We start from the raw sequence: 49,867 nt of genomic DNA on the forward strand, positions 1-49,867 counted from the left end.
CTACGTTTCGCAATCCGCGAAGGTGGCAGAACTGTTGGCGCTGGTGTTGTTGCAAAAATTATTGCATAAGCCAGACTCCAAATAGAATTTAAAAAGCTGCCTAGTGCAGCTTTTTTTATGCGCCAACCAAAGTCGTCATCCCGGCAGTGCTCAATAATAACTGTCATCCCGGTAGTGCTCAGAAACAACAGTCATCCCGGTAATGCTTTTAGGCCGGGACCTCATCGACACCTGTTTGTAGTTGAACCAAACAATATTTATACGGAGATCCCCGATCAAGAGCGCCTCGGGGACGACAAAGAGCGTCGCCTTCTCGACACCTGTTTGTAGTTGAACCATGCAAGACTTTTACGGAGATCCCCGACCAAGAGCGCCTCGGGGATGACAATAATAACTGTCATCCCGGTAGTGCTCTTGTGCCGGGACCTCATCGACACCTGTTTGCAGTATAACCAAACAATATTTATACGGAGATCCCCGACCAAGAGCCCCTCGGGGACGACAAAGAGCGTCGCCTCATCGACACCTGTTTGCAGTATAACCAAACAATATTTATACGGAGATCCCCGACCAAGAGCCCCTCGGGGACGACAAAGAGCGTCGCCTCATCGACTCCTGTTTGTAGTATAACCATGCAAGACTTTTACGGAGATCCCCGATTAAGAGCGCCTCGGGGACGACAAAGAACGTCGCCTTCTCGACGCCTGTTTGTAGTTGAACCATGCAATATTTATACGGAGATCCCCGATCAAGAGCGCCTCGGGGATGACAAAGAACGTCGCCTCGGGGACGACAATAATAACAGTCATCCCGGTAGTGCTCAGAAACAACTGTCATCCCGGTAATGCTCAGAAACAAGAGTCATCCCGGTAGTGCTTTTAGGCCGGGACCTCATCGACGCCTGTTTCTCGTTTAAACACCGTACTTGTTGACCTGATGGGATAGACAAGGATAGTCTTAGTGATTGTCCACTATCACTACACTGTCACTTATTAAATTCCATGTCTAATTTCAATCGGTTGTTGGTATCGCTCGATATGCTTAGTCAAGACCTGCAAGAAGAGCTGAGTTTATTCGGAGAGTCTGCTGATCAAATCATTTCAGAGCGCTATTTAGTCTTACTCAACAAATACGCTGAGCTATCAAACGGATTACAGGCGAGCGCCCAAGAACTGACCGAAAAAGGCTTTATCAAAGCGGTAAAACAACAAGGTATGTGTACACATCTCGTCAGCAAGCAAATGTTGATGATACAAAACCGTCTGTTGGGATATGTATTGGATTATTACGATGCTGCGAACAAAGCGGAACAGATACGTCATGCTGATTATTCTTCCGGTGGCGATATTCGCTTCGATTTGTTAACCACTCGAGCAATTAAATCCAAAGCGCAATTTAAAACTATCGCCAGAGCGCTGGCGAAAACTGATTATAAAAATCTACAAAGCGGGGTTGGGCTGGCCGAGTTTGATTGGGGTCATGAAAAACTGACATAATCAGTAACGGTTGTAACGAATAAATATCGACGCACTAGGGTGGTGCATCTGACAACTATTTCGTTAATTATTTAAATAATTAATCAACTCGCCCAGTGCTGAGTTTTCTATTTCTCTAAGTCTCTGTTTTTTAAGTATTAAATAACTGGCTTAACACTTGCTATACATTCTTTGGAATCGATCTAACAGGAGCAGTTATATGTACAATGATGAAGACTTACAAAGTGCCGTAGAGCACAACATATTTTCAAGTAGCGCAGTAGAGCAATTTAAAGAACACACTGCCAAAAACAGAGGCACGGCTTTAGCGGACGAAGAGAACTTTAGACTGATAAGTGGTTTCAACGATATATTCGTGGTGATTGCCAGTGGTCTACTACTTGTTTCTACAGCTTGGTTAGGATTCAGCTTAGTCCCAGTTTTAGGTGCGGCAGCTATGGCTGTGGTGTCTTGGTTGCTTGCTGAATTTTTCGTGATCAAACGCAAAATGGCGCTGCCGGCTATCGTATTGCTGATTACTTTCCTTGGCGGAGTATTTGCAGTGCCGCTTATGGTTAATGAACACCCCTCAGAAGCTGCGTTTTTAATTTCTGGTATTCTCACCACAATTGCCGCTTTAGGGCATTGGCGCCGCTTTAGAGTGCCTATTACCGTTGCTGCTTCGGTGGTTGCCATCTGTGGAAGTTTAGTCGCAATCATCTTGGGTATGTATCCAACGATGCTCGTTTGGACAAATAGCCTGTTACTTGTTGCTGGTTTAATCGTATTTGGATTAGCCATGTATTGGGATGCCACAGATCGCACTAGGCAAACCCGCGCTTCAGACGTGGCTTTTTGGCTGCATCTTGTCGCGGCCCCGATGATCGTTCATCCGATTTTTTCGACGCTGGGTGTACTTGGTGGGGTCGGTGATGTGTACTTGTCATTAGCGGTTTTGGGTTTGTATATTTTATTAGCGGTGATTTCCATCGCCGTTGATCGACGTGCCATTATGGTGTCCGCATTGGTGTATGTGATTTATGCATTTTCAACCATATTGGAGAACTACGGCATGGTCAGCTATAGCTTTGCTGTTACTGGAATGTGTATTGGTACTACACTATTGCTACTCTCTGCTTTTTGGCAAGTGAGTCGTAAACATGTGGTTAGTCGATTGCCTGCCACCATCCAGCAGTTTTTGCCAACCGCGGTTCATTGAGTTGATTAAAAAGCCTAATGTTAACCATTCAAAGACAGGCGGCGCGGTTTAATTAAAGGTAATTAAATCGCGTCTTTAATCAGCCGTTTTGCGGGAATGCTTCAATGCAGTATTAAGTTGCTGCATCTCTTTGTCGGTTAAATTACGCCATTGTCCTGGCATTAATTTTGAGATATCTATGTGCATAATGCGGGTACGCTTTAACTTCACCACTTCGTAACCTAAAAATTCACACATCCGCCGGATCTGGCGATTTAGTCCTTGGGTGAGAATAATATTGAATTTGAACTTACCCATTGGTCTCACTTTGCAAGGTTTGGTAACCGTGCCCAGAATCGGTACGCCATCAGCCATGCGTTTTAAAAATCGCTCACTGATTGGCTGGTTTACCGTCACTTCGTATTCTTTGTCGTGGGCATTCTCGGCACGTAATATTTTGTTCACGATATCGCCATCGCTGGTCAACAAAATCAACCCTTCAGATGGCTTGTCTAATCGGCCAATAGGAAAAATACGTTGTCTATGTTTAATTGCATCTATGATGTTACCTTTGACGTGGCGTTCAGTGGTGCAGGTAATGCCAATAGGCTTGTTGTAAGCAATGTAAACACGGTCAGACTTATTGTCTGGTGTCGCACCAATCAACTTACCCTTCACTTTGACCTTGTCTCCAGGCATGACTTTAGTGCCTAATTCGGGAATTTTGTCATTAATGGTGACGCAGTTTTGTTCGATCAGTTTATCGGCTTCTCGGCGCGAGCAAATCCCCGTTTCACTGATGTATTTGTTTAAGCGTTTTCCGTCTGGCTGAGGCATTATGTGTTTTTTGGTCCTAAAACTGATGATGTTGACGCAAATTCGTGTGCCAATAGTGTATTCTTTTTCAAACAAAATCGATACTACCGAGCGCGGCTATCCCAAGCTGTTTTATCATTATAGTGAGTTTCGTGTTAACCCATAATTCAATGTAAGGTATTAGAAAATGAAGTATTCAAGATTAGGCAGTAGTGGCCTCAATGTGTCACGAGTGTGCTTGGGCAGTATGACGTGGGGAATACAAAATACCCAAGCTCAAGCGGATCAGCAGATTGAGTACGCCTTATCGCAAGGGGTCAATTTCATCGATACCGCTGAAATGTATCCCGTTCCGCCTAATCAGCACACCCAAGGAGATACCGAGCGCATTTTAGGCAATTGGATTAGTCGCAATCCGCAAAAACGAGAAGACATCATTTTAGCCAGTAAAATTACCGGTCCAGGTATTTCCTATATTAGGAAGGGAAATGGAATTGACGGCAAGAGTATAGTCCAGTCAGTCGATGCGTCTTTAAAACGACTGCAAACTGATTACATCGATTTATATCAACTACATTGGCCAAATCGAACATCACCGCACTTTGGTCGGCATTTGCCTAATAAAGTGCGTTTTTCGGATGTAGACCCTGAGTATGAAATTAATAGCATGCTGGAGATCTTGATGGCGTTGGATGAATGTATCAAGGCCGGAAAAATTAGGCATTGTGGATTATCAGATGATACGACCTGGGGGATCCATCAATACCTTAAACTGGCCGAGACCCATTCGTTACCTAAGATGGTATCGATCCAAAATGAATTTAATTTATTGCATAGTAAAGATTGGCCTTATTTAATTGAACATTGTTGTCACGAAGACATTGCGTTTTTGCCATGGTCACCGCTCTCCGGTGGGATGCTAAGTGGCAAGTATTTAGACGGTAAAAGACCTGCTGGTAGCCGCTGGACTTACGAGCAACGCATGGGCTTATTCCGCGACACGCCCAATTCAGAACAAGCAATACGTGGCTACATCAAGGTAGCGGAAAAACATAATATTACCCCTTGCCAACTAGCCCTGATGTGGTGCGATAACGTCGATGGTATTACCTCAACCATCATAGGCGCTACGACTATGGCTCAGTTAGAGGAAAATATTGCCGCGTTTAAACTTCCATACAGTGAAACATTAGCGCGGGATATTAATCAGGTATTAAAACAGCATATTGCTACTTTCTAAGTTTCACAACTCGTTTTAAATTTCCAAGCGTGGTTTTTTATTTGACAGTAAAAAGCCACCAGATTACTCTTTAGTTATCAAGTTACTGAGGATCAGTCAATGAACAATTCAAATTGCAATCTATGCACCCCAATTGCGCTCGGTTCCTCAGTGGTTGCTATTCAATAATCCATTTATTAATACCACCTTCATAGCTAAATCGACTGAGGTAACGAAAGCCAATTAATTGGTAATCGCTTGGACTCTTTGCGTCCAGAATTTATTTGTTTCATGTTCGCCATTTATATTGGTAGGACATTGACTCGATGGAACTACCTCATGACTGCACATACTCAACATCGCCCTTCCTTGTGGGCACTTTTTAAACAAGCTGTATCTGGAAAAGTACAGTATGACTACACTAGCGGTTCGATTGGCGTCGCCGCCTTTTTGTTAGCTGTACCCATGATACTGGAGATGTCGATGGAGGCGATATTTGCCCTAGTTGACATTTTTTACGTTTCTTTCTTAGGTTATCAGGCCGTATCGGTGGTTGGCTTAACTGAAGCGATATTAACCATTCTTTATGCATTGGCGATTGGCCTTAGCATGGGGGTTACCGCCACAGTTGCCCGTCGCATTGGTGAAAAAAATCCGCAGAAAGCCAATCAGGCGGCGGGACAAGCGCTGTGGCTTGGACTGATAGTGGCACTCGCGGTCGCCGCAATGGGCTTGTGGTATACAGCGGATATACTGCGTTTTATGGGCGCCGATGATGAGGTGCTTGCTTTAGGCAGTAACTACACCATGATCATGATGTGTGGTTCGGTGACCATTGTTTATTTATTTCTAATCAACGCGATATTTCGTGGCGCAGGAGATGCCAGCGTGGCTATGCGCTCATTATGGTTAGCCAATGGTATCAATATAGTACTAGATCCCATCTTGATATTTGGTTGGGGCATTTTTCCTGAAATGGGAGTTACTGGAGCCGCTGTGGCTACCACTATAGGTCGCGGGATCGGAGTTATCTATCAACTTTATCATTTGTGCGGCAATCGAGGGCGAATTTCACTTACCTTACGAGCATTAATTCCTAAGTTTCACGCTCTCATGGCGCTGGTTAAAGTGTCTACCGGTGGTATTTTGCAATTCTTAGTGGCAACGGCCAGTTGGGTGGTGTTAGTGCGAATTGTCGCCACTTATGGCAGTGCGGCTGTGGCCGGATATACCATTGCCATTCGGATTGTCTTATTCACCTTGTTACCCGCTTGGGGCCTGAGTAACGCAGTGGCAACCTTAGTGGGACAAAACTTAGGCGCAGGGCAAGCCCTTCGTGCTGAGCAATCGGTTTGGAAAATCGCCAAATATAATGTCAGCTTTATGCTCAGTGTGGCGCTCATTTTGTTTGTATTCGCCCCCTATATTGTATCGGCCTTCAGCTCACAACAAGATGTGATGGGATATGCCATTCGGTGCTTGCGTTACATCAGTGTCGGCTTTGGCTTTTACGGATTGGGCATGGTGGTGGTGCAAGCGTTCAATGGCGCCGGAGACACTATGACACCGACTAAAATTAACTTTTTGTGCTTCTGGCTAGTGCAAATACCGCTTGCTTATTATCTTGCCACTGGATTGTTGTGGGGGCCATCAGGTGTGTTTTGGGCGATTGTTATTGCTCAATCGTCAATGACGGTTGTGGGAGTGTGGTTGTTTAGAAGGGGAAAATGGAAAACCCAAAGCGTGTGATATAGGTAAAGGACTCTGAAAGTTCAGAGTCCTTTTGCGCGCGTTATCGCAGTGGCTCGGGGGAACGTAAATTATCCATTTGCATATTACGTAAGCTAAGATATTTAGCCAGTCTGGCACTGTCTCTAGCCGTTGAGTAGCCCGAAGAAGAGCTAAGCCAGTTAGCTATTTCCAGTTCCAACTGCATATATTCAGATTGACTCGTTCCAGCCGAAATTCGCTCAATGTGATGTGTTGATAGGGTGTTCATAACGCCTCCTTGGTTAGTGTTGTTCCTGCATCCTGCAGGCAATACTAATTCTAGGACAATTTTTGGTAACTGCGAGTCGCTATAGGTACAGAAATAAAGTCGCCTCAATTCAAGATCCACTAAAAGCGGTAAATTTGGAGTTATTCGTAATCTGAAAGCGCAGCCTTAAACTCAGGCTGTTCTATTGCCTTATGTGAACAATGTCACATGTTAAACGTCAATTAGTGCAAGCTTGTGTGGTGGATATTGCTTGAGTAATTCGAGCATCAGTTTTACCGCGTTGGCTTGAGTCGCGCCTCGAGGAAATACGGCAAACAGCTTCAAGTTGGGCTGGCTGTAGTCTTGCAAAACTTCAATCAGTGTTCCTGATGCGATTTGCGGCTGAATATCATATTCAGGCAACACTGCTAACCCTTGCCCAGCAAAAGTGAATTTCAATCTAGCGGTGGCATCGTGGGTAAACAAGGTACCTAACAGTGGCACCGAATAAACCTCTTTACCTTGTTCTAAAATGAGTTTGCTTGATAAGCGGCTGTAAACTATCTTCAGGTGATGCTGCAAATCTATCAGCTTCTTCGACGAGCGCCAATAACGGCGTTCCGAGAATTTTGGAAATAGATCGATCTTTCCTTGTCAAAATAAACTATCAATAAGTTGAGATAAGCGCCTTTGGTGTAAATTTAAAGTGATAACTAAACGGCAAACCACAGCAATTTTTAAAGGGTAGAAAATATGCATGTATTATTTGTTCTAACATCTCATGATGAGCTTGGCGATACGGGCAAAAAAACGGGCTTCTGGCTTGAAGAATTTACCAGCCCTTATTATACGATGATAGATAAAGGGGTTAAGGTGACATTAGCCTCTCCTCAAGGTGGTCAGCCACCACTTGATCCTATGAGTGATGAGCCAGACGCACAAACCAGTTCAACCGAGCGATTTAAAGCAGATTCAGCAGCGCAGCAGCAGTTGGCTAACACAGTTAAGTTATCAGACGTTAATGCAGACCAGTTTGATGCGGTGTTTTATCCGGGGGGGCATGGACCACTGTGGGACTTGGTGAATGACGATAACTCAATCCGTTTAATTGGTCAGTTTATCGAACAAGGCAAGCCGATTGCTGCTGTGTGCCATGCTCCTGCTGTATTCAAAAACGTGTGTGATAAATCAGGTAAGCCTTATGTCAATGGCAAGAAGGTGACAGGCTTTACTAATTCGGAAGAAGCGGCAGTTGAGCTCACCGATGTAGTACCGTTTTTGCTCGAAGACATGTTAAAGGAAGCTGGCGCGAATTATCAAAAAACCGATGATTGGCAGACGTTGGTTGTGAAAGATGGCAACCTGATCACCGGACAAAACCCAGGCTCTTCTGAAGCGGTTGCCAATGAATTGTTTGAGCATTTGACTAACCATTAAACTCGTCAGTCGCCGATTTCATTTGTTGTTATTCAATTAATAGACAAAAAAAAGCCCAGATCATTATCTGGGCTTTTGATATAAAGTCAGTTAACTGATTTATTTCTTAGCGTTACGCTCTTTAGTTTCAGCGATAACTTTTTCTGCCACGTTCATTGGGCAAGGCATATAGTGGCTGAATTCCATAGAGAACTGGCCACGACCTGACGTCATTGTACGTAGTGATCCGATATAACCGAACATCTCAGAAAGAGGTACGTCAGCTTTAATACGAACACCAGTTACACCCGCTTCTTGGTCTTTGATCATGCCGCGACGACGGTTCAAGTCACCGATAACATCACCAACGTGGTCATCTGGAGTGAACACATCAACTTTCATGATAGGTTCAATCAACTGAGCGCCAGCTTTTGGAATAGATTGACGGAAGGCGCCTTTAGCTGCGATTTCAAATGCAACAGCAGATGAATCCACGGCGTGGAAGCCACCATCGTACAATTCGATTTCAACGTCTAACACTGGGAAGCCAGCAAGAACACCGTGATCCATCATGCTCTTGAAGCCTTTCTCGATTGCTGGGAAGAATTCCTTAGGAACGTTACCACCAACAACCACAGACTTGAACACGAAACCAGAACCAGGCTCACCTGGGCGGATACGGTAGTCAATTTTACCAAACTGACCAGAACCACCAGACTGTTTCTTATGCGTGTAGCTATCTTCCACTGGTTGGGTAATAGTTTCACGGTAAGCAACTTGAGGTTGACCTACTTCTAGCTCAACGCCATAAGTACGCTTCAAAATATCTACTTTGATGTCCAAGTGAAGTTCGCCCATTCCTTTAAGGATGGTTTCACCTGAGTCTTCGTCAGTTTCTACTTGGAAAGTAGGATCTTCTGCGACCATTTTACCGATAGCAATACCCATTTTCTCAACAGAACCTTTGTCTTTAGGAGATACAGCAATAGAGATTACTGGCTCAGGGAAGATCATAGGCTCAAGTGTACAAGGATGCTTAGGATCACACAGTGTATGACCTGTCTTAACTGCTTTCATACCAACGATCGCTAGAATGTCACCGGCTTGTGCGCTAGTAAGTTCAGTACGGTCGTTTGCGTGCATCTCTACCATACGGCCTACACGCTCAGTTTTACCTGTGAAGCTGTTAAGGATAGTGTCACCTTTGTTCAACTTACCAGAGTAAATACGAATAAAGGTCAAGGCACCGAAACGGTCATCCATGATTTTAAACGCCAGAGCACGGAAAGGTTCGTCAACAGAAACAAGCGCAACTTCACCTGTAGGTTCGCCGGTTTCTTCGTCAGCGAGTTCTTGTGGCTCAACTTCTGTTGGGCTTGGCAAATAATCAACAACAGCGTCAAGTACGTTCTGAACACCTTTGTTCTTAAATGCAGATCCACACAATGTTGGGAAGAAATCAAGAGCGATAGTACCTTTACGAATACAACGCTTAAGATCAGCAATAGAAGGCTCTTCACCATCCATATATGCCATCATTAAGTCGTCATCTTGCTCAACTGCAGTTTCGATTAGTTGCTCACGGTACTCAGCTACTTTGTCAACCATGTCTGCAGGCACATCAGTCACTTCAAAGTTCTCTGGAAGACCTGTGTCGTCCCAGATGTACGCTTTTTGTTCTAGAATATCAACCACACCAACGAAGTCATCTTCGATACCAATTGGTAACGTCATAACAAGTGGGTTAGCACCTAGTACAGTTTTAATTTGTTTAACAACACGGTAGAAGTCTGCACCCATGCGATCAAGTTTGTTAACGAAGATGACACGTGCTACTTCTGAGTCATTGGCATAACGCCAGTTAGTTTCTGATTGCGGCTCAACACCACCTGATCCACAGAATACACCTACACCGCCGTCTAGTACTTTTAGTGAACGGTATACTTCAACTGTAAAGTCAACGTGTCCTGGGGTATCGATGATGTTGAAACGGTGATCTTTCCAGAAGCAGGTTGTTGCAGCTGATTGGATAGTGATACCACGCTCAGCTTCCTGTTCCATGAAATCGGTAGTCGATTCACCATCATGTACCTCACCGGTTTTATGGATCTTACCGGTAAGTTTCAAAATTCGTTCTGTCGTGGTGGTCTTGCCCGCATCTACGTGAGCAAAAATACCTATATTTCTGTAATGGGATAATTCTGACATTGGTCCACTCTATTCCTGATAAAAAATTGCGCGGCATTATACAAAAAAAAACGGCAGGTTACATTGTTTCATTTGCTTTAATATTCAACAATTTAGCTTTAAGGGCGTTTTTTAGACTGAATTGGTATGCAAATCAGGGAATTAGCAAAATAATACCGAGCAATAAAAAAGCCAACATACTCACCGTATGTTGGCTTTGGTTAGTAAAACTTGGTATTTATTTGCGGCGGCGCAGTAAACCGACTAAACCTAAACCCATTAATAAAATGGTCGCAGGTGCTGGAATGTCATTTGGAATATTGGCAGAATCAACGCCATCCAGTTGAACGCTCCAAAAAGTTCCTTCATTACAATCGTTAGCGGGTTGACACCAATCCGCCATCGCAATTGGAGTCTCGCCATCTAATGCGAAACCTTGAGCTAAGGTATCACCATTAGCAAAGTTAGGGTAAGTGGCTACGGTAAACAAATAATCACCTGCCGCTAGGGTGGGTAGTAAGAAACCCGCGTCATAAAACGTCTGTGAACCAGGATCAATGGTGTCATCATCATCGCTTTCGTCAATTAAATCGCCCGCCGCTGTCCAAAGTGCAGCGATAGGGTCGAAATTAACACCACCCATGTGAGAGTCTGTCCATACGCGCACATCGGTAGCATCGTTGAGCAAAGTAAATTCGATGGTAACGACGTCATTGTGAAAGGCGATATTGCCATCAAATGAAATTAATGCTGCGTTGGCAGAGCCAAAACAACACAAAAACAGGGTACCTAGCAGTAATTTCTTAAACATCATATATTCCTTTAATTATTAGTATTTATAGTTAATTAAACCGCTCAACATCAAATAAGCTTAATTCTTTATACGCAAAATACGTGCCTTAAAGTGAAAACCTATTTAAATCAACTGGTTAAAAAGAGTGGGATGTTTTAGAAAAATGAACATGTAAATTTACTTGACACTAACTGATTGATTTTTAGTATTAAATGGTAAAAAAACACACCTGAATTGATCTGCGCTGCTGTCGTGCTAAATCTGGCGTGAACAGTGCAAAGCAAATATAAATATCCTAAAGTCGCGCCAAGCGCTGATCAAATAATAGAGATATTTACAGTCAAATCAGCTTATATAGGCATGACTCGGTTTCTGCCTAAACGTTTTGCTTCGTAAAGTTGTTTATCGGCCCGTTCTATCAATTCATTTTGAGTTTCTTTAGGGTTGAGCTGCGCCACGCCAGCTGACACTCTGATATCGCCCAATGATTGACCTGAGCGTCGGTCTTTTACGGTGATTTTTTCGATAGTACGACGCATCACATCGGCCATCTGTCTGGCTCGTGAGAGATTAAATTCAGGCATGATCACAGCAAATTCTTCACCACCATAGCGAAACACTTGGGCGTTATCTCGACAGCAAGATTGTAATTTTTTTGCCACTGCTTTGAGCACAAGATCACCCATTTGATGGCCGTAATTGTCATTAATCTTTTTAAAGTGGTCGATGTCGATAAGGCACAGGCTCATTGTCTCCAACCCCATCTTGCTGATCATTTCTGAGTCGAAATAACGGCGATTACACAAACCGGTGAGGGCGTCATACATGGCTTCTTGTTGGCTTGCTTCTAACTGCATTTTTAATCGTGCAATTTCTTTTTCGGCGCTCGCTAAGGCCCCATTAAAACTGATGGTACTTTGCCGAATAATCTGTGATTCTTTGACCATGTTGCGCACCAAACCCAGCACTTCTTCCACCGTCCAACCTTCTTTTTCGACTTTGCTTAAATCGTCAATACAGGTATCCATGACTTTTTTGTATTCTTGCGTATCTGATTTGGTATCTTTTAAGGTTTGCGACAGTTCAATCATCATCCCTTCTAATGATTGCCGCAAGTCCCAAGCGGTCACTTCCTCAGTGTCTGACACGAAGCTGCGGTAAAGATCCTTAGCTTTTAATTCAGACATGGGTAGCTTACTTTCAACTACCGCATCCAATTTTTCATTCAGCTCGGGAGATTCGTTGCTGACATAGGTATACCAAAGCGCATAGTTAGTCGGAACCGCAGAAATTTTGTGCTTAACCAACAACGGGACGGTTTGCTTCAGTATAACAAAGGATTGTTCTATCTCTTTTGCTGACATACCTATCTCTGTTTAAATGTTTTTTTTAGCATAGCAGAATATTTAGGCATTAAATGATAACTGTATGAACTGTGTCAATTAGTAGACCTAGTTGCTATGGATACCGAATTGGCCGTGAGTTTGGATTGTATCTGCCAGCATTACTCTGTTTAGCAAGGTTGTTGATATGAGTAGGAGCGAAGGATAGTAGTGGCCGCACACAGTTAAAGACACATGCGTGCGGCCTTAATTGATTTAACGAGGTTTGAATTGGCTAATTTGCATCTGGCTCCACATAAAACACGCCCACTTCCACTTTACTTACTTTAACGGTTGAACCGGCCGGTATGGGTTGCTGACTTTTTAAGGTCCAATTGATCCCAGAGTAGTGATATTGAGTGTGAGTGGTGGGGGATACGTCTTCGCTTAAAGTAAAGCTATGGCCTATCAAATCACTTTTTGCCGGCGTGTTGTCTACGTTTTGCTGTAAGTTTTTCAACGGTTTCCACAACAATAAGGCATCCAATGCACTGATAATAGCCACGGTCAAAACCGCACTCATGATGGTTTCTGGGATCACGCCCATATACATCAGAGCTCCTGCAATTACGGCTGCCATACCAATGAAAAACAAAACAAAGGTAGCAAATCCAAGTATTGCAATCTCAATGGCCAACATCAGTAAGCCAGCAATGACCAAGGTTTCAGCCAAATGGTTCATGAGCCAGTCCATCATTAAGCCCCTTTGTTGTTCATCGAATTAATCACCGTCATGGCTTGGGCTACCACAGCGGCCGGATCGGTAGCACCATCTGGTAATAGCACCATAGACGATTCTTTGGCGATGGCTTGCTTGGCTTCAATGGCTTTGGTTGCGAGATCTAACTGGATGGCTTTTTGGCCTGCCTCGGTATTGGCTGCTACGCCAACTTTATTAAGGGCTTCTGCTTGAGCTTCAGCAACCGCTACTATGGCTTTAGCTTCACCTTCAGCACGCAGCACTTGCTCGGCTTTATCCGCTTCTGCGGCTAATACGACTGAGGCTTTATCACCTTCGGCACGATTGATGGCGGCTTGTCGGTCACCTTCAGACTCAAGGATCTGAGCACGTTTTACCCGTTCAGCCTTCATTTGCGCTTCCATTGCTTCCATCACTGATTGAGGCGGCACAATATCTTTTATCTCGTAGCGCAACACTTGAATTCCCCAAGGGCCAGCCGCGTCATTAATCGCCGATACAATATTGGTATTTAGCATGTCACGCTCTTCAAAGGTTTTATCTAACTCCATTTTGCCTAACTCCGAACGCATGGTGGTTTGCGCTAATTGGGTTACCGCAAATACGTAGTTGTCTACGCCGTAGGTGGCTTTGTAAGGGTCTAATACACGGAAATACAAGACGCCATCCACCGACAGTGAAATGTTGTCTTTGGTGATGGCACTTTGTTCAGGAACATCGACCGCTTGTTCTTTCAATGAACGGTCTGCTGCGACTCTGTCAACAAAAGGAAGAATGAAATTGAGCCCCGCTTCTTTTGTAGATTGAAATTTACCGAACCTTTCCACTAAAAATGCGCGGTTTTGTGGGACAAATTTGACTGACATCGTCATCAAAACAACGATAAATATCAAAATTGCCGTTTGTACGGTAAACAAATAATCTGTAATAAATTCCATATTTAATCTCTCCAACTACGTATGAATGGCGGAGTAACAATTGACTCCTAGCTAACCCTGTCTTTATCCCACTAATTTCGTTGATTAGCAAACGATCCGGCTAGCTCAAATAGAAAAGGCGCAATCAATGCGCCTTTAAGTATTTGAGCCAACTAAAAGGGAATTAGTGAACCCACTTGTGACGCTTGGCCTTCTCGTGCATTTGCGCTTCGGTTTCTTTAGGCATAAAGCTTTGATTATCTTGCTCAAAGAAGAACGGTTGGCGTTTCGTTTTACTGCCCACTTCGTTCATAGTCGCAGCTTCAAAAACGCGACCATTAATCACAGTATAATCAACATATTCACTGCGTCTAATATCAGCAAGAACGTCGCCGTCGATAATCACTAAATCTGCTACCTTGCCGACTTCTATGCTACCGATCTGCTTGTCCATGCCTAAATGCTTAGCGCCATCAATAGTGCCCCCGCGCAATGCTTCCCAAGGCGTGAAGCCACCTTGTTGCATAATCCACAGCTCCCAATGAGAAGCAAGTCCTTCACGTTGACCGTGCGCACCTATATGAACGCCGACACCGTTATCTCTAAGAACCTTGGCATATTCTGCTACGGCCACATGATTGTACTGATTATCTGGTGCAGTAGGTCTGCGGATGGCACGACGATCTACAATATAGCTTGGCGTGTATCGCATTAATCGAGGATTTTTCCATACCTCAGTGCGGTCATACCAATACTCTTCACCCATGAGCCCACCATAGGACACTACAAATGTCGGTGTATAGCCAAATTTAGTGGCCGACCAAAGCTTGGTCAGATCATTGTAACCCGTTGCAATTGGAAGCGAATGCTCTAGACCGGTATGGCCGTCAACTAGCATTGATAGGTTTTGCTGGAATTTACCACCCCCTTCAGGGACAACCATCATGCCTAACTCTCTTGCTGCAGCCAACACTTGTTGGCGTTGATCGCGACGAGGTTGGTTATAACTTTTCACTGAAATCGCACCTACATCTTTAAGGCGTTGAAGGTGATATTTAGCATCGTCAAAACTTTTAATGATGGCTTTATAACCCAGACCTTCAGCGCCATACAAAATGGTGCCGGTAGAGTAGATCCGTGGTGCAACTATCTTGCCGGCTTTTTGCAATTCTGCTGCAGAGAATATCTCCGTCGTGTCGTTAGACGGATCGTGGATCGTGGTCACCCCAAAGGCTAGATTGGAGTATTGTCTCCAGTTTTGCTGTGGAATGATTTCGCTTCTGCCTTGAGAGCCGTGAGCGTGTGTATCAATTAGTCCTGGAATAATGGTTTTTCCAGTCACGTCTATTACTTGTGCGCCTTCTGGAATAGCAATGTCACTTGCTTTGCCAACCGCTTCAATTTTGTTGTCTTTGATGATCACCACGCCATCAGTGATTACTTCCTGCTGATTATTGGCATCACGCATGGTAACCACAGAGCCGCCCACCAACGCTTTGTAGCCTGAGGGTTTATCCGCTTTTTGCTGGAAGGATAAGTTGATCCCTTCAGATACTGGCTCTGGCAATGTTTCCGGAGCACCGGCTACAAAGCTAAACGCATCCTTTAATTCTCTTTCGAAATAATAAGGACCGTGATACCAGCTCACTGCTTGATTGTTGGCATGCCAGGTTAGATATTCACCGGCACGACTGGATATCTGCTTAACCGGGATGGCGGTACTGGTTGGCCCAATACTTTGACGTTTACCGGTTTCTTTGAAAGGTGCGACATAGGCATTGTACTGATGTACAAACGCAATCCATTTGCCATCGTGTGACAAGCGATATTCAGTTATTTTATCCGCACCGTACAAATGTTCGCGTTGGTCTTCACCATTCAAATTCACGCTGACCAGTTGTGTTTCGGTATAAGGCGTACCACCCACAATAGTGGTAAAGTAAACCCGATCGTTGCTACCGGCAAAGTGAGGCGCAACGCCAGATTTGGCGATACGAGTATGGGTTTTATCGTCAAGGTGAGTGACATAAATCCCAGGTTCAACTGACCACTTAGGACTAAGCAAGTTGCCGCCAGTAATCTTTCTATAGGTCACCATCTCGCCATCAAGAGAGAAGCTAGGCTCTATGTAATGGCCAGGGTTTTGAGTGATGACTTTACCTTTTCCACCGCGTGCAGAAACAATGCGAATCGTGCCTAAGTCGCTGTCATTCCAAGTGCTATAGACGATTTTTTTACCGTCATTAGAAAAACGCGGATAATATTCGTCATGATCATTTTGTTTGGTCAGTCGCTTAACTTTACCGCTTTTCAATTCTTTGAGGTACAGTTTGCCCAAAGCTTGATAAAGAATATGTTTGCCATCGGGAGACTTTTGCGCCCAGCGGATCATTTTCACATCAAAAGAATCAGGTGCAACGTCGACGTCAAAACGCACTGCATCGGCGTATTTAACCGTAGTAGAGACCGAAACTGGAATGTCTTTGTGCTGACCAGTTGCCACGTTTAATTTGTGGAATTTTCCACCTGTCCAGAATACCAAATGTTTAGAGTCAGGCGTCCAATCAAAATAGGCAAAGTAACCTTCGCTGCCAAAACCTTCTTGCATGTCTCGTTCAAGATCTTGGAACAGCACTTTCTCGCTGCCATCGTTGAGATCTTTTACAAACAACGCCGTTCTATTTTTAATGCGCTTAACAAAGGCTAAGTGGTTTCCATCAGGAGATGGTGTTGGCACTATGGCGCCGCCCGTACCGGATACAAACCGCTCTTCCTCACCTTTTTCTAAATCGTAGCGGGTAATCGCAAAGATGGATTTTAACGGGTCGCGGTTGTAACTAAAGGTTGATCCAGATGTAATGTCTTGGGTGAAATAGACATATTTACCATCTGGCGAAAACGCTGGATCGGCGATATTTTTCTGATCTTTCTTGCCGTTTACGCGGGCTTTAATTTGTATTCCGTCACCACCAGAATGGTGAAACATCCAAATTTCTCCAGCGGGAATACTGCGGCTCGACATTATGCCTTTGGTTGCCACTATGTAGTTGCCATCAGGACTCCATTTAGGCGAATGCATAATATTGTTTTTTTCTTTGGTAATTTGTTTAAGGTTGGAACCATCAATGTCCATTACCCAAATATTACTCAGTCCGCCACGGTCAGAACTAAATGCGATTTTTGTACCGTCTGGGCTGATGGCAGGATGTATATTCCAAGCAAAATCTTGAGTAAGTGGTTTGGCTTCACCACCTTGTGCAGAGACAATAAAAAGATCGCCAAGGGTATCAAATACCATCATGTTGCCATCGGGCGAGATATCTAAACTAGCCCAAGTCACTTCATCGGTATTAATGGCTAAATCAGTTAGCTCAAATGGAGGGGTTAACACATCCCACTGTTGTTTCTCGTCAGCTTTATCCGATACTTCTTCAAGATCGTCTTGGGCCATTGAAAAAGTGGAGAAAGCAAATGTAAGACTAAGCATCAGCGCACTGACACCTGTCCTAAAAAAAGGGTTCATCATTATTTATTCCTGGCATTACGTGTTGAGTCGATTGCTGCCCTAAAAAGGCAATCTCTATTAACTGTCGTCGATACTATACGTGAAAAATTATCATTTGAGATCGCTTGGTTGTAATGAAGCCCTGCTCAAAAAGAAAAAATAGGAAAGAAATGTTAACAAATTGCAGACAACTAACTTACTTATACCAAAAGGTTATTTAGTTAGTTCTACGGTATGAATATAACCTTGAGTAGACAGCATGTTCTTACATGATAGTTGTAGATGAAAAGATTCATCTACCACAAAATGACAAATATAAGGAAATTAATATGAAAAAAGTATTGTTTAGCCTCGGTATCTGTTTACTTCTTCAAGGGTGTCAATCTTCCCCTGACTTTCTCGGAAAAGCGAGTCAAGACCAGCGTTTAATTACCAATGACAGTGCATCAAAAATACTTTCAGAACAAACACATACAGCAGCAGTGGAAGTAGATAAATACATTAATGGCGTTTTTGATAAGCCGGCTTTTAAAGTGGTTGTAATGAACCAAAACACCACGCCTTTGACGATAAGTACAGAAAACATCCAGGTATTCGTAGACGGACAGCCCGTTGCACTTATAGCGCCGTCGAAGGTTCAAGCTGAACGACTTAGAACCGCCAACCATTTAGAGTCAAAGGCAGGTAATCGCGGCACAAGGAGTTTGAATGGAGCGCCTGATTCAGGAAACTTACCTTCAAACATTTCCAGAAATGGGATTTATTCGCCGAACAACGCAAGGTTAACCCAGAACTATCGTTCCTTTATCTCATCGCAGTTAGATACCGAAACCTTAGCACCCAATCAAATTTACGCCGGCTATGTTACCTTAGGTGTTGATACCTTATCTCAGGCAAGCAATATCAAAGTGATTATGAATGTCGACTCAGAAGAGCATATTTTTAATATAGTGCGCTCTTAATCAAAAGACACTGTCCGTTACGGTGGAGTCCCATCGTAACGCGCCAGCGTAATGCCGAATTTTGGCGCATTTTGTATTACCTAGCATTCCAGTGAACTAATATCACTTGTGCCCCTTTAGTGATAATTCTACAGTAACTCCTTTCAGTGTGGATGCTTAGACAACAAGCTCAGTAGCCTCGCTGTAATTGGATAACCTGTGAGCTGCTCAAAATGGATAAACATGGGGCTAGGATTTGCTTCAAGAAAAACGTAATCACCCTCATCATTTCTGCGCCAGTCAATTGCCGTCCACTTCAAACCAAATTTGTGACATAAATCAACTGCAATAGCTTGAATAGGAACTGGCGTGGATATTGGCAAATGTTCTGGCTCGGAGTGCATTCTAAAGTCAACTTGGTTGCTGATAATTTCGGCACTGAACACCTCTTGATCAATCACAAAGGTGCGTACATTGGTACCTTCAATATATCGTTGAATGGTGACTGGGGCATGTTTGAGCACTTTCTGGAGGCGACTGAGAACCAACAAACTAGGGTCCACCAATGTTGCGTGGGCACCGCCGTAAACCGGTTTGCAGATGGTTTTCCCATGCTCTTGAGTGAATGCTACTAGTTCATCGGGATCATTACCAATGTAGGTATGAGGAATCGGCACGCCTTGCTGAGCGGCTAAGCTCAATTGTCTGGGTTTAACGCGGTGAAAATCAAATGCCTGCCAAGAATTTACCCATGCTATGGATTGCTCAGCAAAAAAGGTGCGTAACGTGCTGCTGCTATCACACATGGCAATCTGATTTACCGGTGTGTGCGTACCTTGGCCCATCACCGGTTGCCCAATGGTGCTCCAAAACACACTGTCAATTTCTTTAAAACCATAACGCTGTGAATCGATGATAAGCGCACCATCATTTGCCACAGGGTCCCAACTAATACTGCTTTCACTGGGAAAAAGAGAAGTATCAAATAGCGCTGCTCTGATGCCCGACTTGTGACACGCGCTAAGCATATGTAACGCATGACAGTCATTGGTCGCACCTAATATAATTACCATGGCTAAATTGCCTCCGTGCAGTCGCTTTTGGGTTGGATGATGTTGAATCACTTGTGCATCTAATTTGTCTATGCAGATTAGATCCCATACTTAGCAAACAAAGTGAGTTGAAGATTGGGCTGTCGAGTAACATCGATCAGCCCGTTGCTCTAGTTAAAACCAATTACCAAAGCTGCCACCTTCCTCGCCAATGGCCATGGTTGAACCAAGCGGGGGTTTAATAGGTGTGGGGCCTAGTGCTTTGACGCTAATACTCGCTTGCGAATATGCATTTCCACCAGTAACAGATTGAGCTTGTTTTTGATTTAATTCCGTTTTGACTACGAATGGATGTTCCATTTCATTCTCCTTGTTTTTCAACGTTTAGGTAATGCCGACACCCCTTGTGTCGACACTATAATTATGGTCAACAAAATGCCAAAAAGCAGCTTTTTGAAGTCCAGTTTTGCGCAATTAAATGGGTTTATAGTGCTGAGGCAAAATCGCTTTCAACATTTTGCGATTTCGAACCGCCATTTTCTTGAAAATGTTAGTACAGTGAAATTTAACGGTGCGTTCACTAATGAAAAGTTGATCTGCTATTGAGCGATTACTCAAACCACTACAGACTTTATTCGCGACTTGCGCTTCTCTTTTTGACAACTTGTTTTGGAGTGACTCCGTGCTATTTTCCATTATATTTTTCCTTAAATAGGTTGAGTTGTTGACGGTGGATTTATCGAACAAGTGATGTCGTGCAATTCGCCTTGTTCCAATCTCAGAACGCGATCAGCGATCTCGATGGTCTGGGGGCGATGAGCAATGATCACTCGGGTTATCGATAGCTTTGAAATGTGGTTGTTGATCGCCATTTCGTTGGCGATATCTAAATGGCTGGTGGCTTCATCCATAAATAAAATGGCAGGCTCTTTGTATAAAGCGCGCGCTAACACTATGCGTTGTTTCTGGCCGCCACTGAGATTCGAGCCCATATCACCGACTAGGGTGTTGTATTGCATATTGGTGTGCATGATATCTTCGTGTACGCAGGCTAAATTGGCGCAGTAGATAACTTTTTGCATGTCTATGGTGGTCGCGAAGCAGGCAATGTTTTGGGCGATAGAGCCGTTTAATAACTGATCATCTTGCATCACAGCAGCGATACGAGTGCGGTAATTGGCTAATTTGGAAATAGCCACGCCGTCGACTTCTATGTTGCCTGAGCGGGGGCTAAGCAATCCCATCATGCATTTTAGTAGGGTGGTTTTGCCGCTTCCGCTTGGCCCAATGATAGCCACTGTTGTGCCTGCTTTTATGTGTAAATTGATACCACTAAACAAAGGAGGATCAAGATCACTGAATCCATAACTCAAAGACTCAACTTCGATCTGTCCTGATATATTTGATTGAAGGTTTACTGGCGCCTCGTGAAATTCAGGTTTGGTGATGCTCGCCCTAGGATCTTTGTCGGTGTACACAATGTCTGCAATGCGCTCGAAATGTAAATCAAGCATACGAAATTCAATCCATTTTTCGATAAGACTGTCCATAGCTGATACAAAGCGAGCTTTGAAACTGATGTAGGCGAACAACATCCCTACGGTGAATAGACTGTGTGACACTGCTAGCGCAGCAAAATAGATGACTACAATATTTTCGATACCAAACAGCAACTTATTGGCTGTTTCAAAACTGATGTTCCATTTGGCTAAACGAATATCTTTGTTCATCGAATCCGCTAAGTTGTTCTGCCATTGAGCCTGTCGGTCCGATTCTTTTTCAAATAATTTGATGGTCTGCATGGCTCTGACCGACTCCATAAAATGTGAGTTCTCTCGCGCTGCGGATACAATACTTTCCTCACTTAAACGTCGCAGAGGGCGATAAAACAGGTAACGAAGCGCGCCATAAAGAAACACAATGATAAGCACTATCCAAGTAAGTCGTGCGTCATAGAAAAACATCACGGTCAAGGTCAGTAACGCCATGATGCCGTCGACAAACACCGTCACTAACCCCGTGGTGAGCAGGTCGCGAATAGTACTCAATGAGCCAAATCGAGAAACGATATCGCCCATGTGACGTTTGGCAAAATAATCCAGCGGCAATCGGATAAGGTGATTAAAGACGTTGGCGGCCATTTGGATATTAAGTTTACTGGATAAGTTAAGGATGATTATTTGGCGTAAAAATGTGGTGCCAGTGTCGAGCAAAAGGAGTAAACCGAAGCCCGCAGCCAGCACAAATAGTAAATTATAGTCAGAACGCAAGATGACATCGTCGACCACAGTTTGTATGTAATATGGGTGGACCAAAGCGAATATTTGTAAAAACACTGATAAAGTGAAAATCACTGCGAGGCTGCGTTTCAATCCGCTGATATGCGACCAAAAATGACTAAGACTAAGTCGTTTTTTACGCTGGCCTTTTTCGAATTCAAAGGTGGGTGATAACTCCAGTGCAATACCGGTGAAGAGTTTATCTACTTCGGCAAACGTATAACTTCGCTCTCCTAAAGCAGGATCGTGAATAACAATTTTATTACTGGTTACTTTTTTGAGTACGACAAAGTGGCGCATTTCCCAGTGCAAAATACAGGGTGTTTGTAGTTGGCTTAGTTGGTCTAAGTCGAGTTTGAGTGCTCTTGACGACAGTGCCATCTGATCGGCTATTTGCATGACTTGTTTGAGAGTGGCACCGTGCATGGAAACCGAAAATCGGCTTCTTAAGGTTGCTAGATCAACTTCATAACCATAGTAGCTACTGATCATCGCGATGCAAGCTAACCCGCATTCTGCCGCTTCCGTTTGCATGATGCAGGGCAGCGTATTGTGTTGTGTGAAGCTGAGTAACCTTTCTGGCCGTTCAAAAGTGGCATTTAGGCTCATCACATTCTTCCTTTAAGGCTCAATATGGGATCTAATACCCATTCAAATAACGTTCGTTCACTTAGCGTGACATCCGCGGATAACGTCATCCCAGATTTTAAACGCAGCGGTTTTCCATACGCAGATACGGTTTGAGATTGCAGGTCTGCGTAGACCAAATACACTGGTTCGGAAGAATTCAACGGCGCAAAATCAAGTTCGCCGGGCAGTAGAACCGTGTCTGAAATCTGGGTGATGGTGCCTTGGTATAGGCCAAACTTTTGGTAAGGGAAGGCGTCGTAACGTACTTCTAACTGCTGGCCTTTTTCAATAAAGCCAGCTGCTTTTACCGGGATCAATAACTTTGCTTGGATCACACTGTTTATCGGAATAAGTGACAACAGTGGTGTATTGCCCGCGACTTGATGTCCTACCTTGGCTTGTAAATTTGCCACCACGCCATCGCGACTGGCTTTTATAACGACTGACTGTTGGCCACTCAACTGGGCAATGTTAAGAGACAATTCGCTCAGTTTCGTCTTAAGTTGGCGGCTATCATTGAGGTGATTTTGCGGCGTGGTGATAAGCTCGCTTTCGAACAGTTGAAGTCGATTAATTAAGTTGGCCCTTTCTCTTAGCAAGGCTTGGGCGTCACTTTGCAAAGCCAGTTTTTGTTCCAGTAATCTGTCTAGATCGATAGTTGCCACATGGCCTTTAAGTCGCATTTGTTGATAATTATGGTAACGAGCAGCAATCAAATCTTGACGTTTTTTTAATGTGCTAATTTGACTTTCCAAACCAGATAAGTCCAATTGGGTGGCATCCATGTTTCGCTGAATATTGCGCATCGCGATGCTATGTGTGGTTTGCAAACGGCCTAATTGTTCGTTAATTAAATTTTTCTGCGTGGCGTATTCTTGTAATAAGGTTGCTTGCAAACTTGAACCACTGAGTAAGGTGCGGTCGCCATTGACGATAACCAAACTTTGGCCTTTAGTAACTTGCTGCCCTTCATTGACTAAAACCTGTTGTATTTTTCCATCCAGCTGATGTGAAAACACTTTGACAATTCCTGATGGCGGCTCCAGCCAGCCGGCGACTGTTTCTTGTCGAGCATATTGACTTGTCACCAGCCAGGCAAATACAGCAACCAGCCAGAGCGTTAATATCAGCACCACCAGCGTGTGAGACATGGCAGGGATGATCAACACGTCACCGTGCAGCTTGCACTTTTGATGTTCAATGGCATTTTCTCTAAACAACCTGTCTTGCATATCTCCTCCTGAAAAAGGGTAGCGGGTTAAAAAGTAGGAAATTCTCCGTCCTTGGAGATACCGCTCCCATTTGCAAAAAAATCATGTTGACCACCTTCAGCGTATTATTTGTCATCCTTGACAAAGCAGAGACATTGCTCTGTAAATTCAGTCTACACGGTGCTTTCTTGCATTGGATTCCTTTCCAACCTGGTCCATTGGACCACCATCCTTGATTGCCTCCTTGCGATTAACTGCATTGGTTTAACGGCATCTTCCCGTTGCCTCCAATTGAGGTCACCCTCCCTTTCCTTAGCAAAACAATCCCTTGTTTGTCCTTGATATCGCTTAGCTCCGTTAAGCAATAGCCGAGTTCCTTTCGACGTGTTCAGCTTAGGAATTGGTGCTCAAAAGTCCTTACAAATATGGGTCACAAAGATACGGAAATGGGACGAGATCTAACGCAAATGCAAATGAATAGGAAGTATCACGCATTCAAGATTAGTGTTTGGGAAGTAAACATGTGATTGTGAGACAGGTAGGCGATTTCGAGCAACTGCAGCGCAGAAATGGTGGTTACTAGTAAAGGTGTATGGACTAGGTTTTAATCTTGCCGGTGAGAATGTCTTTGAACATAACCCAATCGCCTAAAAAGCTATAAAAAGGATAAGTAAAGGTGGCAGGTTTGTTGTGTTCAAAAAAGAAATGACCCACCCAGGCAAATCCGTAACCTAAGATGGGTAATGCCCAAAGCACTTGCCAGTGCTGAGTGAGCAGCGCATAGGCAATGGTCAGAATAATCAACGAGGAACCGATAAAATGCAGTTTTCGACAGGTTTTATTTTCGTGCTCCGACAAATAATACGGATAAAACTCGGCAAAGCTATTGAAGCGTTTTTCTGACATTGGATATCTCCTCTTTGTATTGTGCAGTATATGAGTTGTGGAACTGACTCAAAATTAGCACAGTTGTTGGCAATACACTGCGGACTATTTTAACCATATTGTCTTTGTCCCGTTTTGGCAAACTAATACATCCGAGTCCAATGCGTAAATTTATCTAGCAAAAATAGCATTCAAAGGCGACGAAAGTGTTGGAATTTCTTTATACTATCCCCACTTAGAATAGAGTATCTGAAAATAATAAATACGGGCCGTGTATGCATTCTACGATTAATTTAAATATTGAAAATTTTCAACAAGTCATTTTGGAAGACTCAAAAACCAAGTTTGTACTGATAGATTTTTGGGCGCCAAATTTAGAGATGTGTGAACAGCTTTCTCCAATACTGGAACACTTAGCAACTAAGTATGCCGAGCACCTTATTTATGCCAAAGTCAATTGTGAGCAAGAGCAACAAATTGCCTCCCAATTTGGCATTCAAAGCTTGCCTACGGTCATTCTGGTCAAAGATGGTCAGCCAGTCGATGGCTTTGCCGGACCCATGATGCAGGAACAAATTGAAGAACTGCTAGAAAAACATTTGCCTAACGCCGAAGATGGTTTTTACGAAAAAGCGGTCAATTTAGTTAATCAGGGCGACTACCAGCAAGCGTTTACCTTGGTAAAACAAGCTCACGATCTCGATAGCGATAGAGCCGACATTCGGATGGTACTGGCGGATTGTTATGTTGAATTGGGTAATATTGATCAAGCAAAAGCGTTGCTAGAGCCAATAAAGCTGGTGGATCAAAATGGTTATTTTCACAGCATAAACGGAAAAATTGAATTAGCCGAACAAGCTGCCGAGTCTCCTGAAATAAAACAACTTCAGGCCGACCTTGAGCAACAACCCGATAACCTACAAATCAAAGTAGACTTGGCAGTGAAATTACATCAAGCCAATAAAATCCAAGAAGCATTGGATCTGTTGTTTAGTGTGTTGAAAAAAGATCTTGGCTTTGGTGAAGCAAAAAAACTCACCCTTGATATGATTAATGCGATGCCCGATGGTGATCCAATCAAATCAGCGTCTCGTCGCAAAATCTACAGCTTGCTCTATTAATCCGCTACGGAAAAATGAATTATGGAACAAGGATGTGTTCCACATTACCCAGGCTCTGCTTTTTTAGGTAATCCCTGCTAATTAATCTATTGAGCTGCCTGACTAATCTTCGTAGTATTGTTGCCCAATCAGATATTCCAAATGGATTTGAGTGTGGATACTCCTAATTTCAAACAATACACTTTTCAAGAGTTAAAAGACGCGCTAGCGCACATAGATCGTGAACAGTACCCCGACAGAGCGAATGAGCTGATGTTAGAAATAGCGTCACGTCGTGATCGTTCACCAGAACCTGATGATGTTCAGGGTGCTGAATTAGATGAGGAGCTACACCCCAACATTTTCATTCGTTATTGGAAAGGACAGGTGTCTTTGCCCGTCAGCTATTGGGCGGTGGGTATTGCCGTTAGCTTACTGATAGTCCTTTTGAGTTTAGTGGTGGCCAAAGGGATAGAAACCGCTACCTCTTCCGCACTCCTTGGCGCTTACATATTAGGCATGTACGTAGTGATGATAGTGCTGCTTGTTTGGCAGTCGGTGGGCGTTTATCGGTCAGCTAGTAAACATCCACTTCGAGGTGGCTCCGTCGCCTGGGCTTACACGGCGAAAGTCATGGTTTTTGTAAGCTTGTTAAGTTTTCTGAATCAAATGTACGTTAGTGGCTTTTCCATTATGAAAGGTGGCTATCAAACGTTGATTGGCACTGCCACATATCCGGAGACTCAATTCAGATTGTTAAATGGCGGCAAGGAACTAGAACTGTTTGGGGGATTAGAAATAGGTTCTGAAGCGCTTCTCGAAGAACAGCTCAAACTGAATCCCGAGGTTGAAGTTTTGCACCTGCATAGCAATGGAGGCAGGATATTAGCAGCTAAACGCATGATGAAACTCGTGCAAAGCTACCAATTAGATACTTACGTAAGAACCGAGTGCAGCTCGTCTTGTACGTTATTATTTCTTGCCGGTAAGACTAAACTCATAGGCCATGGTGCTAAGTTGAAATTCCATGCAGCTTCAATAGGTGCGGTTTCAGGTCACAATGTAAAAGAAATTGGCCGAGAATTCGAGGAAGCCTATTTAGACGAGGGTATTGCAAAATGGTTTGTTGATAAAATCGTTAACACACCAAACACCCAATTATGGGAGCCATCGGAAGATGATTTATTACGAGCTGGATTTGTAGACAGAATAGTCAATCCCGACCAGTACGCGTACAGTGGCATTGGAACGGCATCTTCAATAAAAGTCGAAGATATCGAGTCCGGTTTACTAACTCAAGACTATATATTGGCAATGAAGGAACATGATCCTGACACGTATCAACAGGCAATAGCGTTAAATCTCAACGGCATGTTACAGGGATTACCCTTAGCTGAGGTTACAAATCAAATGGTTGATTTAATCTACAACGTGAGATTGCCTGTTTATCTTGCGAATGGCAGTAATGCCGCTTTAGTTAAGTATTGGAAAGCGCAAATTTTCAGAATGGAAGAATTGAGAGAAGATTATCCCTTGGCTTGCGCGTCTTTTGTATACCCTGATGAAGTGCCAGTTGAAAATCGTTATGGAAATGAAGGCGGCATATCCGAAAAAGGCAAAGCACTTGAAAGTGCAGCTTTAGCTGAGCTGATAAGAAGTTACCAAGGTAATTATCAAGATATTGATAAAGAAACCCAACAATCATTAATACAAGAAGTGTTAACGAAACTCCGTGCCCAGAATGAAGCATTTATGCAAGTCGTATCCTCAGCCAAGGACTATGTCGATAAACCTGAGCTAATGTGTGACGCATCAATCGCATTGAATGCAGCTTTTGTGTCATTCGATGTTGAAACAAGTGGCCAGTTATTACGCAGTATTCAAAATTAACCAGATGTATACGAAAACGAGGAAGCAGTTGAATTTTAAGTTAACAAAATTGATTCGCCTTCTGGGGAAAATCGCAATTGATACCGCACATGTTACTTGGCAGGTGAATATTGGTGACTGAATTAAAAAGCAGTGAACTTGAAAAAATAGCCCTTGAGCACCAAGCGGCTAAAATATTTATGCGTTGGTACGAACATGACAGTGGTCAAAAAATACGTCATATCTGGCACAATCGCCCCAACAAACCTGATGTGTCATGTCGCCTTGAAGGAAAACGCCTCGATATAGAAGTTGCTCATTTATATGGTTCTGAAGCCGAAGCTCGGCAAATATTAGGTCGCGAACTAGATGATAAAACCGTTGATGAATTGCGTGAACTAGACCAGAAATTTAAGCCTGACCAGCGATTATTGAGAGCCCTGAACCGGATTTTAGTTAATAAATCCCACAAGTCTTATAAATCGAAGCGCGTATGGCTAGTGATCCGCAATGCACACCCTGCTTGGGGAGCACAACACATTAAAGCACTGCAACATTGTATTGATGTGCCTCCCAACCATCCTTTTGAACAAATATGGATGGTCGGTGACTGGGAGGGGGATAGCGGCATAATTCAACTGTTCCCTTAATTATTTACGTGGACACCCACTCTTAGTCTCGGACCCCCATAGCTTTTTTGTAGCGAGTCAATTATTTACGTGGACACCCACTCTTAGTCTCGGACCCCCATAGCTTTTTTGTAGCGAGTCAATTGAATTAGTTATCTTGGGTGTCTCTATAGTGCCTAGTCTCAATGCCTACACAACCGAGACTGTTGCTATAGCGCCTAACATTCAACGAGAAACTTAAAGGTGGGTGTCCATCTAAGTAAGTGAATTTATAAATTGGCATGGGAATTTGGCAAAGTTCAAAGGTGGGTGTCCAGCTAAATTGTCTAAGTGTTCGTTTAAATGAAATTGAGTTGTAGGCTTACGGGAATAATGCGTTTTGTATGACTAGACTGTGATGTAAACTTCTAATTTTGCTAACCGTGCATTGATTCGAAAGTGCGCTTAAACTTATATTGAGACAATCAGGTAAGGGAATTTGCAAATGAATTCTGAAGGCATCAATGCAGTATTAAAAAGAACAAAAGAAAGGTCAAACCTCTATCGTCATCTGCAGCTTTCATGGTTTGTCGTCCACTATGCCGCAGGAACATCTGCAATAGTCGCAGCTGCGTTAGCTGCCATTTCGGATTCAACAGAAGTTCCACTGATTATTCAACAAAACACATGGCTATGGGGCTTGCTGGCAACCGTATTGACAGGTGTAGTGACCTTCTTGAACCCTCTTCAAAAAGCGCGAGATTATAAAAAATCTTATTATGAGATCTACTCTGGGATCCAAAAATATGAAGCAAATATGATTGATATTGAACGCTTGGTTGCTATTTTAGAGGCAGCTCAAGAAAGGATATTAAAATTGAATACTGAATGACTCTTGGTGTGTTTAAACATTGCTTAACTCCTCGCCTACTCATTTGAATTTTCCTCAGAATCGAAGCTCGGGGCCGCCACTCTGGACCCAATTAAAAAAATTTACACAGGAATTAAAGATGAAACTTGCGATGTTATTATTAGTCACACTAATAGCTACTCGGCCCGTCCATAGTACTGAACTTCAGCATTCTGTGGGCATCGGTCTTCAATACAGTGGCTTAATCGGTTATCAACTTTCTACATCTTTGAGCCAAGGACGAATTCGCGGTTCGATCGGGCTTGTCGGAGTCAGTCTGGGTTACGATCATTATATTACGGAGACATTTTCATTCGGAGCTACCTACACCAAATCATTGAGAACTGTGTATTCAGTAAATCTCAGCTACATGCCCAAAGGTCTGCGAAATAGTGGATGGTTGATTGCGCTAGATCTCGGACATATGCCAGATGATGATGCAGAAGGTTTTTTCAGAACCGATGGCACTAAAAACGTTGTTTGGCTCAGTGCCGGTTATCAGTTTTAGCAACTTGCGGCCACTTAATTTTGCTAAGCAGTTCGCTCTCGACATGCCGACAAGGTCACCAAATTTAGTCTCTATCAGTTACTAATTTGGGAATTAAGTTTCAAACGATAGTCTTCCAGCGCGCTTTTGTGCTTGTTTTGATGCCATGTTTGTCGTGACTTGGCTAGCTCAACTGCTGTTTCTTGGTGTTTTACAGCAGCTTCATAATCTCCTATTTGAGAATAAGCACTGGCGAGGCTGTGATAGCTATATGAATCTTCGGGATAAAGCTTGATTAGGTGCTCTAGAACCGCGATTCCTTTGACTGGGTCAGTGCCCAATGTATATTCACCTAAGCGATTTATTGAGTTTTTGGGTGAGACTTCAAAACCATATTTTTGCTCCGACAAATATCGGTAATGGGCTACTATTGATGCCACGCCCTTTTGTGCTATTTCAGATTCGGGCGGTAAACCGGTGTGAATATCGTCGAACAGTTTTTCCACGCCCATTATCACTGAAACCAAAGGCAGAGACATAAAATAATTTTGCGCGAAATGCTGGTAATGCCAATTCAGTTTACTTGGTGCCCTGTTTTTTAATGCCTCATGCAATAATTCATAGGATCCCATTTGATGCTGCTCTTTGACATTCGTACCATGACTAAAAAGCAAGAAACGAGGCTTATCATTTAACTTCGCCAACACTTCATTTGCAGTCGACAATATCCTTACATAATCATCTTTTAGCTCTGGGCTAATTGCGATATAGGCATTTATCATATTTGGTTTGTTGAGCAAGGCGGAAAGTACAATGGTGCCGTTGGTCCGAAATCCACTCATTATTCTAAACCCGTTGGTCCTATAGTTTTTATCAATATGCGGGAATAATTGCAGATCAAAAAAATCTAAAAGTGGCGTGGTTTTGCCAGTTTCATCGAATAACATTCCAGCACGATTGCCATAAGCAGGCGTCACAATTATCGTTTTAAGCCAAGGCCATTCGCCGTTGTGGCTCATCCAATCATGCATACCACTAAGGTAAGTGTGCGAATAAGGATGGAAATCAAAGAGCGTAATGTACTCTTTCTGTGTGTCTTTTGAGTAACCAGATGGAAGAAATACATTAAATACTAATGGCTCTTCAAACTGCGAATGACTCAACTTAATTTGCTCTTGAGTGCTGGCTGCAAGTGCGCAAATATTCACGCAAAGTCCGAGAAAAAACAATACGAAGTTTAGTATTTTCATAAATCGTCCCTGAGTAAAACTCTCTGAAAGTGACTTTAAAAGAGTCACTTAAACTTATTTTCAAGATGGCAAAACTAAATTCTTTAACTAAACGTCAGCTTCCAACCCACTTTGTGTTGTAGCCATTTTTCATTGGCAAGCTCAACATCGATAAGCGGGTGAGATCGCAACCAATTTGGTGGGAATGCCAACTGCCAATGACTTCCTTCAACAGTCAGCTTTATTTCAGGTAAAACGTCATCTTTGCGTCGAATCGACAACAAACAGGCCAGGCGCAAAACTCTCACCAAGCTAAAAAGCAATGGCTGAAGATCAAGGTGGTATTGCTCGAAAATGCTAATATCTAACTCTTGGCGATGGTTTAATACTAGATCACGAATGCTCTTGCGTTGCATCTGTGAATAGCCATTTAAACTTACATGAGTCAGAATGTAAGCACCGTGGCGATGATACTGCTTGTACTCAATGTGCAAACCAATTTCATGTAATTGAGATGCGGCATTAATAACGGCCAACGCATCAAAGTTGCATATATTTGTTTGCGCACATAATTGTTTATAAAGATTATCAGCCACAGCGCTAACACGGTTAGATTGCTGCTCATCAATATGGAATCGTGCTTTAATTTCGTCTAACGAGAGTTGACGACGGTCGTTTTCTTCGCTGTTTTCCAACATACCATAAATTAGACCTTCTCGCAGTGCGCCACCAGAGATCTGCATTTCTTCAATTTTTAACTGCTCGAACAATGCAATTAATATACATAAACCGCTTGGGAAAATAGCACGGCGCGCCTCGGTTAAACCGTCAATGTTTAAATTATCTATATGTGCACAATCAATACATTGTTGTAATAGGATATGAAGATAATCGAGTCTAATTGCGTCGCTGATCCCTTGTTCAACCAATATTTCTACAATGGCTTGTGGGGTGCCAGAGGCCCCTAAGCATTGCTTCCAATCAAAGCAGACAAAATCATCGATTACGGGTAAGAGTCTTTGCTTCGCCTCTGTAATGGCCGTTTGGACATTTTGTTCGGTAATTTCACCCTTTACAAAATAGCGTTCCATAAAGGTGACGCAGCCCATTTCCAGGCTCACTAAATTAATCGGCTGCATGTCATTGCCGATAATCACTTCGGTGCTAGCACCGCCAATATCAATAACAAGAGTATTGCCTTGATTAGCTGATGTATAAGCTACACCTAGGTATATCTGTCGAGCTTCCTCTTCGCCACTGATCACTTCTAACTTGTGATTTAGTATTTGCTGGGCTTTATCGATGAAGGTTTGCGCATTCTTTGCTATTCGTAAGGTGGCGGTGCCAACTATTTTAATATTGGAAAGTGGTATGTCTTGCAGCCTTTCAGCGAAGGTTTCTAAACATTTCCAGCCGCGCTCCATACTAACGTCATCTAAGCACATATTGTCGTCTAAGCCAGCAGCGAGTTGCACTTTCTGCTTCACTTTACCAATAATTTGCACGCTACCGGCAACCACTCTGACAATCACCAGGTGAAAGCTGTTAGAGCCTAAATCAACAGCCGCATACAATTGGTCTTCACTATTGTTGGTAGAAATCGTCTGACTATCCATTAACGCCTTTGTTGTCTGCTATTGTTGTTGGGTCGTTTTTGATATGTTTTACCACTTTGCGTACGCTTTTTAAACTGTGGCTTAGGTGGCGTAATATCATCGAGTAACGAATCTGGGTCGTAATTACTTACAGGTATCGCCCGTCCAATATAGGTTTCAATCGCCGGAAGGTTTAACGCATACTTTTCACAAGCAAAGCTGATAGCATGACCACTTTTACCGGCTCGGCCCGTTCTGCCAATACGATGCACATAATCTTCGGCGTCATCAGGCAAATCAAAATTGAACACATGACTTACTTTTTCAATATGTAAACCACGAGCTGCCACGTCAGTCGCCACTAATATGTCCAGCTTATCTTTACCAAAATCTTCTAGAATTTTTAATCGTTTACGCTGAGGCACATCGCCACTGAGTAAGCCTACGCGGTGCCCATCGGCAGCAAGCCAATCGCTGAGTTTTTCACATACGTGTTTGGTATTGGCAAACACGATGGCTTTTTCTGGCCACTCATCTTCAAGTAATGTGAGAAGCAACATCATTTTGTCTTCATCAGAAGGATAAAAAAGTTCCTCTTGTATTCGACTTGCTGTTACTTTATCGTGCGCTACTTCTACGTGAGTGGGATTGTTCATGTGTTCGTACGCGAGTTCTTGAACGCGATATGAAAGCGTTGCTGAAAACAGCATGCTTAAGCGTTCAGTTGGAGCTGGCATGCGTCTGAACATGTAGCGAATGTCTTTGATAAAGCCAAGATCAAACATACGGTCGGCTTCATCGAGTACAGCCACTTGAATGTTTTCTAACGAAAAGACGTTCTGTTTGTAGTAGTCGATGATGCGGCCAGTGGTACCAATAATAATATCAACACCAGTTTGTAAAGACTCGCGTTGACTTTGGTAGCCTTCGCCCCCATAGATTAAACCAAGCGATAAGCCTGTATGCTTGCTAAGCAGTTCAGCATCGTTATAAATTTGTACCGCCAGTTCCCGTGTAGGCGCCATAATAATAGCTCTGGGCTGCTTTTTCGAGGTATTCGGATGAGTCAAGAGTCTGTGAAAAGTCGCTACAAGGAACGCAATAGTTTTGCCGGTTCCTGTTTGCGCTTGACCTGCAATGTCTTGACCTTCAAGTAAATGAGGTAAACTCAACGCTTGAATTGGCGTACAGTGCATGAAATTTGCTTCTGTTAATGCTTTCAATACGTTTTCATGTATTGGCAAATCAGAAAAATGTGTTTCAGTTAAATGTGTTGTTTGCATAGCTTATAGCTTATCAGTGCTTGCATTAAAAAACAGTTTCTATATAACTCTCATGACGCGCTGAAGAATCTCAGCGAGAGACCTAATACGGAGAAAAGTATGAGCGACAAAATTATCCAGTTGTCTGACGATAGTTTCGAGGCCGATGTTATCAATGCTGCTGGTCCTGTCCTAGTTGATTTCTGGGCGGAATGGTGCGGCCCATGTAAAATGATTGCGCCAATCTTAGAAGAAGTTGCTGGCGAGTTCGACGGCAAGTTAACAGTTGCCAAGTTGAATGTCGATGAAAATAATGAAACACCGCCTAAGTATGGTATCCGTGGGATCCCAACTTTATTGTTGTTTAAGGACGGAAATGTAGCAGCTACGAAAGTAGGCGCTTTGTCTAAAACTCAGCTAGCTGAGTTTTTAAACGAAAACATTTAGTCTGTGTCGAAATAAAGAACCCGAGCTTGCTCGGGTTTTTTATTGTAAGCCAGAAATGCGGCACTTTGGTTTGTGCAATTAATAATATTGTGCCTGACATTATTCGCTGCATTATTTTGCTGACTAGGCGGCTAAGAGCCACGAAACACAAAAAATGCCTGTTGCCTTGTTATTATTAATACCGCTGAAAACAAAGGAAATCTCCTCTAATTGCTTAATTTTCAGCAGCCGAGAGCCAAAAAAAGACGATAACTGCGACTAATCCTTGATTTGCACTAGACGAATTTACTAATTGGTGCTAACTTTTGCATGTTCAAATCTTGAACTCCAAAAATCGCGCTCAATCCAAAGAGTAGAAGAATCGTAAATCAATCATTACTGAGTGCCCTTTAGCACAAATCAAATCATAAAGACCCACCAATATGAATTTAACAGAACTAAAAAACAAACCGATCAGTGAACTTGTGGCGTTAGCCGAGAAAATGGGCTTAGAAAATATGGCCCGCGCGCGCAAACAAGACATTATTTTTGCAATACTCAAAGCCCATGCTAAAAGTGGCGAAGACATTTTTGGGGATGGTGTTCTCGAAATCTTGCAAGATGGCTTCGGTTTCCTTCGTTCTTCTGATTCATCGTACTTGGCTGGTCCAGATGACATCTATGTGTCGCCAAGCCAAATTAGACGCTTTAACTTGCGTACTGGTGATACCATTGCCGGAAAAATCCGTCCTCCCAAAGACAGCGAACGTTATTTTGCCTTGTTAAAAATCAACGAGGTTAACTTTGATAAGCCGGAAAACTCACGTAATAAGATTTTGTTTGAAAACTTAACGGCTTTGCATGCAAACCGTCGTTTCACACTGCAACGTGGTAATGGTAGTACGGAAGATTTAACTGCACGTATTCTTGATTTAGCATCTCCTATTGGCGCAGGTCAACGTGGTCTTATCGTTGCACCGCCTAAAGCCGGTAAAACCCTATTGCTGCAAAATATCGCACAATCGATTGCAGCTAATCATCCCGAAAGTGAACTCATCGTATTGCTTATCGATGAACGTCCTGAGGAAGTCACCGAAATGCAACGCTTAGTGCAAGGTGAAGTGGTTGCTTCTACGTTCGATGAGCCAGCAAGTCGCCACGTGCAAGTGGCTGAAATGGTAATCGAAAAAGCCAAGCGCCTAGTCGAGCATAAGAAAGACGTTGTTATCTTGCTTGACTCGATAACCCGTTTAGCACGCGCATATAACACAGTGATCCCATCATCAGGTAAAGTATTGACCGGTGGGGTTGATGCCAACGCGTTACATAAACCGAAACGTTTCTTTGGTGCTGCTCGTAATGTAGAAGAGGGTGGCAGTTTGACGATTATCGCTACTGCACTAGTGGATACCGGCTCCAAAATGGATGAGGTTATTTACGAAGAGTTTAAAGGTACCGGTAATATGGAATTACACCTTAATCGTAAGATTGCTGAAAAACGTGTGTTCCCGGCTATCGACTTCAACCGCTCTGGAACGCGTCGCGAAGAATTGTTGACCACTAAAGATGAATTACAGAAGATGTGGATCTTGCGTAAAATTGTTCATGAAATGTCAGAAATTGATGCAATTGAATTCTTGATTGGTCGTTTAGCGATGACCAAAACCAATGAAGAGTTCTTTGACGCGATGAAACGCCAAAAGAGCTAATCAGCAAGATTTGATTGCGAGATAAGAATCCGCCAGATGGTTATCCACTGGCGGATTTTTTGTTTGCAGTCTGACACTGTTGAAAAATATGCTATAACATGACTCAACTGCGAACGTAATCACAATTAAAAAGTTGAATTTGAATATGAAAAAACTTCTCACAATACTGCTATTTATCCCAGCCCTAGCCTCAGCCAATCCCGTTGATGACGCGGCAAAAAAAATCGAAAGCAAAGTAGTAGAGTGGCGCCACCATCTGCATCAATACCCTGAGTTGTCTAACCGTGAATTCAAGACTGCGGCCTATATTGAAAAGCACCTTCGCTCATTGGGGTTACAAGTACAAACCGGCGTGGCTATCACCGGCGTCGTTGCCATTTTAGACAGCGGAAAACCAGGGCCCGTGGTTGCTTTGCGAGCTGATATGGATGGACTGCCAGTACCAGAGCAAGTTGACTTGCCTTGGAAATCTACCCAGCGGAGCGAATTTAATGGTAAAGAAGTGCCAGTGATGCATGCTTGTGGTCATGATACTCACGTCGCCATGCTGATGGGAGCAGCTGAAATTCTGGTTGGCATGAAAGATAAGCTAAAGGGCAAAGTGAAATTTATTTTTCAGCCTGCCGAGGAAGGTGCACCTGCAGGTGAGCGCGGAGGTGCAGAAGTGATGGTAGAAGAAGGGGTGCTTAAGAATCCTGACGTAGATGCCATATTTGGATTGCATATCAGCTCTGCTACTGATGTTGGTAAAGTGCGATACCGTGAAGGCGGAGTAATGGCGGCAGTCGATCCGTTCAAAATTGTGATCAAAGGTAAACAAGCCCACGGCGCTTATCCGTGGCTAAGTATTGATCCTATTACTACGGCTGCTCAGGTGATCATGAGTGTGCAAACAATTGTGAGTCGAGAGCTCAGTTTGATAGACGATGCGGCAGTGATTACCTTTGGTTCGATCCACGGTGGCGTTCGCTCAAATATCATTCCTAATGAAGTTGAGCTGGTAGGCACAATTAGAACCTTAAACGAAGAGGCTAGAAATCATATATATGAGGCGTTACCTAGAAAAGTGAAAGGCATTGCAGATAGTATGCGTGCTCAAGCGGAAGTGACGCTGCCACTCGACTACAACTATCCTATCACCTTCAACGACCATGATCTTATGGCCAAGATGTTACCAACCCTGATCAACACCGCTGGACAAGAAAACGTGTTGTATAGCAAACCGGTTACTGGCGCGGAAGACTTTTCTTTCTTCCAAAAAGAAGTACCAGGCGTGTATTTATGGATCGGCGGCAAACCATTAAATGTGGATCCCCAAGACGCACCAGCGCATCATACCCCTGAGTTTTACGTGGATGACGAGGGGATGAAACTTGGTGTTAGATTATTGACCAATATGACTCTAGACTATATGAATAAGTGATGAGCATAACTTAGGCGAATACTTGAGACTAAAAATACTCTACTCGATATTGCTGACTGCCCTTGGGGTGGTCATCAATCTCATCCCTGCACCGTTTGACAACGAAGCGGTGTTTGCCTTTGGGTTTGGTCTTGCATTATTTCTAGGATTTATTTACGGCTCACGCTTTGCCGTTGCCAGTGTCGCTTTTATGGTAGCGGCAGATTTCATTCTAAACACATCTTCTTGGCAGATTGGCTTGTTTGCGACGCAGACGATCGTTGTCAGCGTCCTTAGCTATAAAAAATCGCCATTTCGGCCCATTCTAATTACCTTGGGGTATTGGATTTTCATTGCCTTGCCATTCATCCTGCTCATCAATTACAGTCAAACAGGTGCCGTAAATAACAATGATATTGGGACGCTGATAACCAATTTTGTGAATGGCATAGCGATTACCCTAGCAGGGCATTTTGCGTTTATTATTGTTAGTATTATCCGACCTAATCGGGCATTAAAACCGGTTAAAATGGGGTTCTTGTTTCGTTATTCATTCACCGGGCTATTCTTTTTATCCACCTTAGTCTTGTCGTACACAGTAGTTAGCTTTTACCAAAGCGTTAAATATCAAGATTTAAACAATTACTTGTCGCAACGCACTAAGGTTGTGACACATCAGTTAAATTCGTTCATTGACTCACATCGCAATGCCATCGATATAGTGGCCAAAGCGATAGAAGATGATCCACAAAATACAGCAGAGCGCCTTTCAGATTTGTCGATGCGCTACCCCAATTTTCTAACGTTTCTCGCTGCCGATAAGAACGGCATCATTTATCAATCATACCCAGTCTCACTTTTTAACAAAGCTCAACGTACTGGCGAGCTGGATGTCAGTCAGCGGGATTACTTTATACAAGCTAAACGCATCGGCACCATTTACTTGTCCTCGGCGTTTATAGGCAAAGGATTTGGTCAAGATCCGATTGTGGCTTTATCGTCGCCAATTTATTCCGATCAAGGAGAGTTTAACGGCATCGTAGAAGGGTCGCTGGATTTATCTAGTTTCAAACTGTACGACGACAATGAAGTCGATCCATTGGTGTCCATGTTGATCACCGATGACAATAATGTGGTGATGTATGCAAGCAACGATTTAGGGTTAAAAGTTCTGGGTAAGGTGACTTTAGAAGATTGCTTGCCTAAGCTATGCCTCAAAGTAGGGACTAAAATATTGGACAGTGCCGAGCTGTTCATTTCATCAGAAAAAAGCAACTTTACTGGCTGGACAGTCTATAAGTTTTATCCTCGCTCTACTTTTATCCAACAAATGTCGCATTATATTATAAAAGCCTTATTGTTGATTCTTTGCTTGAGCCTGTTAGCAATTGTCTTTAGTCATTTAGTGGCGGAATCTTTTGCCAAACCCTTAGCGACACTATCTACTAACTTCTCACATTTTGACCCCAGCGAACCTAATAGCAAATCGATGACACCCGTGGGATTGTCTTATGTGAATGAAGTCGCAGAGCTGGATCAGGGTTTTCAAGATTTAACGCAACGTATAGCGCAACTGTTTGAGCAATTAAATAGTGCCAAGTTGCGTCAAAGCCAAATGAATGATGAACTCAAGACCTTAAACTTATCACTTGAAAAAAGAGTAGAGGAGAAAACATCGTCTTTGCGAAAAGCGGTATTGGAAGCAGAGACCGCGAATCAGGCCAAATCGCAATTCCTGGCTAATGTTTCTCACGAAATTCGCACGCCCATGAACGGTATCATTGGTTCATGCCAAAACATCGATTTTGATCAACTAGATAAGGATACGTATCGAAGAGTCACCACCATTTATCATTCGGCATTGAATCTGATGGAACTGTTAAATGGGTTGCTTGACTGGTCAAAAATTGAATCAGGTAAAATGACGCTAGACGAGACTACTTTCTCACCGGCAGCACTGATCCATAACTGCGTAGAATTGAACTCGCCGCTTGCTAAACAAAAAGGGTTGCACGTGACCTTTCAACCCTCGGCTGAACTTCCACAGTGGTTGGTTGGAGATGCCGGTAAAATTAATCAAGTGATCAATAATTTGTTGAACAACGCCTTCAAGTTTACTAAAGATGGTGGCGTAACACTGACCGCTAGTTATTTGAACGGGGCTCTAAAAATTGCCGTGCAAGACACCGGTATAGGCATACCTAAACATCGTCAAAGCAAAGTGTTGGAACAATTTACTCAAGCCGACGCATCAACCACGAGAAAATACGGTGGCACTGGACTTGGCTTAAGTATCTGTCAAGAATTGACCAGACTAATGGGCGGAAAACTAGAGTTAAGCAGTGATGAAGGTGTAGGAACCTGTATAAGTATCGAGATCCCATCAACAATAACCGACCAAGCGCCAGTGGCTATTCATAAATGCGATCTGGATTTACCCGCAAATACTAAAGTGTTATTAGCAGAAGATAACGATATTAACGCTGAGGTGGTGATGGATATGTTATCGAGTCAGCCAATCAAGATCATTCGGGTCAAAGATGGACAAGCGGCGGTGGAGGCTGCCACACATTATGCTTTCGACTTGGTATTAATGGATTGCCAAATGCCAAAAATGGATGGATATGAGGCTACCCATCAATTAAGAAAACTTGGCGGTGATAAAGCAAATGTTCCGGTGATTGCGTTAACCGCCAATGCTTACAAAGAAGACCGGCAACGATGTGAAGCTGCCGGTATGAATGATCATGTATCTAAGCCCGTTGACAAAACCGCCTTACTGGCTTGTATGCATAAGTGGTTAGTCGCTGATAGGGGCCTTACTGAATCGTCGTAAGATCATGTAGCCCACAATTGCAGACAAGATTGAGCCCATCAAAATGCCTAAACGTTCATCGAAAATGAGGTTGGTGCCCGTTTCTTCAAACGCTAAAGAGCCAATGAACAGGCTCATAGTGAAACCCACACCACATAAAATGGAACAGCCGTAGAGCTGCATCATATTTTGATCGGATGGGATTTTCGCAAATCCTAACTTTATCGCAATCCAGCAAAATCCAAATACACCGAGCTGCTTACCAACAAATAACCCTAGAAAAATCCCCATAGTGACTGGATGCGTCAGTGCGCTAGCATTGATACTAAACAGATCTATTCCAGAGTTCGCAAAAGCAAATATGGGTAATATGGCAAAACTGACGGCAGGGTGCAGACTGTGCTCTAACGATTTGACGGGGGATGCGGCAGGATCATTTTTATCGCGCATCGGGATAAAGAAAGCTAATAGCACACCGGCAAGGGTCGCGTGAACGCCAGATTTAAGCATGGCTACCCAAAGTACTAGCCCTACTAAGATATAAGAGGGAACTTGTTGGACATTTTTGCGATTCATCCAAAATAGAATGGCAAGGCATATAACGGCAACTACGAGAGGGCTAGAGGAGATATTGTTAGTGTAAAACAGCGCAATGATCATAATTGCACCAATGTCATCGATGATTGCAAGCGTGACTAAAAACACTTTTAGACTCGTGGGAACTCGGCTGCCCAGCAGAGCAAGTATTCCTAACGCGAACGCAATGTCGGTAGCTGCGGGGATGGCCCACCCTGACAATGCAGTCGCATTTCCCCAAGTAAAATACACATATATCAATGCCGGAATTAACATACCGCCAACGGCACCGATGATCGGTAATACCACATTTTCTGGTTTAGATAGTTCGCCTTCCATGACCTCACGTTTAAGCTCAAGTCCAACTAAAAAGAAGAACACCGCCATTAGCCCATCGTTAATCCATAACAGTAAAGGCTTATTGATGGCGAGTGCGCCAAACTGAACCACGACAGGCATTTCAATCAGTTGGTCGTAAATCGGTGAAAGCGGTGAGTTTGCGACTATCATTGCGAGCACGGCAGCTAGCATCAAAATGATCCCGCTTGCCGACTCTTTCTTTAGAAAATCATTCATGGATTAGTTATTCCTTTGTCATCGTCAAATCGTTTATAGGCTGGGCGTTAACAACCAGAATTTTAGATCTTAGTTACCAACTTTTTGTTTACGCGCAAGCAATCAAGAAAGTTTAATTTAGGATATTGAATTGAAATTATCGTTTAACAGAAGCTTAGTTTGGGATTGCGGCTAATTTGGGCTACAATCTTGCGCCCTAGCTAGGAAGTGTTATTTCCGACAGGAGTGCTCGACATGGCGGATCAACAAATACCTGAGTAAACAAATCGACATCAAGACGATGTCTAACACCAAAGTGATTAATTGGGAGTGGCTATGCCAAAAGTGGCAATTGTAATGGGATCAAAATCAGATTGGCCCACAATGCAACAAGCAGCGATAATGCTGAAAAATCTAGGAGTCGAATTCGACGCCAAAGTAGTGTCGGCACATCGAACTCCAGATTTGCTTACTGAATTTGCAAAAACGGCTGCTGATCAGGGCTACCATGTGATCATTGGTGGCGCTGGTGGTGCTGCACATTTACCGGGTATGATTGCTGCCCACACTCATTTACCAGTGTTCGGTGTGCCGGTTCGATCTAGTCAACTCAGTGGTGTTGACTCCTTGTATTCAATCGTGCAAATGCCCAAAGGCGTTGCTGTGGGCACCTTAGCGATTGGCGAAGCTGGCGCGGCTAATGCTGGCTTGTTGGCGGCACAAGTGGTGGCCCTTCACGACAGTAAAGTCCGTGACGCAGTAATCGCATTTCGTCAGCAACAAACTGACACTGTACTTGGCTTAGATGAATTGGAGTTGCCGGAATGAAAGTACTGATCTACGGATCAGGGCAGCTAGCACAAATGATGTATCTGGCGGCTGTCCCATTGGGTATACAGGTGAGTGCCGTTGATGTGGGTAATCACACTGTGGTGGACCCAATCAGCAAACGCTCATTAGAACTCAGCATCGAAGACGCGATCGAACAAGCTGACGTATTATCCGTTGAGTTTGAACATGTACCAGAAGATCTATTAGAGCAAGCACAGTCAAGCGGAAAATTACTTCCAAATAGCGAAGCAATATTGGCTGGCGCAGATCGTGTGCGCGAAAAAGCCGTACTTAGTAAACTGGCGATTGCCAATAGTGAACATCGCATTATTACACAAGTCGAGCAACTCGATGAGGCTGTGGAAACCTTAGGCGACAAACTCATTATTAAGGCCAGTCGCGACGGTTATGACGGTTACGGACAATGGCGCTTGGCACACATTGAGCAATTAGACTCGCTCAAAAACACATTAAGCCAGCTTGATCTGCAAAACGTTCCATTGATTGCCGAGAAAATGGTGCCTTTTGAACGTGAGCTATCCTTAGTGGGAGTTAGAGGGTTACAGGGGGATATTCAGTTTTATCCACTTGCCGAAAATTTGCATCACCAAGGGCAATTACATGTATCGGTAGCACCGGCTCCAGATATTACTGAAAACCTCAATCAACAAGCGCAGTTAGCATTCAAAAAGCTGGTGGAAGAATACGACTATGTGGGCGTGCTCGCAGTGGAGTTTTTTCAAGTAGGCGATAGTCTATTGGTCAATGAGATTGCGCCTAGGGTGCACAATTCAGGACATTGGACACAACAAGGTACAGATACCAGCCAATTTGAAAACCACATACGTGCGATCACCGGGCTGCCTTTAGGTAACACCAAAGCCAAAGGTAAATCAGCGATGATCAATATTATCGGCTGCGACGACTACTCAACCGATTTATTGAGCATTAAAAACTGCCACTTGCACCTTTATGGTAAAACGGTGAGACCTAAACGCAAAATGGGCCACATCAACTTAACCGGCAAAACATACAGTGAGTTAGCCGAAGTGATGACCACCTTGGCAAAGTTTCTGCCAATTCAAGCCTTCCCAAAATTGCTGGATGAGGCGGATAAGCTTGCGGCTATTGATTAAGGTACATTTATTAGAAGCAACTGGCCACGTGGTTGGAGTTTGAAAGTTCAACCACAATTCCAGTTAGTCGTAAAAACATCTTATTTATCGTTATGAGCAACCACTGAGTGTTAGCTGCAGAAATAGTAAAAAACAATCAAGATCCGCCTAATCATGATCAAATATTCCTTCTTCACGTCAAATTAACGTATCACAAAATACATTAGCCAAAACCCCAAAACTGTCGTTTTTTTTTACAATTCGTTCAATTGTAAATATTATTAATTACTTAATTGGTTGAAATATAACTATAAAATATTTTTGGCGCGACTTATGCTTCCTGATAGATACTGGGCAAATATGAGTGCCCATGAGCAGTTGTCACTCGGCTAATGACGAAGCTCTGAAACGTCAAACAAGGAAAAATCATGAAATCAAAACTTATCAATTTTACTGGCGCAACCATGTTGCTTTTAGCAACTTGTTTAAATTCTGTCGCCAATGCCGCAATAATCAATGTGGGCGTCATTGCTGACGATGGTGTGAATGTCGTAGCAGCTTATTTAGACGCATTTGCCGATATTAACGTTACCGCCGCTATCCAAGGCTCCTCAAATGTTACCGGTGTGGGCGACCTAAGCGGATTCGACGCGGTATTTGTATGGACTAATAGCGCGCCTAGCGATGCAGTCGCTTGGGGCGATATTCTTAGAGATTACTCGGATGTTGGTGGCGGAATAGTAATGAACACCTACGGAATGAGTATGCCTTGGGCGATTCAAGGTGGCATCACCGACAACGGCTATGCCCCATTTAGCATTGCCGGAAATACCAATACAACAGGAAGTTTAGTGGCAACTATGGCTGACTCTTTGTTTAATAATGTCGACTTAACTCAATTGGCTTACTGGAACAATAGTAATTATGCCGATCCAACCCTCAGTGCTGGCGCAACCTTGTTAGCCACTGACGGCAATGGTGTCAATATGATCGCGAGAAACGCAAGTCAAAATATTATTGCTATGAACATTTATCCCGGAAATCAATCTAATGACGAATATTGGCAATTGGCAGCTAATGCACTACAACAAGTAGCGGGTAACGTTAACGATATTCCAGAGCCAACCACCTTAGCGATTTTTGCGCTAGGCCTATTTGGATTAGCTACGCGCCGCGCCAAATAATTTGTTTGCAAGCAAATAGCTATTGTTTGATTAAAACCCAGCGCTAAGCTGGGTTTTTTAATTGAAGCACAAAAGTGGAGTGGGTTTATTTAATCATGCAAAGGTTACTGCATATGAGCAAGCCCTATATTTTTATCCTAAACAGTGTTCTAAAGTCGTGATTTTGGAAATATTAATAAACCGGCATAAAGACAGTTGACAACCAAGCGTAAATCACTAAAATGGCGCCTCGCTTTTGCGGTGGAAGCTCTTAGCGATATTAAAGAGCAACCAACTTCCGCCATTACATTAAGTAAATCAAAAGCAGCACCTCAGTGTGCCGACTTAGCTCAGTTGGTAGAGCAACTGACTTGTAATCAGTAGGTCGCCAGTTCGATTCCGGCAGTCGGCACCATTTTTGATGATTTTTAATTTAGATACATCACTATTTCTCAATTGAAATCCAGAAATCCAAAAATCCAAAAATCCAAAAATCCAAAAATCCAAAAATCCAGAAAACTGAAAATTTAATGAGCTTCCGCGCGACCGAACACCGTTAAACTAATTATAAAAAATAATGCTATTAAGGGGTTCGAGTTTTTTTCGACTTTCTTTTAATTGGAGTTGTACTGAATGTTTCCACTCTAAAATCGTTTATGTCTCCCCCACCAACCACTTTTTCCAAATCACATTCTCTTAACGTTTTAAGTTTATTATCTGAGTTTTTCGCATGTTTCATATTATTGACTCCTTAGTTAACTTGCTTTTAGAACTTTCAATACTAGTCTAAGTATTTATTGGATGATTTTAAAAACAAGTCGGATGCTTACAATTTTGAGACACTTTCGTTTGCAAGTTAATATTTATCTTAGCTTAGTTATTTGTTTGACAATATCAACGTATGCGGATTCTTTTGAGTCATCTTATGAGATCGATGGTCAATCTACGGGGTTGATTTACACCGTTTTTCAAGGCAAAAACGCTATCTGGATTGGAGGTGAGAATGGACTTTTTCGACTTACGGGAACTTATTCTGAATTTTATTCAACAACGTTTTGGCCATTTGATGGATATGACATTGAAGGAGTCGTAGAAGATGAAAAAGGACGTTTATGGTTAAGCTTCTTTGGGAATGGTATAGTTGTTTTTAATCCAACCGAGCAAAAATATACTCATCTTACTTTGAGTTCAGGTTTGAACTCAAATACCTGTTTAGAAATTAGAATATTAAACGGTAATATTGCTGTTAACTGCGTAAACACATTATCAATTATTGATGTTAATACTCTTAAAGTAACAAATTTCAATGAGGCACCTGCCAGCAAGATTTTAGATATATCAAGCCTTCAAACGAGGAATAACAAAGCATATTTCGCAAATAGTCTGAACAAAATCTATGTACTAGAGAATTCTAAACTAAAAAATATTGAGTTAGGAGAGGAAATAGAGATTGTCAGTAGTTTTTTTGTAGATGGAGATGAAACTATTTGGGTGTCAACTGGAGAAGGCTTGCATCAAGTTAAAGGAGAGACAGTACAACGTGTACTAGAGCTAGATTACAAGCAAGAAATCACTTATCTAAACGCTTTTAATAAAGACAATCTAATATACTTTTCCAACGGTTTTAATTTGTTTAATACTACTACCTCTAAAGTTACTAAAATAAATTCAATATCAAGCGCTAGTCAAATTGCCTTAGAAGAAGTGTATGACCTTACTCGTACTGTAAACGAAAACATATTGTTTTCTGCGCCGCTTATCGGCATTGGTTATTTTAACAACTTATTTTTAAGTCTTGATAAGCTTCCTTACATTGAAAAACGTGGGAAAAATATTCAAGCAAGTTTAGGTTGGGATGATACTTCAATAATTATTGCTCATAATAATAATATTTATATTTATCAAATTGCCTTGAATAAATTTACGCTTCTATTGGCTGATGTTGGAGTGATAACAGCTATCGCGAGGGACAAGAGCGGTGAACACTTATACTTGGGTGTCGAAAATATGGGAGTTTTACTTTTTGAAGTTACAAGAAATTCCAATTTTCAATTAGACTTTTTAAACATATTCCCGATAAAACAAGGGCTTATTTCAGATATTAAGACCTCATCAAGCGGGCTTGTTTATTTTAGCGTGATTGAAGCGGCTGAAAAAGGACTCTATATTTATGACAGTGGGAAAGTAATCCCCATTGATGAATTCAAGGGCATAGATATAGACACTATTTTAATTAATAAGCAAAAAGAAGTTCTTTTATCTACGAGAAATAGCGGAATTCTTTCATATAAAGCAAATAAAACTATTAAAAACAGCATTAAAAAAGGTTTTATAAACAACTGTTTGATCGAAGACAGTGCAGGGACCATATGGTTATGCACCGATGGGGCAGGGTTAGCTTACGTAGATGAGTCAAATAATGAGTTAGTGTTTGTTGATCCTAAATTTACTGGCGGATCTCGACATATTAGAGAATTGGTAGAGGATAGTGAAGGTTACTTATGGGTAATGACAAACCAAGGGTTAATTAGATACGATCATTCCAATGCAAGCTCGATCAAACTTGGTAAAGAAGACGGAATAAATGATGTCGATTTTGAAATTACGGCATCAATTAATCTTTCAAACGACCGGATTTTAGTTGCCGGAGACTCACAAAACTACATTATAAATACGAAGTTAGCTAACCATTATTTAGATCAGCGATTGGGTATGACGACAAATACAGTATTTGTTGATTTAACCGTTCGAAACCGTGAAGTATCGGGAGTTCAATCTAGAAAACCCGCTTTATATAGTAGTATTAGTACTTCCGACAATTTGGAATTTTCTAACGATGACTTTTTGATGACTTTGACATTCGCAGCGAATAACTTTATCGATCGAGAAATACTGGGTTTTGAATATCGTCTTGTCGGTCTTGATTCTAGTTGGGTTGCAGCGAATGCGAAAGAATCATCAGCCACATATTCCACATTACCATCTGGGGACTACGAGTTTCAGGTTCGTGTAGTCGATCCTAAAAGTACAGCTTCGCAACCAATTAGCTCTCTTAACTTCACAATGCTCCCTCCGTTTTGGCAAACCTGGCAAGCTTACGTTATTTACATTATTGTTTTGACACTCACCATTGTTACGTTCTTTAAGTTACGCACTATTAAACTTGCCCGGGAAAACAGTCGCCTTGAATCTTCCGTTTTAGAGCGCACAATCAAATTAGCAAGTAGTGAAAACAAAATAGGTAAATTGCTGCAACATAAAGAATTGCTATTTGCAAACGCTTCTCATGAGATTAGAACTCCATTAGCTCTTATTTCCGGACCACTTGAGAAGCTTTCTAATATGGCTATTGGAGAGCAAGCGATTAAGTATATTGAGATGGCGAAGCAAAACTCTATGCGCTTATCAAAGCTAGCCGACGAAATTCTTGATCTTTCTAAAGTTGACTCAAAGAAAATTAATGAAAAGACTAAGTATAATCTGCATGCCTCAATTAATGTTGTCTTAGAGTCCTTTAAACCACTCACTTTATTGAAACAGCAGACCTTACTCATTGAGAATAATGCTGAAGGAGTAGGGTCATACTTGACTGACTCGCTTGAAAAAATCATGTCCAATTTACTGATTAATGCATCAAAATACAGTCCTTCGAATACTGAAGTCATAGTTAAAGCGACAACAAGGAATGATGAGTTAGAGATTGTTATTGCCGATTGCGGGGCTGGTATTAAAGAGCAAGATCTAGAGAAGATGTTTGAGCGCTACACCAGATTAGATAATGCAAGTGACACTGATGGCACTGGTCTTGGCCTCGCTGTAGTAAAAGAGCTAGTGATAGCGAATAACGGATTAATTGAAGTTGAGAGTAAGTTAAACGGAGGGACTCGTTTTATAGTTAGATTGCCCGTTTGCGATCCATCAGAAATAGATGATCTTGGCGATGTTATCAGTGAACCCAAGGTATTTGCTGATGAACTCTGTGTTCAGAATTCGATTACGCCACTACCTATATTGGAAGACGGCAATTTGCAATTGCCTACTATTCTTATAGTAGAAGATAATATTGATATGCGAACGTATGTTAGTAATCTGTTATCCGAGCAATATCAATGTGAAACAGCGAAGGATGGTCAGGAAGGATTCGAAAAATCATTGGCGCTATTGCCTGATTTAATCGTCTCGGATTTAATGATGCCAAAATTAAATGGTTTTGAATTCACGAAAGCCATTCGAGAACATGAGCTTACGTGCCATATCCCGATTATAATGCTTACCGCTAAAGGCGATGATGAAACTAGAATAGAGGGTTGGACTTATCAAGTTGATGAGCTGATGACAAAGCCTTTTACGAATGAAGAGCTTATCGCCCGCATCGCCAACTTACTCGCCATTCGTCGTAATATTTCGAATAGGTTTACGCATTCATCTAACAAAGAAGACAGTAACCCATTCTTATTGTGTGACTCTGAATACTATTCAGAAAGAGATCGTCGATTTTTCGATAAATTTCTTAACTGGATTGATAACAGCTACACGAACGACAAAGTTACCCGAAAACAGGCTGCTGATGCTTTGGCTGTAAGTGAAAGACAGTTAAACAGAAAGTTAGATGCTCTGGTGGGAAGCAGTTTTAATGAATTACTGAAAAAATACAGGTTATCGGAAGCCAAAAAGCTTTTAATTGAAGGTAGGCAAATATCATTAGTTGCTTATGAATCCGGTTTTTCGTCACCGTCTTATTTCAGTACATGTTTTAAAGAAGAATTTGGGATGTCGCCGAAGGCTTTTGTTGAATCACTGTGATAAGTAAAGAAGTGAGCCTATAAAGCATAGGCTCACCGTATATATTATTCTTCTTCTTGCTTTTCTTTAGCGAGGCGCACTTTTAAAGTACGTTCTTGGAAGTCTGTATCATTTAACTTTTTGATCATTTTGTCAGCCCCCTTACTATCTACCTCTACAAAGCCATAACCTTTACGCTTGCCAGTACGACGATCTTTCATGAGGCGGACAGAAATAACTTTGCCGTAGTTTGAAAAATGATCAGAGACAGCTTGTTCATTTACTTTATAAGGAAGGTTTCCAACATACAACGTAGTCGTTGACGATTTAACCGATAGTATTTTTGAAGGCGACTCTGAGATTAGCTTAGATATTTGCGGAACAATGATTGCCCCAAGCAACATACCGAAAATAAATGCTTCTGGACTAGAGAACATTTCTGCCGGTATCAGGAAATAAGCAACGATTGAAAAAACGAGAGCGATAATTACATTTAATAAAGAAAGAGATTTCATGTTTTAACCCAGTGTGAATAAGATTGTTATTATAATTAAAAGAAAGCAAAGCTATGTTACGCATAAAAGTAGCGATAGCCAACTAAGATGCTTCTTCCTTCCACAAATCGTCTATTTTTTAAATAAATAACTTAGAATTGTTCGCCAAATAATCAAACAGACGGGCAATTTTGTTTTTTTTCAAAAAGACCCTTGACCTCACATCTGGGGTCTGTAGAATGCGCGCTCGCTTCAGGGAGTTCTAACAAGAACATCCATTCACAAATAGTCTAAGGACGAAATTGTGACATTGCTGTAAAGCAAGTGTGAAGCGGGATGCAGCTGGTTAAAGGTT

At 42.6% G+C, this 49,867-nt stretch carries 41 protein-coding genes and 1 tRNA gene; 21 read left to right on the forward strand and 21 right to left on the reverse strand.

Annotation, left to right across the window (positions count from 1 at the left end; genetic code table 11):
* The 3 genes from ABD036_RS17380 to ABD036_RS17390 all read left to right on the forward strand — a co-directional run.
* A partial coding sequence (locus tag ABD036_RS17380) for an EF-Tu C-terminal domain-related protein (protein WP_198552046.1) occupies window positions 1-69 on the forward strand: 69 nt, incomplete at its 5' end.
* A gap of 932 nt (window positions 70-1,001) precedes the next feature.
* Entirely contained in the window at window positions 1,002-1,496 is a 495-nt protein-coding gene (locus ABD036_RS17385) for a hypothetical protein (RefSeq protein ID WP_343862224.1), read from the forward strand.
* Between the two features lie 199 nt (window positions 1,497-1,695).
* Window positions 1,696-2,694 (forward strand): hypothetical protein, encoded by a 999-nt coding sequence (locus ABD036_RS17390; RefSeq protein ID WP_343862226.1) that lies wholly within the window; start codon window positions 1,696-1,698, stop codon window positions 2,692-2,694.
* 75 nt (window positions 2,695-2,769) lie between these two features.
* Here the strand turns inward: ABD036_RS17390 and rluF are convergent, their stop codons facing one another.
* Entirely contained in the window at window positions 2,770-3,510 is a 741-nt protein-coding gene (rluF, locus tag ABD036_RS17395; protein ID WP_343862228.1) for a 23S rRNA pseudouridine(2604) synthase RluF, read from the reverse strand.
* 166 nt (window positions 3,511-3,676) lie between these two features.
* Between rluF and ABD036_RS17400 the strand changes: the two genes are divergently transcribed.
* Both ABD036_RS17400 and ABD036_RS17405 read left to right on the forward strand, forming a co-directional pair.
* Entirely contained in the window at window positions 3,677-4,729 is a 1,053-nt protein-coding gene (locus ABD036_RS17400) for an aldo/keto reductase (protein WP_343862230.1), read from the forward strand.
* 318 nt (window positions 4,730-5,047) lie between these two features.
* The gene (locus tag ABD036_RS17405) at window positions 5,048-6,457 is read left to right on the forward strand and encodes an MATE family efflux transporter (protein ID WP_343862232.1); all 1,410 of its coding nucleotides are present in this window, start codon (window positions 5,048-5,050) and stop codon (window positions 6,455-6,457) included.
* 43 nt (window positions 6,458-6,500) lie between these two features.
* Here ABD036_RS17405 and ABD036_RS17410 read toward each other — a convergent pair whose 3' ends face one another.
* Both ABD036_RS17410 and ABD036_RS17415 read right to left on the reverse strand, forming a co-directional pair.
* On the reverse strand, window positions 6,501-6,707 hold the full coding sequence (locus ABD036_RS17410) for a hypothetical protein (RefSeq protein WP_343862234.1): 207 nt from the start codon (window positions 6,705-6,707) through the stop codon (window positions 6,501-6,503).
* Window positions 6,708-6,917: 210 nt separating this feature from the next.
* Window positions 6,918-7,268 carry a LysR substrate-binding domain-containing protein gene (locus ABD036_RS17415; RefSeq protein ID WP_343862236.1) on the reverse strand — a complete coding sequence of 117 codons (351 nt, stop codon included), beginning with the start codon at window positions 7,266-7,268 and terminating at the stop codon, window positions 6,918-6,920.
* 171 nt (window positions 7,269-7,439) lie between these two features.
* Between ABD036_RS17415 and ABD036_RS17420 the strand changes: the two genes are divergently transcribed.
* Entirely contained in the window at window positions 7,440-8,123 is a 684-nt protein-coding gene (locus ABD036_RS17420) for a type 1 glutamine amidotransferase domain-containing protein (protein ID WP_343862238.1), read from the forward strand.
* A 99-nt stretch (window positions 8,124-8,222) separates the two neighbouring features.
* Here the strand turns inward: ABD036_RS17420 and fusA are convergent, their stop codons facing one another.
* From fusA to ABD036_RS17450, 6 genes are all read right to left on the reverse strand, one after another.
* Window positions 8,223-10,310 (reverse strand): elongation factor G, encoded by a 2,088-nt coding sequence (gene fusA / locus ABD036_RS17425; protein ID WP_343862240.1) that lies wholly within the window; start codon window positions 10,308-10,310, stop codon window positions 8,223-8,225.
* 217 nt (window positions 10,311-10,527) lie between these two features.
* Entirely contained in the window at window positions 10,528-11,100 is a 573-nt protein-coding gene (locus ABD036_RS17430; RefSeq protein WP_343862242.1) for a DVUA0089 family protein, read from the reverse strand.
* Between the two features lie 332 nt (window positions 11,101-11,432).
* Entirely contained in the window at window positions 11,433-12,446 is a 1,014-nt protein-coding gene (locus ABD036_RS17435; RefSeq protein WP_343862244.1) for a GGDEF domain-containing protein, read from the reverse strand.
* Between the two features lie 253 nt (window positions 12,447-12,699).
* Window positions 12,700-13,161 carry an NfeD family protein gene (locus ABD036_RS17440; protein ID WP_343862246.1) on the reverse strand — a complete coding sequence of 154 codons (462 nt, stop codon included), beginning with the start codon at window positions 13,159-13,161 and terminating at the stop codon, window positions 12,700-12,702.
* Window positions 13,161-14,102: an SPFH domain-containing protein gene (locus ABD036_RS17445; protein ID WP_343862248.1), complete on the reverse strand. Its 942-nt coding sequence runs from the start codon at window positions 14,100-14,102 to the stop codon at window positions 13,161-13,163. Before ABD036_RS17445 ends, ABD036_RS17440 begins: the two co-directional genes overlap by 1 nt.
* Before the next feature lie 163 nt (window positions 14,103-14,265).
* Window positions 14,266-17,607 (reverse strand): amidohydrolase family protein, encoded by a 3,342-nt coding sequence (locus tag ABD036_RS17450; protein ID WP_425542585.1) that lies wholly within the window; start codon window positions 17,605-17,607, stop codon window positions 14,266-14,268.
* 308 nt (window positions 17,608-17,915) lie between these two features.
* Between ABD036_RS17450 and ABD036_RS17455 the strand changes: the two genes are divergently transcribed.
* Window positions 17,916-18,548 (forward strand): hypothetical protein, encoded by a 633-nt coding sequence (locus ABD036_RS17455; RefSeq protein ID WP_343862250.1) that lies wholly within the window; start codon window positions 17,916-17,918, stop codon window positions 18,546-18,548.
* 143 nt (window positions 18,549-18,691) lie between these two features.
* Here ABD036_RS17455 and ABD036_RS17460 read toward each other — a convergent pair whose 3' ends face one another.
* From ABD036_RS17460 to ABD036_RS17485, 6 genes are all read right to left on the reverse strand, one after another.
* Window positions 18,692-19,600, reverse strand: coding sequence for an ATP-grasp domain-containing protein (locus ABD036_RS17460; RefSeq protein WP_343862252.1), 909 nt, complete (start codon window positions 19,598-19,600; stop codon window positions 18,692-18,694).
* A 153-nt stretch (window positions 19,601-19,753) separates the two neighbouring features.
* Complete coding sequence (locus ABD036_RS17465) at window positions 19,754-19,939, reverse strand: hypothetical protein (RefSeq protein ID WP_343862254.1); 186 nt, start codon at window positions 19,937-19,939, stop codon at window positions 19,754-19,756.
* Between the two features lie 114 nt (window positions 19,940-20,053).
* Window positions 20,054-20,275, reverse strand: coding sequence for a LuxR C-terminal-related transcriptional regulator (locus ABD036_RS17470; protein WP_343862256.1), 222 nt, complete (start codon window positions 20,273-20,275; stop codon window positions 20,054-20,056).
* 11 nt (window positions 20,276-20,286) lie between these two features.
* Window positions 20,287-22,467: a peptidase domain-containing ABC transporter gene (locus ABD036_RS17475; protein WP_343862258.1), complete on the reverse strand. Its 2,181-nt coding sequence runs from the start codon at window positions 22,465-22,467 to the stop codon at window positions 20,287-20,289.
* On the reverse strand, window positions 22,467-23,720 hold the full coding sequence (locus ABD036_RS17480; protein ID WP_343862260.1) for an HlyD family secretion protein: 1,254 nt from the start codon (window positions 23,718-23,720) through the stop codon (window positions 22,467-22,469). Before ABD036_RS17480 ends, ABD036_RS17475 begins: the two co-directional genes overlap by 1 nt.
* 576 nt (window positions 23,721-24,296) lie before the next feature.
* Entirely contained in the window at window positions 24,297-24,605 is a 309-nt protein-coding gene (locus ABD036_RS17485) for an Mpo1-like protein (RefSeq protein ID WP_343862262.1), read from the reverse strand.
* 254 nt (window positions 24,606-24,859) lie between these two features.
* Here ABD036_RS17485 and ABD036_RS17490 point away from each other — a divergent pair, with 254 nt between their 5' ends.
* From ABD036_RS17490 to ABD036_RS17510, 5 genes are all read left to right on the forward strand, one after another.
* Window positions 24,860-25,705 (forward strand): tetratricopeptide repeat protein, encoded by an 846-nt coding sequence (locus tag ABD036_RS17490; protein ID WP_343862263.1) that lies wholly within the window; start codon window positions 24,860-24,862, stop codon window positions 25,703-25,705.
* A 153-nt stretch (window positions 25,706-25,858) separates the two neighbouring features.
* Window positions 25,859-27,574 (forward strand): hypothetical protein, encoded by a 1,716-nt coding sequence (locus tag ABD036_RS17495; RefSeq protein ID WP_343862265.1) that lies wholly within the window; start codon window positions 25,859-25,861, stop codon window positions 27,572-27,574.
* A 113-nt stretch (window positions 27,575-27,687) separates the two neighbouring features.
* Window positions 27,688-28,203 carry a hypothetical protein gene (locus ABD036_RS17500; RefSeq protein ID WP_343862267.1) on the forward strand — a complete coding sequence of 172 codons (516 nt, stop codon included), beginning with the start codon at window positions 27,688-27,690 and terminating at the stop codon, window positions 28,201-28,203.
* A gap of 463 nt (window positions 28,204-28,666) precedes the next feature.
* Window positions 28,667-29,053, forward strand: coding sequence for a hypothetical protein (locus ABD036_RS17505; protein ID WP_343862269.1), 387 nt, complete (start codon window positions 28,667-28,669; stop codon window positions 29,051-29,053).
* A 118-nt stretch (window positions 29,054-29,171) separates the two neighbouring features.
* Entirely contained in the window at window positions 29,172-29,579 is a 408-nt protein-coding gene (locus ABD036_RS17510) for a hypothetical protein (protein WP_343862270.1), read from the forward strand.
* A gap of 74 nt (window positions 29,580-29,653) precedes the next feature.
* Here the strand turns inward: ABD036_RS17510 and ABD036_RS17515 are convergent, their stop codons facing one another.
* The 3 genes from ABD036_RS17515 to rhlB form a co-directional block, all read right to left on the reverse strand.
* Window positions 29,654-30,808, reverse strand: coding sequence for a tetratricopeptide repeat protein (locus ABD036_RS17515; RefSeq protein ID WP_343862272.1), 1,155 nt, complete (start codon window positions 30,806-30,808; stop codon window positions 29,654-29,656).
* 83 nt (window positions 30,809-30,891) lie between these two features.
* Window positions 30,892-32,403 (reverse strand): Ppx/GppA phosphatase family protein, encoded by a 1,512-nt coding sequence (locus ABD036_RS17520; RefSeq protein WP_343862274.1) that lies wholly within the window; start codon window positions 32,401-32,403, stop codon window positions 30,892-30,894.
* Window positions 32,403-33,665, reverse strand: a complete 1,263-nt coding sequence (gene rhlB, locus ABD036_RS17525) for an ATP-dependent RNA helicase RhlB (RefSeq protein WP_343862276.1) — start codon at window positions 33,663-33,665, stop codon at window positions 32,403-32,405. The genes ABD036_RS17520 and rhlB overlap by 1 nt, the downstream gene beginning before the upstream one ends.
* Window positions 33,666-33,764: 99 nt before the next feature.
* Between rhlB and trxA the strand changes: the two genes are divergently transcribed.
* The 4 genes from trxA to ABD036_RS17545 all read left to right on the forward strand — a co-directional run bounded on the left by trxA (window position 33,765) and on the right by ABD036_RS17545 (window position 40,017).
* Complete coding sequence (gene trxA, locus ABD036_RS17530) at window positions 33,765-34,091, forward strand: thioredoxin TrxA (protein WP_343862277.1); 327 nt, start codon at window positions 33,765-33,767, stop codon at window positions 34,089-34,091.
* Window positions 34,092-34,513: 422 nt separating this feature from the next.
* Entirely contained in the window at window positions 34,514-35,779 is a 1,266-nt protein-coding gene (gene rho / locus ABD036_RS17535) for a transcription termination factor Rho (RefSeq protein ID WP_343862278.1), read from the forward strand.
* 145 nt (window positions 35,780-35,924) lie between these two features.
* Window positions 35,925-37,202 (forward strand): amidohydrolase, encoded by a 1,278-nt coding sequence (locus ABD036_RS17540; protein WP_343862280.1) that lies wholly within the window; start codon window positions 35,925-35,927, stop codon window positions 37,200-37,202.
* Between the two features lie 22 nt (window positions 37,203-37,224).
* Window positions 37,225-40,017, forward strand: a complete 2,793-nt coding sequence (locus ABD036_RS17545; RefSeq protein ID WP_343862281.1) for an ATP-binding protein — start codon at window positions 37,225-37,227, stop codon at window positions 40,015-40,017.
* Here the strand turns inward: ABD036_RS17545 and nhaA are convergent.
* Entirely contained in the window at window positions 39,982-41,148 is a 1,167-nt protein-coding gene (nhaA, locus tag ABD036_RS17550) for a Na+/H+ antiporter NhaA (RefSeq protein ID WP_343862283.1), read from the reverse strand. The genes ABD036_RS17545 and nhaA overlap by 36 nt on opposite strands.
* Window positions 41,149-41,463: 315 nt before the next feature.
* Between nhaA and purE the strand changes: the two genes are divergently transcribed.
* From purE to ABD036_RS17570, 4 genes are all read left to right on the forward strand, one after another.
* Window positions 41,464-41,955, forward strand: coding sequence for a 5-(carboxyamino)imidazole ribonucleotide mutase (gene purE, locus ABD036_RS17555; RefSeq protein ID WP_343862285.1), 492 nt, complete (start codon window positions 41,464-41,466; stop codon window positions 41,953-41,955).
* Window positions 41,952-43,094: a 5-(carboxyamino)imidazole ribonucleotide synthase gene (locus tag ABD036_RS17560; RefSeq protein WP_343862287.1), complete on the forward strand. Its 1,143-nt coding sequence runs from the start codon at window positions 41,952-41,954 to the stop codon at window positions 43,092-43,094. The genes purE and ABD036_RS17560 overlap by 4 nt, the downstream gene beginning before the upstream one ends.
* Before the next feature lie 407 nt (window positions 43,095-43,501).
* Window positions 43,502-44,257, forward strand: a complete 756-nt coding sequence (locus tag ABD036_RS17565) for a PEP-CTERM sorting domain-containing protein (protein WP_343862289.1) — start codon at window positions 43,502-43,504, stop codon at window positions 44,255-44,257.
* A 318-nt stretch (window positions 44,258-44,575) separates the two neighbouring features.
* Window positions 44,576-44,651: transfer RNA gene (locus ABD036_RS17570), tRNA-Thr, on the forward strand.
* A 168-nt stretch (window positions 44,652-44,819) separates the two neighbouring features.
* On the opposite strand, the gene ABD036_RS17575 is transcribed toward ABD036_RS17570, so the two are convergent.
* On the reverse strand, window positions 44,820-44,975 hold the full coding sequence (locus ABD036_RS17575; protein WP_343862290.1) for a hypothetical protein: 156 nt from the start codon (window positions 44,973-44,975) through the stop codon (window positions 44,820-44,822).
* 110 nt (window positions 44,976-45,085) lie between these two features.
* Between ABD036_RS17575 and ABD036_RS17580 the strand changes: the two genes are divergently transcribed.
* Window positions 45,086-49,039, forward strand: a complete 3,954-nt coding sequence (locus tag ABD036_RS17580) for a response regulator (protein ID WP_343862292.1) — start codon at window positions 45,086-45,088, stop codon at window positions 49,037-49,039.
* Window positions 49,040-49,083: 44 nt separating this feature from the next.
* On the opposite strand, the gene ABD036_RS17585 is transcribed toward ABD036_RS17580, so the two are convergent.
* A complete protein-coding gene (locus ABD036_RS17585) occupies window positions 49,084-49,533 on the reverse strand; it encodes an RNA recognition motif domain-containing protein (RefSeq protein WP_343862293.1) in 450 nt (149 codons plus the stop codon).
* Window positions 49,534-49,867: the final 334 nt, after the last annotated feature.

Source organism: Aliiglaciecola litoralis (assembly GCF_039523355.1).
In the GTDB taxonomy this organism is placed as follows: Bacteria; Pseudomonadota; Gammaproteobacteria; order Enterobacterales; family Alteromonadaceae; genus Aliiglaciecola; species Aliiglaciecola litoralis.

What these genes read in the sequence shown, in the direction of transcription:
- ABD036_RS17480 (WP_343862260.1), bottom strand. Translation starts at nt 23,720, where the DNA reads ATGCAAGACAGGTTGTTTAGAGAAAATGCCATTGAACATCAAAAGTGC.
- ABD036_RS17455 (WP_343862250.1), top strand. Translation starts at nt 17,916, where the DNA reads ATGAAAAAAGTATTGTTTAGCCTCGGTATCTGTTTACTTCTTCAAGGG.
- rhlB (WP_343862276.1), bottom strand. Translation starts at nt 33,665, where the DNA reads ATGCAAACAACACATTTAACTGAAACACATTTTTCTGATTTGCCAATA.
- ABD036_RS17470 (WP_343862256.1), bottom strand. Translation starts at nt 20,275, where the DNA reads ATGGAAAATAGCACGGAGTCACTCCAAAACAAGTTGTCAAAAAGAGAA.
- ABD036_RS17575 (WP_343862290.1), bottom strand. Translation starts at nt 44,975, where the DNA reads ATGAAACATGCGAAAAACTCAGATAATAAACTTAAAACGTTAAGAGAA.
- ABD036_RS17540 (WP_343862280.1), top strand. Translation starts at nt 35,925, where the DNA reads ATGAAAAAACTTCTCACAATACTGCTATTTATCCCAGCCCTAGCCTCA.
- ABD036_RS17400 (WP_343862230.1), top strand. Translation starts at nt 3,677, where the DNA reads ATGAAGTATTCAAGATTAGGCAGTAGTGGCCTCAATGTGTCACGAGTG.
- ABD036_RS17585 (WP_343862293.1), bottom strand. Translation starts at nt 49,533, where the DNA reads ATGAAATCTCTTTCTTTATTAAATGTAATTATCGCTCTCGTTTTTTCA.
- ABD036_RS17565 (WP_343862289.1), top strand. Translation starts at nt 43,502, where the DNA reads ATGAAATCAAAACTTATCAATTTTACTGGCGCAACCATGTTGCTTTTA.
- ABD036_RS17430 (WP_343862242.1), bottom strand. Translation starts at nt 11,100, where the DNA reads ATGTTTAAGAAATTACTGCTAGGTACCCTGTTTTTGTGTTGTTTTGGC.
- ABD036_RS17560 (WP_343862287.1), top strand. Translation starts at nt 41,952, where the DNA reads ATGAAAGTACTGATCTACGGATCAGGGCAGCTAGCACAAATGATGTAT.
- ABD036_RS17440 (WP_343862246.1), bottom strand. Translation starts at nt 13,161, where the DNA reads ATGATGGACTGGCTCATGAACCATTTGGCTGAAACCTTGGTCATTGCT.
- ABD036_RS17485 (WP_343862262.1), bottom strand. Translation starts at nt 24,605, where the DNA reads ATGTCAGAAAAACGCTTCAATAGCTTTGCCGAGTTTTATCCGTATTAT.
- nhaA (WP_343862283.1), bottom strand. Translation starts at nt 41,148, where the DNA reads ATGAATGATTTTCTAAAGAAAGAGTCGGCAAGCGGGATCATTTTGATG.
- purE (WP_343862285.1), top strand. Translation starts at nt 41,464, where the DNA reads ATGCCAAAAGTGGCAATTGTAATGGGATCAAAATCAGATTGGCCCACA.
- ABD036_RS17410 (WP_343862234.1), bottom strand. Translation starts at nt 6,707, where the DNA reads ATGAACACCCTATCAACACATCACATTGAGCGAATTTCGGCTGGAACG.
- ABD036_RS17405 (WP_343862232.1), top strand. Translation starts at nt 5,048, where the DNA reads ATGACTGCACATACTCAACATCGCCCTTCCTTGTGGGCACTTTTTAAA.
- ABD036_RS17510 (WP_343862270.1), top strand. Translation starts at nt 29,172, where the DNA reads ATGAAACTTGCGATGTTATTATTAGTCACACTAATAGCTACTCGGCCC.
- rho (WP_343862278.1), top strand. Translation starts at nt 34,514, where the DNA reads ATGAATTTAACAGAACTAAAAAACAAACCGATCAGTGAACTTGTGGCG.
- ABD036_RS17515 (WP_343862272.1), bottom strand. Translation starts at nt 30,808, where the DNA reads ATGAAAATACTAAACTTCGTATTGTTTTTTCTCGGACTTTGCGTGAAT.
- ABD036_RS17450 (WP_425542585.1), bottom strand. Translation starts at nt 17,607, where the DNA reads ATGATGAACCCTTTTTTTAGGACAGGTGTCAGTGCGCTGATGCTTAGT.
- ABD036_RS17460 (WP_343862252.1), bottom strand. Translation starts at nt 19,600, where the DNA reads ATGGTAATTATATTAGGTGCGACCAATGACTGTCATGCGTTACATATG.
- ABD036_RS17435 (WP_343862244.1), bottom strand. Translation starts at nt 12,446, where the DNA reads ATGTCAGCAAAAGAGATAGAACAATCCTTTGTTATACTGAAGCAAACC.
- ABD036_RS17385 (WP_343862224.1), top strand. Translation starts at nt 1,002, where the DNA reads ATGTCTAATTTCAATCGGTTGTTGGTATCGCTCGATATGCTTAGTCAA.
- ABD036_RS17420 (WP_343862238.1), top strand. Translation starts at nt 7,440, where the DNA reads ATGCATGTATTATTTGTTCTAACATCTCATGATGAGCTTGGCGATACG.
- ABD036_RS17520 (WP_343862274.1), bottom strand. Translation starts at nt 32,403, where the DNA reads ATGGATAGTCAGACGATTTCTACCAACAATAGTGAAGACCAATTGTAT.
- rluF (WP_343862228.1), bottom strand. Translation starts at nt 3,510, where the DNA reads ATGCCTCAGCCAGACGGAAAACGCTTAAACAAATACATCAGTGAAACG.
- ABD036_RS17490 (WP_343862263.1), top strand. Translation starts at nt 24,860, where the DNA reads ATGCATTCTACGATTAATTTAAATATTGAAAATTTTCAACAAGTCATT.
- trxA (WP_343862277.1), top strand. Translation starts at nt 33,765, where the DNA reads ATGAGCGACAAAATTATCCAGTTGTCTGACGATAGTTTCGAGGCCGAT.
- fusA (WP_343862240.1), bottom strand. Translation starts at nt 10,310, where the DNA reads ATGTCAGAATTATCCCATTACAGAAATATAGGTATTTTTGCTCACGTA.
- ABD036_RS17390 (WP_343862226.1), top strand. Translation starts at nt 1,696, where the DNA reads ATGTACAATGATGAAGACTTACAAAGTGCCGTAGAGCACAACATATTT.
- ABD036_RS17505 (WP_343862269.1), top strand. Translation starts at nt 28,667, where the DNA reads ATGAATTCTGAAGGCATCAATGCAGTATTAAAAAGAACAAAAGAAAGG.
- ABD036_RS17475 (WP_343862258.1), bottom strand. Translation starts at nt 22,467, where the DNA reads ATGAGCCTAAATGCCACTTTTGAACGGCCAGAAAGGTTACTCAGCTTC.
- ABD036_RS17465 (WP_343862254.1), bottom strand. Translation starts at nt 19,939, where the DNA reads ATGGAACATCCATTCGTAGTCAAAACGGAATTAAATCAAAAACAAGCT.
- ABD036_RS17445 (WP_343862248.1), bottom strand. Translation starts at nt 14,102, where the DNA reads ATGGAATTTATTACAGATTATTTGTTTACCGTACAAACGGCAATTTTG.